The organism is Rhodococcus sp. 27YEA15, assembly GCF_049739425.1.
GTDB lineage: Bacteria > Actinomycetota > Actinomycetes > Mycobacteriales > Mycobacteriaceae > Rhodococcus_F.
Window position 1 is genome coordinate 1,510,686 of the sequence record NZ_JBMHHW010000001.1, and the last position, 57,671, is coordinate 1,568,356.

50 protein-coding genes, 2 tRNA genes and 1 pseudogene (2 of these 53 cut by a window edge) are annotated in these 57,671 nt (G+C 63.8%); 44 read left to right on the forward strand and 9 right to left on the reverse strand.

Going from position 1 to position 57,671, the window contains the following annotated elements:
- The 8 genes from ABH922_RS06950 to ABH922_RS06985 form a co-directional block, all read left to right on the forward strand.
- Nucleotides 1-12, forward strand: partial view of a DNA cytosine methyltransferase gene (locus ABH922_RS06950; RefSeq protein WP_424806216.1) — the final stretch only. It extends 1,083 nt beyond the left edge of the window; only the last 12 of its 1,095 coding nucleotides appear in the window; the start codon falls outside the window, past its left edge; it ends in the stop codon at nt 10-12.
- 248 nt (nt 13-260) lie between these two features.
- Nucleotides 261-1,853: a phosphoglycerate dehydrogenase gene (gene serA / locus ABH922_RS06955; protein ID WP_424806217.1), complete on the forward strand. Its 1,593-nt coding sequence runs from the start codon at nt 261-263 to the stop codon at nt 1,851-1,853.
- Between the two features lie 78 nt (nt 1,854-1,931).
- Entirely contained in the window at nt 1,932-2,942 is a 1,011-nt protein-coding gene (locus tag ABH922_RS06960) for a 3-isopropylmalate dehydrogenase (RefSeq protein WP_424806218.1), read from the forward strand.
- Between the two features lie 107 nt (nt 2,943-3,049).
- Entirely contained in the window at nt 3,050-3,823 is a 774-nt protein-coding gene (locus ABH922_RS06965; protein WP_424806219.1) for a fumarylacetoacetate hydrolase family protein, read from the forward strand.
- Nucleotides 3,824-4,247: 424 nt separating this feature from the next.
- Nucleotides 4,248-5,423, forward strand: a complete 1,176-nt coding sequence (locus ABH922_RS06970; RefSeq protein ID WP_424806220.1) for an alkane 1-monooxygenase — start codon at nt 4,248-4,250, stop codon at nt 5,421-5,423.
- A gap of 112 nt (nt 5,424-5,535) precedes the next feature.
- Nucleotides 5,536-7,011, forward strand: coding sequence for a glutamate--tRNA ligase (gene gltX, locus ABH922_RS06975; protein WP_424806221.1), 1,476 nt, complete (start codon nt 5,536-5,538; stop codon nt 7,009-7,011).
- A 153-nt stretch (nt 7,012-7,164) separates the two neighbouring features.
- A tRNA-Gln gene (locus ABH922_RS06980) sits at nt 7,165-7,236 on the forward strand.
- A gap of 94 nt (nt 7,237-7,330) precedes the next feature.
- Nucleotides 7,331-7,403, forward strand: a tRNA-Glu gene (locus ABH922_RS06985).
- Between the two features lie 158 nt (nt 7,404-7,561).
- Here the strand turns inward: ABH922_RS06985 and ABH922_RS06990 are convergent.
- Entirely contained in the window at nt 7,562-7,759 is a 198-nt protein-coding gene (locus ABH922_RS06990; RefSeq protein WP_424806222.1) for a DUF5302 domain-containing protein, read from the reverse strand.
- A gap of 184 nt (nt 7,760-7,943) precedes the next feature.
- Nucleotides 7,944-8,645, reverse strand: coding sequence for an IclR family transcriptional regulator (locus ABH922_RS06995; protein WP_424806223.1), 702 nt, complete (start codon nt 8,643-8,645; stop codon nt 7,944-7,946).
- 149 nt (nt 8,646-8,794) lie between these two features.
- Here ABH922_RS06995 and leuC point away from each other — a divergent pair, with 149 nt between their 5' ends.
- The 3 genes from leuC (at nt 8,795) to ABH922_RS07010 (ending at nt 11,708) form a co-directional block, all read left to right on the forward strand.
- Nucleotides 8,795-10,207: a 3-isopropylmalate dehydratase large subunit gene (gene leuC / locus ABH922_RS07000; protein WP_424806224.1), complete on the forward strand. Its 1,413-nt coding sequence runs from the start codon at nt 8,795-8,797 to the stop codon at nt 10,205-10,207.
- Between the two features lie 27 nt (nt 10,208-10,234).
- The gene (gene leuD, locus ABH922_RS07005; RefSeq protein ID WP_424806225.1) at nt 10,235-10,843 is read left to right on the forward strand and encodes a 3-isopropylmalate dehydratase small subunit; all 609 of its coding nucleotides are present in this window, start codon (nt 10,235-10,237) and stop codon (nt 10,841-10,843) included.
- A 157-nt stretch (nt 10,844-11,000) separates the two neighbouring features.
- On the forward strand, nt 11,001-11,708 hold the full coding sequence (locus ABH922_RS07010) for an HU family DNA-binding protein (protein WP_424806226.1): 708 nt from the start codon (nt 11,001-11,003) through the stop codon (nt 11,706-11,708).
- Nucleotides 11,709-11,865: 157 nt separating this feature from the next.
- On the opposite strand, the gene ABH922_RS07015 is transcribed toward ABH922_RS07010, so the two are convergent.
- Genes ABH922_RS07015 through cofC form a run of 3 tightly spaced genes read right to left on the reverse strand, consistent with a single transcriptional unit; the run spans nt 11,866 to nt 15,841 of the window.
- Nucleotides 11,866-12,792 (reverse strand): NUDIX hydrolase, encoded by a 927-nt coding sequence (locus ABH922_RS07015; RefSeq protein ID WP_424806227.1) that lies wholly within the window; start codon nt 12,790-12,792, stop codon nt 11,866-11,868.
- A 15-nt stretch (nt 12,793-12,807) separates the two neighbouring features.
- Entirely contained in the window at nt 12,808-15,045 is a 2,238-nt protein-coding gene (locus ABH922_RS07020) for an RNA degradosome polyphosphate kinase (protein ID WP_424806228.1), read from the reverse strand.
- A 52-nt stretch (nt 15,046-15,097) separates the two neighbouring features.
- Nucleotides 15,098-15,841 carry a 2-phospho-L-lactate guanylyltransferase gene (gene cofC / locus ABH922_RS07025; protein WP_424806229.1) on the reverse strand — a complete coding sequence of 248 codons (744 nt, stop codon included), beginning with the start codon at nt 15,839-15,841 and terminating at the stop codon, nt 15,098-15,100.
- A gap of 209 nt (nt 15,842-16,050) precedes the next feature.
- Here cofC and ABH922_RS07030 point away from each other — a divergent pair, with 209 nt between their 5' ends.
- From ABH922_RS07030 to ABH922_RS07040, 3 genes are read left to right on the forward strand one after another with little or no spacing between them, the layout of a single operon-like run.
- Nucleotides 16,051-17,049 (forward strand): NAD(P)H-dependent glycerol-3-phosphate dehydrogenase, encoded by a 999-nt coding sequence (locus ABH922_RS07030; RefSeq protein WP_424806230.1) that lies wholly within the window; start codon nt 16,051-16,053, stop codon nt 17,047-17,049.
- A complete protein-coding gene (locus ABH922_RS07035) occupies nt 17,046-18,197 on the forward strand; it encodes a cystathionine gamma-lyase (protein ID WP_424806231.1) in 1,152 nt (383 codons plus the stop codon). The genes ABH922_RS07030 and ABH922_RS07035 overlap by 4 nt, the downstream gene beginning before the upstream one ends.
- 55 nt (nt 18,198-18,252) lie before the next feature.
- Nucleotides 18,253-19,359, forward strand: coding sequence for a D-alanine--D-alanine ligase family protein (locus ABH922_RS07040; protein WP_424806232.1), 1,107 nt, complete (start codon nt 18,253-18,255; stop codon nt 19,357-19,359).
- Between the two features lie 75 nt (nt 19,360-19,434).
- Here ABH922_RS07040 and ABH922_RS07045 read toward each other — a convergent pair whose 3' ends face one another.
- Nucleotides 19,435-20,022 carry a DUF3515 domain-containing protein gene (locus ABH922_RS07045; protein WP_424806233.1) on the reverse strand — a complete coding sequence of 196 codons (588 nt, stop codon included), beginning with the start codon at nt 20,020-20,022 and terminating at the stop codon, nt 19,435-19,437.
- A 164-nt stretch (nt 20,023-20,186) separates the two neighbouring features.
- Here ABH922_RS07045 and ABH922_RS07050 point away from each other — a divergent pair, with 164 nt between their 5' ends.
- On the forward strand, nt 20,187-21,188 hold the full coding sequence (locus ABH922_RS07050) for a thiamine-phosphate kinase (protein ID WP_424809594.1): 1,002 nt from the start codon (nt 20,187-20,189) through the stop codon (nt 21,186-21,188).
- Nucleotides 21,189-21,271: 83 nt separating this feature from the next.
- Entirely contained in the window at nt 21,272-21,943 is a 672-nt protein-coding gene (locus ABH922_RS07055; RefSeq protein ID WP_424806234.1) for a uracil-DNA glycosylase, read from the forward strand.
- Nucleotides 21,944-21,992: 49 nt separating this feature from the next.
- Here the strand turns inward: ABH922_RS07055 and ABH922_RS07060 are convergent, their stop codons facing one another.
- Nucleotides 21,993-22,787, reverse strand: coding sequence for an enoyl-CoA hydratase/isomerase family protein (locus ABH922_RS07060; RefSeq protein ID WP_424806235.1), 795 nt, complete (start codon nt 22,785-22,787; stop codon nt 21,993-21,995).
- A 165-nt stretch (nt 22,788-22,952) separates the two neighbouring features.
- Nucleotides 22,953-23,144, reverse strand: coding sequence for a 50S ribosomal protein L28 (rpmB, locus tag ABH922_RS07065; RefSeq protein ID WP_424806236.1), 192 nt, complete (start codon nt 23,142-23,144; stop codon nt 22,953-22,955).
- Nucleotides 23,145-23,463: 319 nt separating this feature from the next.
- Between rpmB and ABH922_RS07070 the strand changes: the two genes are divergently transcribed.
- The 23 genes and pseudogenes from ABH922_RS07070 to trmD all read left to right on the forward strand — a co-directional run bounded on the left by ABH922_RS07070 (nt 23,464) and on the right by trmD (nt 51,138).
- A complete protein-coding gene (locus tag ABH922_RS07070) occupies nt 23,464-25,143 on the forward strand; it encodes a DAK2 domain-containing protein (RefSeq protein ID WP_424806237.1) in 1,680 nt (559 codons plus the stop codon).
- A gap of 86 nt (nt 25,144-25,229) precedes the next feature.
- On the forward strand, nt 25,230-27,491 hold the full coding sequence (gene recG, locus ABH922_RS07075; RefSeq protein ID WP_424806238.1) for an ATP-dependent DNA helicase RecG: 2,262 nt from the start codon (nt 25,230-25,232) through the stop codon (nt 27,489-27,491).
- 120 nt (nt 27,492-27,611) lie between these two features.
- On the forward strand, nt 27,612-31,016 hold the full coding sequence (locus tag ABH922_RS07080) for a pyruvate carboxylase (protein ID WP_424806239.1): 3,405 nt from the start codon (nt 27,612-27,614) through the stop codon (nt 31,014-31,016).
- Complete coding sequence (gene rsmD / locus ABH922_RS07085) at nt 31,013-31,579, forward strand: 16S rRNA (guanine(966)-N(2))-methyltransferase RsmD (protein ID WP_424806240.1); 567 nt, start codon at nt 31,013-31,015, stop codon at nt 31,577-31,579. The genes ABH922_RS07080 and rsmD overlap by 4 nt, the downstream gene beginning before the upstream one ends.
- Nucleotides 31,576-32,070 carry a pantetheine-phosphate adenylyltransferase gene (gene coaD / locus ABH922_RS07090; protein ID WP_424806241.1) on the forward strand — a complete coding sequence of 165 codons (495 nt, stop codon included), beginning with the start codon at nt 31,576-31,578 and terminating at the stop codon, nt 32,068-32,070. The genes rsmD and coaD overlap by 4 nt, the downstream gene beginning before the upstream one ends.
- A gap of 132 nt (nt 32,071-32,202) precedes the next feature.
- Nucleotides 32,203-32,964, forward strand: a complete 762-nt coding sequence (locus tag ABH922_RS07095) for a DivIVA domain-containing protein (protein ID WP_424806242.1) — start codon at nt 32,203-32,205, stop codon at nt 32,962-32,964.
- A 146-nt stretch (nt 32,965-33,110) separates the two neighbouring features.
- On the forward strand, nt 33,111-33,722 hold the full coding sequence (locus tag ABH922_RS07100; protein WP_424806243.1) for a YceD family protein: 612 nt from the start codon (nt 33,111-33,113) through the stop codon (nt 33,720-33,722).
- 2 nt (nt 33,723-33,724) lie between these two features.
- Nucleotides 33,725-33,907 carry a 50S ribosomal protein L32 gene (gene rpmF / locus ABH922_RS07105; protein WP_072687533.1) on the forward strand — a complete coding sequence of 61 codons (183 nt, stop codon included), beginning with the start codon at nt 33,725-33,727 and terminating at the stop codon, nt 33,905-33,907.
- A gap of 19 nt (nt 33,908-33,926) precedes the next feature.
- On the forward strand, nt 33,927-34,700 hold the full coding sequence (gene rnc / locus ABH922_RS07110; protein WP_424806244.1) for a ribonuclease III: 774 nt from the start codon (nt 33,927-33,929) through the stop codon (nt 34,698-34,700).
- A 9-nt stretch (nt 34,701-34,709) separates the two neighbouring features.
- Nucleotides 34,710-35,579: a bifunctional DNA-formamidopyrimidine glycosylase/DNA-(apurinic or apyrimidinic site) lyase gene (mutM, locus tag ABH922_RS07115; RefSeq protein WP_424806245.1), complete on the forward strand. Its 870-nt coding sequence runs from the start codon at nt 34,710-34,712 to the stop codon at nt 35,577-35,579.
- 43 nt (nt 35,580-35,622) lie between these two features.
- Nucleotides 35,623-36,063 carry an OsmC family protein gene (locus ABH922_RS07120; RefSeq protein ID WP_424806246.1) on the forward strand — a complete coding sequence of 147 codons (441 nt, stop codon included), beginning with the start codon at nt 35,623-35,625 and terminating at the stop codon, nt 36,061-36,063.
- Nucleotides 36,064-36,117: 54 nt separating this feature from the next.
- A complete protein-coding gene (locus tag ABH922_RS07125; RefSeq protein WP_424806247.1) occupies nt 36,118-36,402 on the forward strand; it encodes an acylphosphatase in 285 nt (94 codons plus the stop codon).
- Nucleotides 36,403-36,489: 87 nt separating this feature from the next.
- Nucleotides 36,490-40,080 (forward strand): chromosome segregation protein SMC, encoded by a 3,591-nt coding sequence (gene smc / locus ABH922_RS07130; protein WP_424806248.1) that lies wholly within the window; start codon nt 36,490-36,492, stop codon nt 40,078-40,080.
- 42 nt (nt 40,081-40,122) lie between these two features.
- A pseudogene (gene ftsY, locus ABH922_RS07135) lies at nt 40,123-41,629 on the forward strand (signal recognition particle-docking protein FtsY).
- Between the two features lie 245 nt (nt 41,630-41,874).
- Nucleotides 41,875-43,179 carry an ammonium transporter gene (locus ABH922_RS07140; RefSeq protein ID WP_424806249.1) on the forward strand — a complete coding sequence of 435 codons (1,305 nt, stop codon included), beginning with the start codon at nt 41,875-41,877 and terminating at the stop codon, nt 43,177-43,179.
- 57 nt (nt 43,180-43,236) lie between these two features.
- On the forward strand, nt 43,237-43,575 hold the full coding sequence (locus tag ABH922_RS07145; RefSeq protein ID WP_283303741.1) for a P-II family nitrogen regulator: 339 nt from the start codon (nt 43,237-43,239) through the stop codon (nt 43,573-43,575).
- Entirely contained in the window at nt 43,565-46,072 is a 2,508-nt protein-coding gene (locus ABH922_RS07150) for a [protein-PII] uridylyltransferase (RefSeq protein WP_424806250.1), read from the forward strand. The genes ABH922_RS07145 and ABH922_RS07150 overlap by 11 nt, the downstream gene beginning before the upstream one ends.
- 115 nt (nt 46,073-46,187) lie before the next feature.
- On the forward strand, nt 46,188-47,765 hold the full coding sequence (ffh, locus tag ABH922_RS07155) for a signal recognition particle protein (RefSeq protein ID WP_424806251.1): 1,578 nt from the start codon (nt 46,188-46,190) through the stop codon (nt 47,763-47,765).
- Between the two features lie 3 nt (nt 47,766-47,768).
- Complete coding sequence (locus ABH922_RS07160; RefSeq protein WP_424806252.1) at nt 47,769-48,851, forward strand: amidohydrolase family protein; 1,083 nt, start codon at nt 47,769-47,771, stop codon at nt 48,849-48,851.
- A 199-nt stretch (nt 48,852-49,050) separates the two neighbouring features.
- Nucleotides 49,051-49,506, forward strand: coding sequence for a 30S ribosomal protein S16 (gene rpsP / locus ABH922_RS07165; protein ID WP_424806253.1), 456 nt, complete (start codon nt 49,051-49,053; stop codon nt 49,504-49,506).
- Complete coding sequence (locus tag ABH922_RS07170) at nt 49,503-49,745, forward strand: RNA-binding protein (protein ID WP_424806254.1); 243 nt, start codon at nt 49,503-49,505, stop codon at nt 49,743-49,745. Before rpsP ends, ABH922_RS07170 begins: the two co-directional genes overlap by 4 nt.
- Nucleotides 49,746-49,778: 33 nt before the next feature.
- The gene (gene rimM, locus ABH922_RS07175) at nt 49,779-50,336 is read left to right on the forward strand and encodes a ribosome maturation factor RimM (RefSeq protein WP_424806255.1); all 558 of its coding nucleotides are present in this window, start codon (nt 49,779-49,781) and stop codon (nt 50,334-50,336) included.
- 7 nt (nt 50,337-50,343) lie between these two features.
- Complete coding sequence (gene trmD / locus ABH922_RS07180) at nt 50,344-51,138, forward strand: tRNA (guanosine(37)-N1)-methyltransferase TrmD (RefSeq protein ID WP_424806256.1); 795 nt, start codon at nt 50,344-50,346, stop codon at nt 51,136-51,138.
- Between the two features lie 407 nt (nt 51,139-51,545).
- Here trmD and ABH922_RS07185 read toward each other — a convergent pair whose 3' ends face one another.
- Nucleotides 51,546-52,535 carry a serine hydrolase gene (locus ABH922_RS07185; RefSeq protein ID WP_424806257.1) on the reverse strand — a complete coding sequence of 330 codons (990 nt, stop codon included), beginning with the start codon at nt 52,533-52,535 and terminating at the stop codon, nt 51,546-51,548.
- Between the two features lie 75 nt (nt 52,536-52,610).
- Between ABH922_RS07185 and ABH922_RS07190 the strand changes: the two genes are divergently transcribed.
- The 5 genes from ABH922_RS07190 to ABH922_RS07210 all read left to right on the forward strand — a co-directional run.
- A complete protein-coding gene (locus ABH922_RS07190) occupies nt 52,611-54,947 on the forward strand; it encodes a Tex family protein (RefSeq protein ID WP_424806258.1) in 2,337 nt (778 codons plus the stop codon).
- Between the two features lie 105 nt (nt 54,948-55,052).
- On the forward strand, nt 55,053-55,940 hold the full coding sequence (locus ABH922_RS07195; RefSeq protein WP_424806259.1) for a hypothetical protein: 888 nt from the start codon (nt 55,053-55,055) through the stop codon (nt 55,938-55,940).
- A gap of 106 nt (nt 55,941-56,046) precedes the next feature.
- On the forward strand, nt 56,047-56,388 hold the full coding sequence (gene rplS / locus ABH922_RS07200) for a 50S ribosomal protein L19 (protein ID WP_424806260.1): 342 nt from the start codon (nt 56,047-56,049) through the stop codon (nt 56,386-56,388).
- Nucleotides 56,389-56,469: 81 nt separating this feature from the next.
- Nucleotides 56,470-57,267 carry a signal peptidase I gene (gene lepB / locus ABH922_RS07205; RefSeq protein ID WP_424809595.1) on the forward strand — a complete coding sequence of 266 codons (798 nt, stop codon included), beginning with the start codon at nt 56,470-56,472 and terminating at the stop codon, nt 57,265-57,267.
- 49 nt (nt 57,268-57,316) lie between these two features.
- Nucleotides 57,317-57,671, forward strand: partial view of a ribonuclease HII gene (locus ABH922_RS07210; protein WP_424806261.1) — the 5' portion only. 329 nt of this gene lie beyond the right edge of the window; only the first 355 of its 684 coding nucleotides appear in the window; the start codon lies at nt 57,317-57,319; the stop codon falls past the right edge of the window.

The following is a 57,671-nucleotide window of genomic DNA, read 5'->3' on the forward strand; positions in this document are numbered from 1 at the left end:
AGTAGGCGATGATGCCAAGTCGGAGCTGATGCCAAGTTGGCGGTGACACAGCATGATTCGCAATCGAGCTGAGGGTGCGCCCTGAATGCGATCGGGGGACAGGGCGCGTCGGGACTGCTGACGGCATTGTCGACGGGAATCCGCCGGTACGCGTGTCCACTATGTGGTATCACCTACCGCGTTGCCCACGCCGGGGCACCCCGCACTAAACTACGGGTGGTCAATCCACCTTCACACCCACTTAATCAGGGAGTTTGCACGTGAGCCAGCCAGGCCGTCCCGTTGTTCTGATCGCCGACAAACTCGCGCCGTCCACAGTCGAGGCGCTGGGTGACGGAGTGGAGGTGCGGTGGGTCGACGGACCCGATCGCCCGGCGCTGCTCGCTGCGGTGCCCGAGGCCGACGCCATCCTCGTTCGTTCCGCCACCACCGTCGACGCCGAGGTGCTGGCTGCAGGTACCAAGCTGAAGATCATCGGCCGCGCCGGTGTCGGCCTGGACAACGTCGAGATCCCCGCCGCCACCGCCCGCGGCGTGATGGTCGTCAACGCGCCTACCTCCAACATTCACTCGGCCGCCGAGCATGCTGTCGCTCTGCTGCTGTCCACTGCCCGTCAGATTCCGGCGGCAGACAAGACTCTGCGTGAGCACACCTGGAAGCGCAGCAGCTTCAACGGCACCGAAATCCGCGACAAGGTCGTCGGTGTCGTCGGACTCGGCCGCATCGGCCAGCTGTTCGCTCAGCGCCTCGCCGCGTTCGAGACCACCATCATCGCGTACGACCCCTACCTGCCTGCTGCCCGCGCTGCGCAGCTCGGCATCGAACTGGTCTCCATCGACGAGCTCGTCGAGCGCGCCGACTTCATCTCGGTGCACCTGCCCAAGACCAAGGAAACCGCCGGCCTGATCAATGCCGAGCGTCTTGCGAAGGCCAAGGACGGCCTCATCATCGTCAACGCGGCCCGCGGTGGACTCATCGACGAAGACGCCCTCTACGACGCGCTGGTCTCCGGCAAGGTTCGCGGCGCCGGTCTCGACGTCTTCAACTCCGAGCCGTGCACCGACTCCAAGTTGTTCGAACTCGACAACGTCGTAGTCACCCCGCACCTGGGTGCCTCGACGTCTGAAGCTCAGGACCGCGCGGGCATCGACGTCGCGAAGAGTGTTCTTCTCGCCCTGGCAGGCGAATTCGTTCCCGAGGCCGTCAACGTCTCCGGTGGCCCGGTCGGCGAGGAGGTCGCGCCCTGGCTCGAGCTCGTCCGCAAGCTCGGTCTCCTGGCCGCGACTCTGTCCACCGAGGCAGTCCAGACCGTCCAGGTTGTCGCCACCGGCGAACTGTCTGCCGAAACCGTCGACATCCTCGGCCTGGCCGCTCTGCGTGGCGTGTTCTCCGCCAGCAGCGACGAGGCCGTCACGTTCGTCAACGCTCCGGCGCTTGCCGAACAGCGTGGCGTCACCGTCTCGGTCGAGAAGCACTCCGAGGCCCTTGCACACCGCAGCGCCGTCGAGGTGCGCGCAGTTGCCGGTGACGGCACCGTCACCTCGGTGACCGGCGCACTCACGGGCCTACAGAAGGTCGAGAAGATCGTCAGCATCAACGGACGTAGCTTCGACTTGCGTGCTGAAGGCCACAACATCGTCGTCTCCTACAGCGACCGTCCGGGCGTTCTCGGTGTTCTCGGCACCGTTCTCGGCAATGCCGGAGTGGACATCCAGGCTGCAGCGCTGAGCCAGGACGTCGAAGGTGAGGGTGCCACCGTCATCCTGCGCGTCAGCAGCGTCGTCGGTGACGCCGAGGTCGAGGCAATCGTCGCGCAGCTCGACGCCCGCGTGGCTCAGGTCGACCTTTCCTGATTTGTTTTTTGCTGTGCGCCTTTGTTCCCCCCGCCGGGGTTGACAAAGGCGCACAGCACTACTGAGATGAGGACTTTCATGAAGCTCGCGGTCATTCCCGGTGACGGAATCGGTGTCGAGGTCACAGCGGAGGCACTCAAGGTGCTCGCCAAGCTGGTTCCCGATCTGGAGACGACGGAATACGATCTCGGGGCGCGTCGGTACAACGCGACCGGCGAATTGCTTCCGGCAGGCGAGTTGGCGGAAATTCGTCAGCACGACGCCATTCTGTTGGGTGCGATCGGTGATCCGTCGGTCACACCCGGGGTGCTCGAGCGTGGCCTGCTGCTCAACATGCGGTTCCAGCTCGATCATCACGTCAACCTTCGCCCGTCGCAGCTGCACCCGGGTTCGACGTCGCCACTCGCGGCGTCGCCCGAGATCGACTTCGTGGTGGTTCGTGAAGGCACCGAGGGCCCGTACACCGGGAACGGAGGCTCGATCCGGGTCGGGACGGATCACGAGATCGCGACCGAGGTCTCCATCAACACCTGGTTCGGTGCCGAGCGCGTCGTCCGTTACGCATTCGCGTTGGCGCAGACGCGATCCAAGCACCTCACGCTCATCCACAAGACGAATGTGCTCTCCCACGCCGGTGCCATCTGGACCCGTGCGATCGAGACCGTCGGCGCGCAGTACCCGGACGTCGAGACCGCGTACTGCCACATCGACGCGGCCACTATCTACATGGTGACCGATCCGTCACGCTTCGACGTGATCGTCACCGACAACCTGTTCGGCGACATCATCACCGATCTGGCCGGCGCGGTCACCGGTGGAATCGGTTTGGCTGCAAGCGGAAACATCGATGCCTCGGGCACCAACCCGTCGATGTTCGAGCCGGTGCACGGTAGCGCACCGGATATCGCGGGTAAGGGAATTGCCGATCCGACGGCGGCAATTCTGTCCGCGGCACTGCTTCTGCGACACCTCGGACGTGAGGACGACGCGGCTCGCATCGAAGCTGTGGTGGCCGCGGATCTGGCGACGCGCGGTGACGGGCCGGTGTCCACCACGGAAATCGGTGATCGCGTCACCGCGGCTCTGTGAGAGCGGCCTGAATCGACGCACCGTTCCAATCGACGCACTGCTGACGCGCGTGAGCCTTACGGCTTGCGCGCGTCAGGCGGTTCGAGCACCCGGATAGACTGACCCTCATGCGTCTTGGTCGAATTGCCAGTCCCGATGGTGTTGCGTTCGTCAGTATCGAAGGTGACGAGGATGCCCTCGTCGCCAAGGAAATTGCGGAACATCCGTTCGGGAACCCTACTTTCACCGGCCGTAGTTGGCCGCTCGCCGATGTGCGACTGCTCGCGCCGATCCTTGCCAGCAAGGTGATCTGCATCGGTAAGAACTATGCGGATCACGTGGCGGAGATGGGCGGCGAGGCTCCGGCTGATCCGGTGATCTTCCTCAAGCCCAATACGTCCATCGTCGGCCCCGGTGCGCCGATTGTTCTTCCGTCCACATCCAACGAAGTGCACTTCGAGGGCGAACTTGCGGTGGTGATCGGGCAGCCGTGCAAGGACGTCCCCGCATCCAAGGCTCTCGGGGTGGTTCTCGGCTACACGATCGCCAACGACGTCTCGGCACGCGATCATCAGCGGCACGACGGTCAATGGACCCGCGCGAAGGGCCATGACACGTTCTGCCCCCTCGGACCGTGGATCGAGACGAGTCTCGATGCGTCCGACGTGGACATCAAGACCGAGGTGAACGGCCAGGTCAAACAGGACAGCAGTACGGCCTTTCTTCTGCACGACATCCCGAAGATCATCGAATGGATTTCCGCGGTGATGACTCTCCTTCCCGGCGACGTCATTCTCACCGGCACACCGGCCGGTGTCGGACCGATAGTCGACGGTGATTCGGTATCGGTGTCGGTGGCAGGTATCGGCACTCTCACGAATCCGGTGACCGCCAAGCGCTGATTCGCGCGTCGGGTAAGTCGGATCCGGTAAGGCCTCTTCTTCGGAAGGGGCCTTACGTCGTTGTCGGGCTCTTCTGGTGGTCTGTGTCCGGTGTCGAGGCCGACCGATGTTGTCGTACGAGGAGCGCGGCCTCAACGGTAGCGTCTTGATAACCGTGAAAGCTCGCCGAGATGTGATGTTTATCTAGTTCTCCACACTTTCGAGTCGGCGGAGACCGGCAAGGCAAGTTCGGGACGGTCGGATTTCCTAACTTTCGTGTCCTTATTGTCTTTTTAAGGACAATTTTCAGGAAGATGAGTTCTTTCCAGACTGTTTGTGGTCGACGACTCCGCCGCACTTGGGCCCATCAACCCGTAAGCTCTGCGGTAACTGCATGTATGCTGCAGTCGTATTTGTGCGGAATGTAACGAAGATGTGGTGGCAGATGACAGCCTTTGCAGAGTCCGGCCGGTCTCGGTCGCAATCGCGGGACGATCCGGACGGGCGCGCCTGGAAGGACAAGAAGCGCTACCTGTGGCCGCTGGGACTTCTGGTGCCCTTGAGTCCATTCGCGGCCTGGTTTCTGGTGGACAAGCTCAGCCTGGGTCTGTTCTGGGCCATCGGTGCGTGGCTGATCGTGATCGTGATTCCCCTCGTCGATCTCCTGGCCGGGGAGGATGGCAACAGTCCGCCCGACGAGGCGCTGCCCAGGCTTCAAGCCGACCGATTCTATCGATGGTGTACCTACCTGTTCTTGCCGTTGCAGTACGCCGGTCTGGTGTTCGCGTGCTGGTGCTGGGTCAATGCTCCGATGGCGTCGGGCGAGAAATTCGCGCTCGCGATGACCGTGGGTGTCGTTGCGGGTGTGGGCATAAACGCCGCTCACGAACTAGGCCACAAGAGTGAGAAATTGGAGGGTTGGCTTGCGAAAATCGCTCTCGCACAGTCCTTCTACGGCCACTTCTACGTAGAGCACAACTATGGGCATCACGTCCGAGTGGCGACGCCCGAAGACCCGGCGAGCTCACGCTACCGTGAGAACTTCTGGTTCTTCCTGCCGCGGAGTGTCTTCGGCGGACTCCGCTCCGGATGGCGCCTCGAAAAGGCGAGATTGAGTCGTCAGGGGCGCTCGGTCTGGAATGTGCGTAACAACATCTTGCAGTCCTGGACCATGAGCGCAGTCCTGTTTCTCGGCCTTGTCGGGGTATTCGGTATCGAGATCGCACCGTGGTTGGTCATTCAGGCCGTGGCCGGTTTCACATTCCTCGAGACCGCCAACTATCTCGAACACTACGGGCTTCTGCGAGCGAAGCGGGCCGACGGTTCCTACGTTCGCTGTTCTCCTGAAGACAGTTGGAACAGCGACCACGTGGTCAGCAATCTGTTCCTGTATCAACTCCAACGGCACAGTGATCATCACGCGAACCCGCGACTGCGCTACCAAAGCCTGCGCAGCGCCGACCAGGCGCCGCAACTACCTGCCGGGTACGCCGTCATGATCGTCTGTGCCTGGGTACCTCCGTTGTGGCGGGCGATCATGGACAAGCGCCTGCTCGCGTACTACTCCGGCGAGATGACGCGGATCAACACATTGCCGTCGAAGGCCAAGACCGGTAGCTGAGGTCGAGGGGCCGGTCGCGTCGGCTCGTCCGCAGTGCTGGTTCGAAAACGAAACGATGCTTCGGTACTAACCTGTAGGACGACCACCGACCCATCGTCGAGCCAAGTGAGCCATGACCAACAGCGAAGTACGCGTCCGTTTCTGCCCGTCACCCACCGGAACCCCGCACGTAGGTTTGGTGCGCACCGCCCTGTTCAACTGGGCTTTCGCGCGACACCACGGCGGCACCTTCGTCTTCCGCATCGAGGACACCGATGCGCAGCGCGACAGTGAGGAGTCGTACCAGGCAATTCTCGATGCGCTCCGCTGGTTGGGCTTGAACTGGGACGAGGGCCCCGAAATCGGTGGGCCCCATGCGCCGTATCGGCAGTCCGAGCGCCGAGACCTCCATCTCGACGTCGTGGCAAAGCTGCTCGCCGCCGGCGAAGCGTACGAGTCCTTCTCCACCAACGAGGAGGTCGAGGCGCGGCACAAAGCGGCCGGTCGAGATCCCAAGCTCGGGTACGACAACTTCGATCGCGAGCTCACCGACGAGCAGCGCGCCGCGTATCTGGCCGAGGGCCGCAAGCCTGTCGTCCGGTTGCGGATGCCTGATCACGATCTGTCGTGGAACGATCTCGTTCGGGGCGAGACCACCTTCAAAGCCGGCACCGTTCCGGACTTCGCACTGACGCGGGGCAATGGCATTCCGCTGTACACGCTCGTCAATCCGGTCGACGACGCGCTGATGAAGATCACCCACGTTCTGCGCGGCGAAGACCTTCTCTCGTCCACTCCGCGTCAGCTCGCGCTGTACGAGGCGTTGATCCGCATCGGTGTGGCGGATTTCACTCCTTCTTTCGGGCATTTGCCTTTCGTGATGGGCCAGGGAAACAAGAAGCTGTCCAAGCGTGACCCCGAGTCGAATCTGTTCATTCACCGTGACCGGGGCTTCGTCCCCGAGGGCCTGTTGAACTACCTGGCATTGCTCGGCTGGAGTCTCACCGATGATCGGGACGTGTTCTCTCTCGACGAGATGGTGGCGGCGTTCGACATCTCGAAGGTCAACTCGAATCCCGCGCGCTTCGACCAGAAGAAGGCCGACGCGATCAATGCCGAGCACATCCGACTGCTCGAGCCCACGGATTTCGCGGCACGGTTGAAGGCCTTCCTGATCGGTCAGGGGAATATCGGAACCGACGTCGACGAGGCGGTGTTCACCGTGGCGGCAGATCTCGTGCAGACCCGCATCGTCGTACTGTCGGATGCGTGGGGGCTGTTGAAATTCCTCTTCGTGGACGAGGCGACGTTCGAGCTGGATCCGGCCGCAGCCGCCAAGAATCTGACCGCAGACGCGGCTCAGGTTCTGGACGCATCGGTCGAGGCGCTGGAGTCGATCGACGAATGGAGCACTGCATCCATCGAGGCAGCGCTGAAAACGTCCCTCATCGAGGATCTGGGCCTCAAACCGCGCAAGGCCTTTGCCCCGGTGCGAGTGGCGATCACGGGCTCTCACATCAGCCCTCCGCTCTACGAATCGATGGAGCTGCTCGGTCGGGACGTGTCGATGTCGCGGCTGCGGGCTGCGCGAGCAGTTGTAACTGCCTAGCTCTGGGAGTCGACCGGCCGAAGAAGAGATAAAAAGATCCTCTGACCATACGATTTGGTGATTGGGGCATGGATACTGGTAATCTCTTTTTCGGCCGGAGACGAGCCGCCGAGCACAACAGCGAAGCGGAACGGGCAAGGTCGAGTAAGGCATTGGGGTATGGTGTAATTGGCAACACAGCGGTTTCTGGTACCGCCATTCTAGGTTCGAGTCCTGGTACCCCAGCGGAAATCCGGTCGATTTTGTGGCCGGACTCAGACAAGCTAAGCTTGCTGAGCATCCAAGAGCAAGACCTGAACAACACGTAAAAGCGTGTCCTGGCCCCGTCGTCTAGCGGCCTAGGACGCCGCCCTCTCAAGGCGGTAGCGCGGGTTCGAATCCCGTCGGGGCTACACATGGAAAATCACCCTTCAGCCGTAAGGCTGTGGGGTGATTTCTTTTTCGGCGTACAGGGTATTTCATATACGAACCGATATCCGAAGGCAAGAGCCCCTACTGAATGCTCAGTAGGGGCTCTTTCTCGAGCTAGCCGGTCGTACGGGCCTTCGACCTATCCGCTCTTACGACGGAATTCGCGCTTGTGATCAGCGGGGCCGTGTGTGTTGTTCACCTTGGACTGCCCGTCGCGATGCTCGGACGTCGTGGTGCTTCGATGGTTCTTCCGATCGAGCGCTTCGCGAAACTTTCTCTTGTTCACCTCTGCCGATGACTCCGATACCGATGCGGAACTGTCAGTGAGATCACTCATGTACTCACTCCTTTGTTTGTCGGGTCCTGATGTGAAGCTACGCCGAGTCTGACCACGAAGCCCGTGAATTTCCGAGTAGTACCGGTAGGCGCTCCCCGATGTCCTTTCCGGGCTCCGGTATCGACGAAAGTCGCCGGCCGTTGCGGTCTGTGGTCGGACAACCACACCAGTACCGTGTCACGTCCTACAGGCGTTTGTGTAATGCCTCTGCCGCGGCCAGCAGATCTGCTGCCCAGCGCGCGCCCGGACGACGACCCATTCGATCGATCGGACCGGACACCGAGATGGCCGCCACGACCGCACCGGAAGAATCGCGCACCGGCGCAGCCACGCTGGCCACCCCCGGTTCCCGTTCGGCGGCGCTCTGTGCCCAGCCTCGACGGCGAATCTCGAGAAGGACGCGCTCACCGAATGTCGCGTCGGCGAGTACGGCGCGCTGAGTCTGTGGATCAGCCCATGCGAGAAGGACCTTGGCGCCCGAGCCGGCATTCATCGGTAGACGGGCCCCGACGAGGACGGTGTCGCGAAGACCGGTGGGTGGTTCCATCGATGCAACGCAGATACGTTGAGTGCCCTCGCGCCGGTAGAGCTGAACGCTCTCACCGGTGATCTCGCGCAGCCGCGGAAGTATGAGCCCGGCCGCCGCGATCAGTGGATCGTTGGCGGTGGCAGCGAGTTCCGCGAGCCCAGGGCCCGGACACCACAGGCCGTCGGAGTCGCGCGCGAGCAAGCGGTGGACTTCGAGGCCGACGGCCAAACGGTGCGCGGTGGCCCGGGGGAGGCCGGTGCGTGTACACAGTTCGTTGAGGCTGCAGGGTTCTTCGGCGACGGCGTGTAGCACGCCCATTGCTTTGTCCAAGACACCGATGCCGCTATGCTGTCTCATAGGTCGATACGCGTTTCTCGCATAGTGAGATAGTACCGCATGGCTCGACAGAGTCGTGAGCCTTCTCTCGCGAGGATCGGCACAACTTCACGCGAGGCGGGCCGGCCCGTAGTCCGCCGAAGCGAAGCTACGTACAAGAGGTGGAAGACATGGCGAAAAAAGCACGGACACTGGCCGAGAAGGTGTGGGACGACCACGTAGTCGTCAAAGGTGAAGGTCAAGAACCCGACCTCATCTACATCGACCTCCACCTCGTTCACGAAGTAACCAGCCCGCAGGCATTCGACGGACTTCGACTGGCCGGACGGCAGTTGCGTCGTCCCGATCTGACCATTGCCACCGAGGACCACAACGTCCCGACGACAGACATCGACAAGCCGATCGCTGACCCGATCTCCAAGACGCAGGTCGACACTCTGCGCCGCAATTGCGAAGAATTCGGAGTTCGCTTGCACCGCATGGGCGATCTCGATCAGGGAATCGTGCACGTGGTCGGACCGCAGCTCGGGCTGACTCAGCCGGGCACCACCGTCGTCTGTGGAGACTCGCATACGTCGACTCACGGGGCATTCGGTGCGCTCGCAATGGGAATCGGCACGAGCGAGGTCGAACATGTCATGGCGACGCAGACGCTTTCGTTGCGCCCCTTCAAGACCATGGCGATCACGGTGGACGGCGAATTGCCGCCCGGTGTGACGAGTAAGGACCTCATCCTTGCGGTGATCGCCAAGATCGGGACAGGCGGTGGACAGGGCTATGTGCTCGAATACCGTGGTGAGGCAATCCGCAAGCTCTCCATGGAAGCACGGATGACCATCTGCAACATGTCCATCGAAGCGGGCGCCCGGGCCGGAATGATCGCGCCGGACGAGATCACCTACGAATTCATCAAAGGTCGGCCGCACGCACCGACCGGTGACGAGTGGGACGCGGCAGTTGCAGCGTGGGAGTTGCTCGCGACCGACGAGGGTGCGGAATTCGACAACGAAGTTCACATCGACGCAAGTTCTTTGACGCCGTTCGTCACTTGGGGAACCAACCCGGGGCAGGGCGCACCGCTCGGAGATCGGGTGCCGGATCCGGAGACGATCGTCGACGAGAGTGAGCGTCAGGCGGCGGAGAAGGCGTTGACCTACATGGGACTCGACGCCGGCATGCCACTGCGTGAGGTCGCCGTCGACACCGTGTTCGTGGGCTCGTGCACCAACGGTCGCATCGAGGACCTGCGAGCTGTGGCCGAAGTGCTGGAAGGTCGACACGTCGCGGACGGGGTGCGAATGCTGATCGTCCCCGGGTCCATGCGAGTGCGGGCCCAGGCCGAAAACGAAGGTCTCGGTGAGATCTTCGTGGCTGCGGGAGCGGAGTGGCGGCAGGCGGGGTGCTCGATGTGTCTGGGAATGAACCCGGATCAGCTGGCGCCTGGCGAACGTTCGGCGTCGACGTCCAACCGGAATTTCGAAGGGCGTCAGGGTAAAGGCGGCCGTACGCACCTGGTTTCTCCGCTCGTCGCGGCCGCGACAGCAGTCCGCGGAACGCTGTCGGCACCGGCCGATCTGGTCTGACTCACTTAAACTCGAGGAGATTTTTCGATGGAATCCTTTAGCACACACAAAGGTATCGGCGTTCCGCTGCGGCGATCGAATGTCGACACGGATCAGATCATCCCGGCGGTGTATCTGAAGCGGGTGACCCGCACCGGTTTCGAGGACGGTCTGTTCGCCGGTTGGCGTACCGATCCGAATTTCATTCTGAATCTGGCGCCCTACGACAAAGGCAGTGTTCTCGTCGCCGGTCCGGATTTCGGTACGGGGTCTTCGCGAGAGCATGCCGTGTGGGCACTCTCGGACTTCGGATTTCGGGTGGTGATCGCGTCTCGATTCGCTGACATCTTCCGCGGGAATGCCGGAAAGGCGGGTCTCGTCGCCGCACAGGTCGAGCAGGGCGACGTCGAATTGCTGTGGAAGTTGCTCGAAGAGCAGCCCGGACTCGAATTGACAGTGGATCTTCAGAATCGAACCGTGAGCGCTGGAACCACGGTGGTGCCCTTCAATATTGACGACTACACGCGGTGGCGTCTTTTGGAAGGACTTGACGATATCGGATTGACATTGCGCCAGGTAGAAGCCATTTCCGAGTTCGAAAAAGCGAGACCTTCCTGGAAGCCGACTACCCTGCCCGCCCGAATTTCTCAGAGCTGAAAGGCAATCGGTCTCCCCGTCTCGGAAGAGAAATAGGTCACCATTGAGGGGCTACGTTGATTGAGAATTGGCGTGGCACATAGACTCTTGCCGTTATCAGGTTTACCGTGGTTCTCAGTCGGTCTGACGGTGGACCATAATTTGCGGAGGAATCTCAATGAACAAGGCAGAGCTCATCGATGTTCTGACTGAAAAGCTGGGCTCGGACAGGCGCACAGCTACGGATGCAGTGGAGCACGTGGTGGACACGATCGTCCGCGCGGTTCACCGCGGCGAAAGCGTCACCATCACCGGATTCGGTGTCTTCGAACAGCGTCGCCGTGCGGCACGTGTCGCACGCAACCCGCGCACCGGTGAAACGGTGAAGGTCAAGCCGACGTCGGTTCCGGCTTTCCGTCCGGGTGCGCAGTTCAAGGCTGTAATCGCTGGCGGACAGAAGCTTCCGGCCACCGGCCCGGCAGTCAAGCGTGGCGTCGCTGCACCGGCCACCAAGGCGGCGGCGAAGAAGGCAGCAGCGAAGAAGACGGCAGCCAAGAAGACGGCAGCTACCAAGGCTCCCGCCAAGAAGGCTCCGGCCAAGACCGCAGCCAAGAAGACGGTCGCCACCAAGGCTCCCGCCAAGAAGGCTCCGGCCAAGACCGCAGCCAAGAAGACGGTCGCCACCAAGGCTCCCGCCAAGAAGGCTCCGGCCAAGACCGCAGCCAAGAAGACGGTCGCCACCAAGGCTCCCGCCAAGAAGGCTCCGGCCAAGACCGCAGCCAAGAAGACGGTCGCCACCAAGGCTCCCGCCAAGAAGGCTCCGGCCAAGACCGCAGCCAAGAAGACGGCAGCCAAGAAGGCTCCGGCCAAGCGCGCAGCAAAGTAGTCGACGCCGGGGAGACCCGGTGGCAGCACGACCTCGAGAGGCGTAGCCAGACGTGGCTACGCCTCTCGAGGTGTGCGAGGCCGGAATTCACCGGATACGAGAAAGCGCGGCGCAGTCGATGCGTCGCGCTTTCTCGTATGTCGAGCGGTCGGTGACGTCAGCTGTTCGACACCTTGGGCAGTGGACTGTCGAGGTGGTCGGCGGCGACCAGGCGACCGCCGACGAAGGACAGCGCCCAGGTACTCGCCTTTCGATTGCGGGCCGGAGGCAGGGACACCCCAGCCGAATCAGCCCACCAGTCCATGAGATCCGGAATGACTCCGCCCTGACTGCAGATGACCGGGACACCACCGGTGGCGGCAATCTCGAGAGCTCGCTTTCGGCCTGCGGCCGGGTCGGCTGCGTACGCTTCTTCGGTCAGGGTCGGTTCGATTTCCACATCGACGCCTAACGACCGCGCCAAGGGTTCCACGGTCTGAATGCAGCGGGTACGTTCGGCTGCGAACACGGCATCGGCGCCGAAGATCGTCAATTGATCCACCAGAGCCGTGGATTGCTTTCTGCCCGTGGGATCGAGTGGGCGCAAGGTGTCGTCACCCTTGTACCGCTTACGGTTACCTGCTTTGCCGTGCCGGACCAGTAGCACGGTGTGCGTGTCGGGCGGTAGCGCGCAGAACCGCCGGAGGATCATCCGATCCATCGGATACGACAGTTGGTCGGCTACCTCCGAAATCGGAAGCCAGAGAAGTACGTCGACTTCGTTGTTCGGCTCGAAGGAGCCTCGTACCGCTTCGGCTGCCCAGTATTCGACGCGTTTGAGTTTGCGATGACCGGGAATCGGATAGGTCACCGTGCCGAGATTCCTTCCGAATCGTCCGGTGACAGATGTTTCCTCCTCCACCTCCCGAACAGCCGCACCGATAAAGGTCTCGCCAGGATCGAGCTTTCCCTTGGGAAAAGACCAGTCATCGTATTTCGGGCGATGCACCACAGCGATCTCGACGGTTCGATCGTCGGCGGGAGATTTTCGCCACAGTACTGCGCCGGCGGCAAAGATATTGGCCTTGACCGGTTTGTCTTTCATGATGACTCGGCCCCGTCACGATCCGTTGGAGGCACGGCTTCGCATCAATGAATGTTGGTGCTCGCGGACGTCCTCCCCGCGTTCGGGAGCCGCAATCCAGCTACCATCCGGATGCAGTACCCAGCACCGAGTTCTGGGATCAAGTGCAGAATCGAAGATGTCGCTCAACTGGCCGGCCAGCTTCGGATCCTTGACCTGAACCATCACCTCGACTCGACGATCCAGATTTCGGTGCATCATATCCGCGCTACCGATCCAGAACTCGTCAGCGGCCTTGAAGTGGAAGGACCGTGAGTGTTCGAGGAAACGGCCGAGAATCGAACGCACCTCGATGTTCTCACTCAGACCCGGCACGCCTGGCTTGAGAGCACAGATCCCGCGAACGACGATCTGCACCGGCACTCCGGCCTGCGAGGCCCGGTACAACGCATCGATGACCTGCTCGTCGACGAGAGCATTGGCTTTCAAGCGGACGGCGGCATCTCGTCCGGCAAGTTTGTGCGCGATCTCGGCATCGATGCGCTCGATGATTCCGCGTCGAACCCCGTACGGGGCGACCAGGAGATTGCGGTAGTTGGTCTTGCGCGAGTATCCGGTCAACGAATTGAACAGATCGGTCAGGTCGGCGCCGATTTCAGGTGCAGCGGTGAGCAGTCCGACGTCTTCGTACAGTCGAGCGGTTTTCGGGTTGTAGTTTCCGGTACCGATGTGGCAGTAGCGCCGGATCGTGGACCCCTCACGCCTGACCACCAGGCAGGTCTTGCAGTGAGTCTTGAGTCCGACCAAGCCGTACACGACGTGCACCCCGGCTTGTTCGAGTTTGCGAGCCCACTTGATGTTCGCCTGTTCGTCGAAGCGAGCCTTGATCTCCACCAGGGCCACAACCTGCTTGCCGGCCTCGGCCGCGTCGATGAGTGCATTGACGATCGGAGAGTCACCCGAGGTGCGGTACAGGGTTTGTTTGATCGCGAGCACCTGCGGGTCCGCTGCCGCCTGCTCGATGAAACGCTGGACACTGGTGGAGAAGGAATCATAGGGGTGGTGAACGAGAACATCCCCTTCGCGCAGTGTCGAGAAGACGCTCTTCGGAGTTTCCCGTTCACCGAAAGCCGGGTGAGTGGCCGGCACGAACGGTGCGTCCTTGAGCGCCGGGCGATCCACGGCGTAAACCTGCCACAGGCAGGACAAGTCGAGCAGACCAGATACTTCGATAACGTCGGCGGGATCGACGTCGAGTTCGCGTAAGAGCAGTTCGAGCATGTGCTCGGTCATGTCGTCGGCGATCTCGAGCCGAACCGGCGAGCCGAACCGGCGTCGCGCCAGTTCACGTTCGAGGGCTTGCAGCAGATCTTCGTCGCGGTCCTCTTCGACCTCGAAATCCGCGTTGCGCGTGATACGGAAGGCATGGTGCTCGACGATTTCCATGCCGGGGAACAGGACGTCGAGATGCGCCGAGATCAATTCTTCCATCGGCAGAAAAGAATCGATGGTCGACGACGACGTGGTGCTCTTGACGCGCACGAACCGTCCGACGTTGTCGGGAACCTTGACCCGCGCGAAGTGCTCGCCCCGAGTCAGTGAATCTTTCACGGTGACGGCGAGGTTCAAACTCAAGCCGCTGATGTAGGGGAACGGATGCGCGTGGTCGACCGCGAGCGGCGTCAGAACCGGGAACACCTGCTCGAGGAAGTGTGCCGACAAACGCTCGTGATCGTCTGCGCTGAGATCGGCCCACCGGATTATCGAGATGCCCTCGGCCGCCAATGCGGGCCGAACCGAGTCGAGGAAGACGCGAGCATGCTGGTCGGCTAGTTCTTGAGTACGTTTGGCGATCAACGCCAATTGTTCGCGGGGGGACAGGCCGTCGGCGGATCGCACCGACAATCCCGTCTCGTCACGACGTTTCAAACCGGCCACCCGAACCATGAAGAACTCGTCGAGATTCGAGGCGAAGATCGCCAGGAATTTCGCCCGCTCGAGGAGCGGCAGGGATTCGTCTGCGGCCAATGCGAGGACGCGGGCGTTGAAATCGAGCCAGCTGAGTTCGCGGTTGAGATAACGATCTTCGGGTAGTCCGGCAAGGAGATCTGATCGGGTATCGGCCGTAGCGGCGGGCGGTGCACCCGGAATATTGGTTCCGGACACCCCGGGGCCGGGCCGCTGGGCTGCCGATGCGGCGCGATCGAGTCGAGTCGAGTCGTCGACGGAGTCGGTGTCGGAAGTGTGGTGCTCGAGTGCTTCGCCGTTGCTCACCGGTCGATCATCCCCTAATCTCGCGCGGTCCGACAATTGATCGGCAAATTATTCACCGGGTGTTCGACGAAACCGAGTTGAATCGGATCAACGACGCGTGAGTCGCCGGCCCCACGCCGAGTGTACGGACCGTCAGCAGATCAGCGTGGGTGTCGACGTCGGTCTGCAATCCGGGCCATGATCCGTCGATGACACGTGCTCCCGAAATCTGGTGTCTTCGAGCGGATTCCGGTCCGAAGTGGGGGTCGAGCGGCTGATCGGGATCGCATGAGAACAATGCGGAAGTGCCGGTCCCGTGATGGTCGACGACGATGGAACGCCCGCCTGCCCGGGCAGCAGTGGCCGCCTCGACGAGCTCGCTGGTGCGCAACGCGGGAAGATCGGCTTGCAGCACGACGAGGTCGACGTTCCCGTGGGCGCTGCGTATGTGATCAGCGGCTGCGCGGAGAGCGTCGTTGAGTGATCGTTCGGGTGCGCTCGGGTCTGCCGGTCGATCGGCGACATATCCCGGATCGGCGAACACGTCGACCCGGGCGGAGTACGCGAGGGCTGCAACTGTCGGATCCGGCGTCACGACGGTGACGGCCTCGATGGTCGGCACGGAGGCGACGACGCGCAGTGTGTCGTGGAGCATGGCCAGCACCAGATCTTCGCGTGCATGCGAGTCCAGGTCGGCGGCCAGACGGGACTTCGCCGTCGACAGCGCCTTCACCGCGACGATGGCATGCATACGGCGCGCGTCCGATCGAACCCCGGCGGCGCTGGACGCGGGAGCGTTCGGTTTCGCGGTACTCATAGCTCGATCTTGCCAGTGGATGCCCGTCTTGTCCGTGAGCGGCCGCCCGGCCTGCTCCGGCGGTGACGTGCGGGCGGACGATACGCTGTGCGGACGGTTTCGTGACCGGCGGCACAGGCCGTCGGTGATCGGCGTCGACCACGACGAGTCGCTTCACGTGCAGGCCCGGCGTCCGGTCGAAAGTCATGAGGGGTAGACGAGGTGACTGTGTGAGCAAGGCAACAGTATTGGGTGCGGGCTCGTGGGGGACGGCACTTGCCAAGGTGATGGCCGAGGCCGGTAACGACGTGACCATGTGGGCCAGGCGCGAAGAAGTAGCTGCCCGGATCGATTCCGATCACGAGAACAGCGACTACCTCCCCGGCGTCGCGCTACCCGAATCGATCAGGGCCACGCATCGGCACGAGGAGGCTCTGGACGGTGCGGACTTCGTGGTGCTCGCCGTGCCGTCGCAGTCGCTCCGGGCGAATCTGGAGCAGTGGAAGGATTCGATCGGACCCGACGCGACTCTGTTGAGTTTGGCCAAGGGCATCGAGACGGGGACGTTGATGCGCATGAGCCAAGTGATCGTCTCGGTCACCGGAGTCGACATCAGCCGTGTGGCCGTACTGTCCGGGCCTAATCTGGCACATGAGATCGCAAGCGGGCAACCGGCCGCGACGGTGATCGCGTGCTCGGATTCCTCGCGTGCATTGGCTCTTCAACATGCCTGTGCGACAGGTTATTTCAGGCCGTACACCAATTCGGACGTCATCGGCTGTGAGATCGGAGGTGCGTGCAAGAACGTCATCGCGCTCGCGTGTGGCATGGCGGCAGGAAGCGGATTCGGCGACAACACGGTGGCCAGCATCATCACCCGTGGACTGGCGGAGACCACACGACTGGGGGTCGCGCTGGGTGGCAACGCCTCCACTCTTGCCGGTCTCGCCGGAGTCGGCGATCTGGTGGCGACGTGCACGTCCGGTCTTTCACGCAATCGCACGTTCGGTGAACGGCTCGGGCGCGGCGGATCGATGGAGTCGGCGCAACAGGCCGCCAACGGCCAGGTGGCCGAAGGCGTGAAGTCGTGCACCTCGGTCCGTGCACTCGCCGAAGGATACGACGTCGAAATGCCGCTCACCGATGCCGTTCATCGGGTCTGTCACGAAGGGTTGGCGGTGAGCGAGGCGATCGGCGGCCTGCTCGGACGACGGATCAAGCCCGAATGAACGAATCGCGCGGCTACGGAGATTCCACTCGAAGTGTCGTGGCGGTCTCGGCCGAGCACGTCCCGGGCGCGCCGATTCAACCGGGCCCGGTCTTCGCAGCTCCCTACCAGTTGTCGAGCGAGGAAGGTTCCGAAACCGACACGTACGCACGAGCGTCCAATCCGGGGTGGCGTGCGCTCGAAGCTGCCCTCGCCGAACTCGAGGGTGCGCGGTACGCGGTGGTCACCGGCTCGGGAATGTCCGCGATCACGTCCACATTGCGCAGTGTCCTCGCCGCGGGGGACACGCTCGTCGTTCCCGCGGACGGCTACTACCAGGTTCGCCTCTACGCGCACGAGCGGTTGTCACCGCTCGGGATCACGGTGCGCGAGACGACCACCCGCGACATGGGTTCGCCCGCATTCGCGGACGCCGTCGAATCGGCAGCGGGCCGCGTCGTGGTGGTCGCCGAGACCCCGTCCAATCCGACCCTCGACGTCGTGGACCTCCGAACTCTCGCGCAGGTGTGTCACCGGGTCGGCGCGATGCTCGTGGTGGACAACACGACCGCAACTCCGTTGGGGCAGCGACCTCTCGAGCTGGGCGCCGACGTCGTCGTGGCCAGTGGCACCAAGACGCTGAGCGGTCACAGCGATCTGCTCATGGGGTATGTCGCCACTGCGAACGAGGAGACTGCCGCGTCGATCGGACGCGAACGTCTGCTCTCCGGTACCGTGCTCGGGCCGTTCGAAACCTGGCTCGCGCACCGCAGCCTCGGTACGGCGGGATTGCGCTTCGGACGCCAGTGCGACAACGCCCAAGCCTTGAGCGAGATGCTCACGGTGCATCCGGCTGTTCGGTCGGTGCGATACCCAGGGCTCGCCGGCGACCCGTCCTTCTTCGTGGCATCCGATCAGATGCGACGGTTCGGGGGCCTGGTGAGTATCGAGTTGGAGTCGGCGGCGCACTTCCACTCCTTGGTCGAGTCGAGTGCACTGGTTTCTGCGGCAACGAGCTTCGGTGGCATTCACACGACCGTGGACCGGCGTGCCAGGTGGGGTGACGACGTCAGTGCAGGTTTCGTTCGAATTTCTTGCGGCATAGAAGATACGGAAGATCTGCTGGCCGATTTCGAACGCGCACTCGATTCTCCGCACCTCGGCCGGTGAAATTCGGCCCGGCCCGATCGCATGCCGAAGTCGAATCGACGGTACCGTTTGACGCGTGAACAACAGGCGTACCCGGGTAGCCGTGATCTTCGGCGGCCGGAGCAACGAGCATTCAGTGTCCTGCGTCTCGGCGGGGAGCGTACTGCGTAACCTCGACCCGGAACTCTACGACGTCGTACCGATCGGGATCACCGTCGACGGTTCGTGGGTCGTCGGTGCCGCCGACCCGAAGGCGCTGAGGATCGACGGACGCGAGCTACCTACCGTCGACAAGGACGCAGCGGCCCTGGTGCTCAGTGTCGATCCGACTCGCGGCGGCGAGGTGATGTCGCTCGACGTCGCGGATGCGGGGAACGTGCTGTCGACGGTCGACGTGGTGTTCCCGGTGCTGCACGGTGCATACGGTGAGGACGGAACCATCCAAGGTCTCCTCGAATTGGCCGGAATCCCTTACGTGGGGCCGGGGGTACTGGCCAGTGCGGCCGGAATGGACAAGGAGTTCACGAAGAAACTTCTTGCCGCCGAGGGCCTTCCGGTGGGGGAGCAGGTCGTTCTACGGCCGGGAGATGCCACCTTGACCGATGCCTGGAAAGAGCAACTGGGTCTGCCGGTGTTCGTCAAGCCGGCTCGCGGAGGTTCGTCGATCGGCATCACCCGCGTGACGGAGTGGGCGGGCCTCGACTCGGCGATCGCTCATGCCCGACTGCACGATCCGAAGGTGATCGTCGAGGGCGCGATCGTAGGACGCGAGGTCGAGTGTGGGGTTCTCGAATTCCCCGACGGTGATGTGCGGGCAAGTGTCGTCGCCGAGATACGCATGCCGGATGCAGACGGTGATTCCGACGCGTTCTACGACTTCGATACCAAGTATCTCGACGATGTCTGCGAATTCGACATTCCGGCGCACCTCGACGAGAACGTCAGCGACGAGATCCGTGCGCTCGCTGTCCGCGCCTTCAAGGCGCTCGACTGCCAAGGGCTCTCGCGGGTCGACTTCTTCGTCACCGACAACGGTCCGGTCATCAACGAGATCAACACCATGCCGGGATTCACGTCGATCTCGATGTACCCGAAGATGTGGAATGCGACGGGAATCGACTATCGCACCCTGATTTCGACGCTGGTGGACACCGCACTGGCGCGCGGGACCGGTCTGCGCTGAGGCCGATGCCCCACGCGGATGTCTTACCGGCACCGAGTCGGTTGGTCGCCGGGTGGTGTCAGTTGCCGGGTCGCCTCAGTTGCCGGGCAGGGGTGCCGGGTCGAGTGGCTGCTGCTCGAGCGTTGCCGAGATGGTATCGGAAATCTCCTGAATCGGAGTCGGTCCGGTGCCGTCGGGGACGGTGATGCCGATGTAGTCGCCGCGGTCGACGGCGAACCAGGTGCTCGCCTTCAGCCCGACGTCGGTTCCGGAGACCTGGAACCACTGAACTCCGTTCACTACCTGGAGGGCGGCGGCCCTGTCGAATTCGACCGGACGGTCAAGTCCGCAGCGCAAGACGATGGGCTCGCTGTCGCTGCGTTGCCATGCCGCAGCACCTGCCGGGGCGGGCTCGACCAGTTCGGCCTTGGTGAAGTCGTCGACGGTGTCCGGAAGTGCGCCGAGCAGAGACGTACAGGACGCCGAGTCTGCGGCCGGGGCGGGCACCGGTCCCAACGCCACCGGTTCGAGTGCCGGATTCCTTCCGGCCACCACTGCGGCGATGCTCACGCCGATGATCAAGGCGACCGGAAGCGCGACGGCAGTGGCGATCAGGGCCGGGCTGCGGCGCTCGGGAACGTCGAGTTGCTCGGAATTTTCGGCTGGGGGCGTGTTTTCAGTCATGCTCGGCTCTTCGTTCGGTTCGTCGGTGTGGTGACGGCGGACGACGCTCTGCGACGGTCGGTAGGATTGCCTACGCACCTGTGAGCTTGTCGAAAGTTCATGACCACAGCTAGAAGGTACCGCAGGCCGTTTTCCGGTGACGTGGGCCGGCAAGGGAGAGAGTCATCTCATCGTTTCGATCGACACCGCCGCACGCCGAGCATCCCGATCGCACGGTTGCGGAGGTAGGGGAGTTCGGCGTGATCGGGCGTTCGCTCGTCGGCAGAATCCAACCGGTCGCTACCGAGTTGGGACCTGGTGACGATGCGGCGATAGTGACCGCAGGCGACGGGCGAGTAGTGATCTCCTCCGACATGTTGGTCGAGGGCCGGCACTTTCGGCTCGACTGGTCTTCGCCGCGGGACATCGGGCGCAAGGCAGTAGCGCAGAACGTCGCCGACATCGTCTCGATGGGCGCACGCCCGACGGCTTTCACCGTGTCCCTGGGGTGCCCGGCGTCTACTCCGGTCTCGGTTCTCGACGGCATTTCCTCCGGAATATGGGATTCGGCAACCGATTTGGGTGCCGGAGTGGTCGGTGGCGATTTGGTGCAGTCCACCGAGATCGTCGTCTCGGTGACCGTGTTGGGTGACCTGGGTGGGCGCAGCGCGGTTGTGCGGTCGGGCGCGCAGGTGGGAGATCAGGTCGCGCTGGCAGGTCGGTTCGGCTTGTCGGCAGCGGGATTGGGACTGCTACTCGCCGAGATCGACGGATTTCCGGAGCTTCTCGCACTTCATCGAGTCCCGAATCCGCCGTATTCCGCAGCGTGGGCGGCATCGGGCGCAGCTCATGCGATGACTGACATTTCGGACGGCGTCATCGCGGACCTCAGACACCTCGCGGACGCGTCGGGAGTGCAGATCGAGATCGCATCCGCGGCAGTGCCGACCTCGGACCAGGTTCACGATGCTGCCGCCGCGCTCGGAGTCGATCCGCTCGAGTTCGTTCTCTCGGGCGGAGAGGATCACGGGTTTGCGGCCACTTTCGCGCCGGACGCCGATGTTCCGGACGGCTGGACCGTGATCGGTGTGGTGCGCGAGGGAACCGGAGTCGTCGTCGACGGCCGGTTGCGAGGATCTGGTGGTGGCTGGCACAGTTTTTCGACTCTCGACCGCCCTTCGGTATAGGTTTTTCCCATGGCTGCAGGTGAACTCGAGAACACAGGACCGCTCACCCGTCGCGACGGTGGCGCAGTACGGGGGCAACGCTGATGGCGCCGTTGACGGAGATCATGGACGCGGGATGGGCGAAGGCCCTGGAACCGGTATCGGATCAGATCACCGAGATGGGAAATTTTCTGCGCGCCGAGATCGCAGCGGGGCGGCAGTATCTACCGGCAGGCGAGAACGTGCTTCGGGCCTTCACGTCACCGTTCGATCGGGTTCGGGTACTCGTCGTGGGTCAGGACCCGTATCCGACGCCCGGTCATGCAGTCGGATTGAGCTTTTCGGTGGCACCCGACGTGCGCCCGGTCCCGCGGAGTCTGGGAAACATCTACAAGGAATATCACGAAGATCTCGGCTTTCCGATTCCGGCCGACGGCGATCTGACGCCGTGGTCAGAGCAGGGTGTGCTGCTGTTGAACCGAGTGCTCACCGTACAGCCCGGTCAGGCGGCATCGCATCGGAAGAAGGGCTGGGAAGTGGTCACCGAGCAGGCGATTCGTGCGCTCGTGGCACGACCGACACCCATGGTTGCCATCTTGTGGGGTCGCGATGCCGGGACACTCCGGCCCATGCTCGGTGACACGCCGATCATCGAATCCGCCCATCCGTCACCGCTTTCCGCGTCGCGCGGCTTTTTCGGTTCACGTCCGTTCAGCCGCACCAATCAGATCTTGACCGATCTCGGCGCCGATCCGATCGACTGGCGACTGGCCTGAGGATCTCGGTGAGCCGGTCTGTGCCCCGCGCAGTCCGGCTCACCGCGTTCTACTGCTGCTTCGCGGCCGACCAGTCGGGCCGACGCTTCTCGACGAACGCGTCGACACCCTCACGCCCGACCGGGCTGTCGGCAGCGACACTGATCGACGCGGCTTCGGCGTCGAGTTGCTCACTCAGCGAATTGGTGCGGGCCCCGCGTAGGAGCGCCTTGATCCCCGCGTGCGAGGAACTTGGACCGTTGGCCAGCGAGCGAGCCAGACGCGCGGCCTCCTCCTGGACCTCGTCGTCACCGACGAGTCTGGCCAGTATGCCCAGCCGCACGGCCTCGTCGCCGCCGATCACGGAATCGTTGAGCAGGATCTCACTGGCCCGCCCGGTGCCGACGATGCGCGGCAACGTCCACGACATTCCGCCGTCCGGGGTGAATCCGATGGAAGGATACGCAGGTCGGAGCTTTGTCCCCGGACCTCCGATGGCGACGTCGGCAAGACAGACCAGGCTCATGCCGGCTCCGGCCGCCCATCCGTGGACTCCGGCGACAACCGGAACGGAAGCGTTGTCGAGGGCGCGAACGAAATCGTGAAACGAACGTGCGACCGCGCCTACCAGCCGGCTACGGTCCGGAGCTGCCGCGAATTCTCGGACATTGCCTCCCGCACAGAAGTTGGAGCCTTCACCGACGAGAAGGACACTGCCGATCTCCGGGCCGGCAGAGGTCAAGGCGGCAACTCCCTGAACGAGGCCTGCGCTGTCGAGTGAGGTGCCGTTTGCCGCAGTCGATATCGTGATGCGAAGCACGCCCTCGTCGACAGCGACCTTGCTGGAATCATCAAAGGAAGTCATTCACCGCACATTACGGGTGCGATGTGACGGCCGGTACCCGGGTGGCAGGTACGCGGTGACGCGGTGGTAGGCCGATCGTCACCCCGGTGCCGGGTCGCCGAAACAGATCTACCCCCGACACCGGAGTGTCGGGGGTAGATCTGTGGTACTTCTGTGGTCGGGAAATCAGCCCCGAGTCACCTTGCCTGCCTTGAGGCAGGAGGTGCACACGTTGACCTTGCGGGTGTTACCCGGCGCAACCTCGGTACGAACAGACTGAATGTTCGGGTTCCAGCGACGATTGGTTCGCCGGTGCGAGTGCGAGACCGACTTACCGAAGCCGGGCCCCTTGGCGCATACGTCGCAGACGGCAGCCATAGTCGCGAACTCCTTGTTAGAAATGAATATTGAAGTGGTTACCCTACACGCGAGGGAAGCCAGAATTACAATCCGAATATACCTGATACCGAATCGGTCTTCGACCGCCCGCCGCACTGCTGAACGAACACTGAAAACGTGCAACATCATCTGCAGCGGCATTTCTCGTGACCCGTTCGAGGCAACCGTGCAAGAGTAACCGCTCACGTGCCGATTGGCCAAACCGTGGCCCGTCGAACCCTCGCGAGCATCACACGCTCCTGCTCCGGGCTACCCTCGACGGCACACCGATCGTGTCCGTCGTCGTGGGGAGTCGTCAGTGGTGCATGCCCAGCGAGGTGTCGTGGCCGACGGGGTGCTGCTCACGAACTGGGCCCGACGTGCCGTCGACCGCCTGGAGTTCCGGCGCGGCGAAATCAACAGTCTCAACGTCTTCCCGATCCCTGATTCGGACACCGGCACCAACCTTCTGTTCACCATGCGGGCAGCGCTCGACGCCGCGGAATCGTTGGACGACGACATGTCGAGCGCCGGACGGGTCGCCAATGCCCTTGCCCGCGGAGCTGTGGCGGGGGCGCGTGGAAACTCCGGAGTGATCCTCTCGCAGGTGATTCGGGGATTCGCGGAGGTCGTCCGCGGTGACGTACTGGACGGGCGGATATTCGCCGACGCCCTCAGCGCCGCCACCGGCTTGGCCACCCGCGCCGTGACCGACCTGGTGGAGGGCACCATCGTCACCGTCCTGCGCTCCTCCGGCGAAGCTGCGCAGTCGTGCGTGAGGACGCAGACGCCCAGTGGCGAAGATCTGGAAGTGGTGGTTCGAGCCGCTGCCGATGCTGCTGCCGTGGCTCTCGACCGCACCCCCGGACAGCTGGAAGTACTGGCCTCGTCGGGTGTGGTCGACGCCGGGGGATTCGGGCTCGTCGTCATCCTCGACGCGTTGGTGGAGGCACTGACGGGCGCATCCGACCCGCGGCCGGGGCTGGGGGTGGTGGCGGGGCCGGGCGTGACGGATTCGAGCACTCGGGTCGTCGCCGGTGGGGGCGCCGAGTGCGGTGATCACTCCGAGCAGGACTTCGAGGTGATGTATCTGGTGGACGGTTCCGACGAAGCGCGGATGGCGTCGCTGCGACATCGCCTGGCCGGACTCGGCGACTCCACCGTCATCGTCGGCGACGGTCACGGCGGTTGGTCGGTCCACGTGCACTGCTGTGATGCCGGTGCCGCCGTCGAGGCCGGGCTGGAGGCGGGCCGGGTTCACGGGATTCGGATCAGCAGTTTTCTGGTCGACGAACGCGACAAACGTGTTGCGCGCGCGGAGAGGCGACTGACAGGCGACCGTGCGCGTGGTGTGTTGGCGATCGTCGCGGGTGACGGGGCAGCGGAGCTGTACGCGAGTGAAGGTGCCATCGTCCTCCGGTGCGACGAGTCGCCGGTCACCCGCGGTCAACTACTCGGCCGGATACGACAGTTGGAACTGAGTGAAGTGCTGGTGCTGCCCAACGGTGCGCTCAGTGCCCAGGAATTGGTCGCCGTCAGCGCAGCGGCCCGCGACGACGTGCATCAGGTACTTCTGTTGTCCACGTCCTCCATGGTGCAAGGCCTGGCCGCTCTCGCGGTGCACGACGGACGGCGCAACGTGGCGGACGACGGCTTCACCATGTCGGAAGCGGCGGCGGGCACGCGGTGGGGCTCGTTGCGGATTGCCGCCGAGCGATCGTTGACGTACGTGGGCACCTGCGATCCGGGCGACGCCATCGGGTTGATGGGTCACGAGGTGGTGGTGATCGGACCCGACGTCGTGGCGACGAGTGCCCGCCTGATCGACCTGGCGCTCGGTTCCGGCGGTGAGTTGGTGACGCTGCTCATGGGGGAGGAGGCCCCGCACGGGCTGTCCGAGAGCATTCGCGGGCATGTCGCCGCCCGTCATCCGGGAGTGGATGTGCTCGTGTACCGAGGCGGGCAGCCGGGCGATCTGTTCCAGTTGGGCGTCGAGTGAGGATGTCGGTGCATCGTGATATTTCAAGTCGGACATGTATCGGCGTCTCGCTTGCCGAGCACACGAGCACTTAGGCGGAGGAACTGATGGCGACGCTCGCCGACCCACTCGAACCATTACTGGGTAAGAAGACGGCGGAAGCGCTCGACGAGGCTTTCGAGATCCGCAACGTCGAGGATCTCCTGCGTCACTACCCGCACCGGTACGCCTCGGCAGGTAAGGAGTTGGCGGAGAAGGAGCCACCGGAAGGCGAGCACATCACGATCATCGCCCGGGTGTCGTCGGCGGCGGTGGTGAAGATGAAGAACCGGCCGGGGCAGATGCTGAAGGTGTCGCTGTCGACCGACACCCAGACCGTCGACGTGACGTTCTTCAGTCCGCACAAGGTGCGGCACGTCATCAAGCCCGGTGTGCGGGCTATGTTCTCCGGGACCGTGAAGTACTTCCGCGGAAAGTGGTCGTTGACGCATCCGAGTTATCTGGTTCTTCCGGAACCCCGTGCCGGGGAAGAGAATACGGTTGTTCCGCTGTCTTCGGTCAAAGGTGCCGGTGATCTTGCCGGTCTTGCACGCGCCAACCAGGATCCCGGCGCGGAGCTCGATCTGTCGGTGTTCGATCGGGCCTTGATCCCGCTCTACCCCGCGACGCGGGACGTGGAGAGCTGGACCATCATGCGTTGTGTTCGGCAGGTACTCGACCAACTCGATCCCGTTCCGGAACCGCTTCCCGACAACACCCGCGCCGAGCACGGCTTCCTCGAACTGGACGAAGCGCTGCGTACCGTCCATCTTCCCGACACCAAGGACGACATCGAGCGGGCTCAGGAGCGACTCCGATTCGACGAGGCACTCTCCTTGCAATTGGTGCTCGCCATGCGGCGACGCGACAACTCGGAACGGGTGGCGCCCGCCTGCGTTCCGGTACGGGGTGGTATCGCGGAGCAATTCGAAGACATGCTGCCCTTCACGCTGACGCAAGGCCAACAGGCCGTCGCGGCGGAGATCTCCGACGATCTCTCTCGTGCCCGTCCGATGAGCCGGCTACTGCAAGGTGAGGTCGGCTCGGGTAAGACGATCGTCGCGTTGCGGGCGATGCTCCAGGTGGTCGACGCCGGTTACCAATGTGCGCTCCTCGCGCCGACCGAAGTCCTCGCCAACCAGCACGCCCGGTCGTTACGCAAGATGATGGGCGAACTCGCCACGGGCGGTGAACTGGGTTCGCCCGAGCACTCCACCAGGATCACCCTGCTGACCGGATCACTACCGGTGGCGGCCAAGCGTGCCGCGCTCCTCGAGGCCGTCACCGGTGACGCCGGCATCGTGATCGGTACCCACGCCCTCATCCAGGACACCGTCGAATTCTTCAACCTCGGCATGGTCGTAGTGGACGAGCAACACCGATTCGGCGTCGAGCAGCGGGATCAGTTGCGATCGCGAGCACGCGAAGGCCTGAGTCCGCATCTGCTGGTCATGACGGCAACCCCGATTCCTCGAACCATCGCGATGACGGTGCTGGGCGACCTCGAAGTGTCGACGCTGCGCGAGTTGCCCCGAGGTCGCACCCCTATCAAGAGCAGTGTCGTGCCCGCGAAGCAGAAACCCCAATGGGTCGATCGGGCCTGGGAACGAATCCGGGAGGACGTTGCGGACGGTCGCCAGGCGTACGTCGTGTGCTCGCGCATCGGCGACGGCGAACAGGCCGGCGGCGAAGACCAGTTCACCGAGGAGAAGCAGCCGGAGACCAAATCTGCTGTCGACGTCTTCGAGGAACTGTCCGCCGGTCCGCTCGCGGATCTGAGTGTCGGACTGTTGCACGGACGCCTGCCGTCGGAGGAGAAGGACCTCGTCATGACGGCCTTCAACGTCGGCGACATCGACGTCCTCGTGTGCACCACCGTCGTGGAAGTCGGGGTGGACGTTCCCAATGCCACCGTGATGGTGATCGTCGACGCCGAGCGCTTCGGTGTCAGTCAGCTCCATCAGCTTCGCGGCCGCGTCGGGCGAGGAAAACATCAGGGTCTGTGCATTCTGGTCACCGGCAGCAATCCCGGCGGTCCGGCGTACGAGCGGTTGTCGGCGGTGGCCGCGACCAACGACGGTTTCGAGCTCGCGCAACTCGACCTCGCCACCCGGCGCGAAGGCGACATTCTCGGTGCGGCGCAGTCCGGCACGACAACCAACCTGAGGCTGCTTTCCCTGATGCTTCATTCGGAGATCCTCGAATCCGCACGGGAGTTCGCGCAGAGCGTCGTCGAGGCGGATCCCTCGTTGGACGAGCACCCCGCATTGGCGTCGATGGTGAGAGCCGCGCTCGACTCGGATCGGATCGAATACCTCGAGAAGTCCTGATCGAGTCCGACCTCGTGGCGAAATCGAATAGTGGAAACCCACCGGCAGGTTTCACGATTCAGTCTTGAAATCTGGGACGCGGTTGCCCGCTGTCGTTCCTATCCACGGTACTTTCCTTGCATGTTCTCCAAAGTGCTCGTCGCGAACCGTGGCGAAATTGCGATCCGTGCGTTCCGTGCCGCCTATGAACTAGGTGCTGGAACCGTTGCGGTGTTCCCGTTCGAGGATCGAAACTCGATCCACCGTCTGAAGGCGGACGAGAGTTATCAGATCGGCGAGGTGGGGCACCCGGTTCGGGCGTACCTCTCGGTCGAGGAAATCGTCGCTGCCGCCAAGAGCGCAGGCGCCGACGCCATCTACCCGGGTTACGGATTCCTCTCGGAGAACCCGGATCTGTCGGCCGCGTGTGCCGATGCCGGAATCAAGTTCGTCGGCCCGTCCGCGGAAATCCTGGAGCTGACCGGAAACAAGGCGCGGGCGATCGCCGCCGCGAAGGCAGCAGGTCTGCCGGTGCTGGCGTCGTCGGAGCCCTCGTCCGACATCGACGAGTTGTTGGCGGCGGCGGAAGAGATGACGTTCCCGATCTTCGTCAAGGCCGTCGCCGGCGGCGGTGGCCGCGGTATGCGCCGTGTCGCCGAGCGTGAGCACCTACGTGAAGCGATCGAAGCTGCTGCGCGCGAAGCTGAGTCGGCGTTCGGTGATCCGACGGTGTTCCTCGAGCAGGCCGTGATCGATCCCCGGCACATCGAAGTCCAGATTCTGGCCGACGAGCACGGCAACGTCATTCACCTCTTCGAGCGGGACTGTTCGCTCCAGCGCAGGCACCAGAAGGTCATCGAGATCGCCCCGGCCCCGAACCTGCCGGAAGAGTTGCGCGCCAAGATCTGTGCCGACGCCGTCGCGTTCGCCAAGCAGATCGGCTACACCTGCGCCGGTACCGTCGAGTTCCTCCTCGACACCCGCGGTAACCACGTCTTCATCGAGATGAACCCGCGAATCCAGGTCGAGCACACCGTCACCGAAGAAGTGACGGACGTGGATCTGGTGCAGTCGCAGTTGCGGATCGCCTCCGGTGCGACCCTCGACGAGTTGGGCCTGACGCAGGACACCGTCCGGTTGCGCGGCGCAGCACTACAGTGTCGTATCACCACCGAAGACCCGGCAAACGGATTCCGCCCGGACACCGGCCGGATCACCGCGTACCGCACCCCGGGCGGCGCCGGTATCCGCCTCGACGGCGGCGCCACGCTCGGCGCCGAGGTCGGAGCGTACTTCGACTCGATGCTCGTCAAGCTGACCTGCCGTGGCCGTGACCTCGAAGCTGCCGTCGCCCGCGCACGGCGGGCCGTCACCGAATTCCGTATCCGCGGCGTCTCGACGAACATCCCGTTCCTGCAGGCTGTTCTCGACGATCCGGATTTCCGGGCCGGCCGCGTCACCACGTCGTTCATCGAGGAACGCCCCCAGCTGCTGACGCTGCGCTCGTCCGCGGACCGCGGCACCAAGATCCTCACCTACCTCGCGGACGTGACGGTCAACAAGCCGCACGGCGAGCGCCCGTCCGCGGTGTACCCGCAGGACAAGCTCCCCAAGATCGATCTCTCCACCCCGCCGCCCGCCGGTAGCCGGCAACGACTGCTCGAGCTCGGCCCGGAAGGATTCGCGAAGGCACTGCGAGCGCAGAAGGCCGTCGCCGTCACCGACACCACCTTCCGCGATGCCCACCAGTCGCTGCTCGCGACCCGCGTGCGCACCAGTGGACTCCTCGGAGTTGCCGGGCACGTGGCCCGCCTGACCCCGGAACTGCTCTCGGTCGAGGCCTGGGGCGGCGCCACGTACGACGTAGGACTGCGCTTCCTGCACGAGGATCCGTGGTATCGCCTCGCCGCGCTGCGCGAGGCGATCCCGAACATCTGCCTGCAGATGCTGCTGCGTGGCCGCAACACGGTCGGCTACACCCCGTACCCGGAGAAGGTCACCCGCGCGTTCGTGCAGGAAGCCACCGACACCGGTATCGACATCTTCCGTATCTTCGACGCCCTCAACAACGTCGATCAGATGCGTCCGGCCATCGACGCGGTCCGTGAGACCGGTACCGCACTCGCCGAGGTCGCCCTGAGCTACACCGGTGACCTGTCGAACCCCGGCGAAAAGCTGTACACGCTCGACTACTACCTGCGTCTGGCAGAAGAGATCGTCGACGCAGGCGCACACGTGCTGGCGATCAAGGACATGGCCGGCCTGCTCCGGGCTCCCGCCGCGACCACGCTGGTGACAGCTCTGCGCAAGAACTTCGACCTGCCGGTGCACGTGCACACCCACGACACCCCCGGCGGCCAGCTCGCGACCTACCTCGCGGCCTGGCAGGCAGGCGCGGATGCCGTCGACGGGGCGTCCGCAGCCCTGGCCGGTACGACCAGCCAGCCTGCGCTGTCGGCGATCGTGGCCGCAGCTGCACACTCGGACTACGACACCGGCCTGAACCTGGGCAACGTGTGCGATCTGGAACCGTACTGGGAAGCACTGCGAAAGGTGTACGCCCCGTTCGAATCCGGACTCCCGGCACCCACCGGACGCGTCTACACCCACGAAATCCCGGGCGGTCAGCTCTCCAACCTGCGCACCCAGGCTGTTGCCCTCGGTCTCGGTGACCGGTTCGAAGAGGTCGAAGCCAAGTATGCGGACGCCGACCGCATGCTCGGTCACCTGGTGAAGGTCACCCCGTCGTCGAAGGTGGTCGGTGACCTGGCACTGCACCTGGTGGGCGGCGGCGTGTCCTCGGAGGAGTTCGCGGCCGACCCGGCGAAGTTCGACATCCCGGACTCGGTGATCGGATTCCTGCGCGGCGAACTCGGCACGCCTCCCGGCGGCTGGCCGGAACCGTTCCGAACCAAGGCCCTCGAAGGGCGCGGACCGGCCAAGCCGGAAACCCCGCTCTCCGCCGAGGACGAGGCACTGCTGGACGGCTCGTCGAAGGATCGCCGTGCGACGTTGAACCGGTTGCTCTTCCCCGGTCCGACGAAGGAATTCCTCGAGCACCGCGACAAGTACGGCGACACCTCCCGGTTGTCGGCGAACCAGTTCTTCTACGGTTTGCGGCGCGGCGAGGAACATCGCGTCGAACTCGCGCCCGGCGTGCAGCTGATCATCGGTCTGGAAGCGATCTCCGAACCCGACGAGCGCGGCTACCGCACTGTCATGTGCATCCTCAACGGGCAGTTGCGTCCGGTCTCCATCCGAGACCGGTCCATCGCCAGCGACGTTCCCGTCGCGGAGAAGGCCGACAAGAACAACGCCGGTCACGTCGCAGCACCGTTCGCCGGTGTCGTCACCCTCGCGGTCACCGAAGGCCAGAAGATCGATGCCGGTGACACCATCGCAACCATCGAGGCGATGAAGATGGAAGCCGCGATCACGTCCCCGCGCGCCGGCACGGTCGCGCGGATCGCGACCAGCGCCGTCCAGCAGGTCGAAGGCGGAGACCTTCTCGTCGTCGTCTCCACCGGGGAGAGCGCCGCAGAGTGACACGCATCATCTCGGGACTCGCAGGTGGTAGACGCCTGCGAGTCCCGGCGAGCGGCACCCGTCCCACCTCGGATCGCGTCCGAGAAGCACTGTTCAGTGCGCTCGAAGCGCGGATCGACCTGGACGGGTGCGCCGTGCTCGATCTGTTCGCCGGATCGGGCGCGCTCGGGCTGGAGGCGCTCTCGCGTGGCGCGGAGCACGTCGTCCTCGTGGAGTCGGACGCGAAGGCCGCCGCGGTCATCAAGGACAACATCGCCACGCTCGCTCTGCCGGGTGCCTCGGTCCGGGCCGCTCCGGTGGCGGCCGTCGTCGGCGGTCCGAGTGGCCGTGAGTACGACATCGTGATCGCCGATCCGCCGTACGCGGTGACCGACGACGCGGTGCGGTCCATGCTCGAGGATCTCCTGGCCAACAAATGGGTGGGAGAGGGGACGATCGTGGTGCTCGAACGTTCGTCGCGCTCACCCCGGACGCAGTGGCCCGACGGTTTCGAACCCGGCAAGGTCAAGAAGTACGGCGAGGCCCGCATCGAACTGGCCACCTGCTACCGTCTGGACTCATGACTGGTGCCGTCTGCCCTGGATCCTTCGACCCGGTGACCAACGGTCACCTCGACGTATTCGCAAGAGTTGCTGCGCAATTCGACGAAGTCGTCGTCACGGTGATGATCAACAAGAACAAGCGTGGAATGTTCACTGTCGACGAGCGGATCGAGATGCTCGAAGATGCGACCAGCCACCTGCCCAACGTTCGGGTCAGCTCCTGGCAGGGGTTGCTGGTCGACTACGCCAAGCAAGAAGGCCTCGGTGCCATCGTCAAGGGGCTGCGCGGTGCTGCCGATTTCGACTACGAGCTGCAGATGGCGCAGATGAACCGCAAGCTCACCGGAGTGGACACGCTCTTCATGGCGACCAACCCGACGTACGGCTATCTGTCGAGCTCGTTGATCAAGGAAGTCGCGACCTACGGTGGCGACGTCTCCGACATGGTGCCCGCGAACGTGCATACCCGACTGCTGGCCAGGCTCGCGGAACAGGCAGCCGAAAACAGCTGATCCCCGACACACCGCCCCAGGCGACACCCCGTCGGCCGATCTTCCGGCAAACTTGGACGGGAACAGGCATCGGTCCGGTTGGACCGATGGCGATGTTGGCCGATCCCGGCCGGGGAAAGATTGGGGTTACTTGTGTACCGCGTATTCGAGGCACTGGACGAACTGGTCGCAATCGTCGAAGAGGCACGCGGTGTTCCCATGACCGCCGGGTGCGTCGTACCGCGAGGTGACGTCCTGGAACTGCTCGACGATGTCAGGGACGCCATTCCGAGTGAGCTGGACGACGCCCAAGACGTGCTCGACCACCGCGACAAGCTGGTCGGCGACGCGCGCGCCAACGCGGAGAAAACCGTGAGCAGCGCCAATGCCGAGGCCACCGAGACCGTCGAGAACGCACGCGACGACGCCGACCGACTTCTCGCCGACGCCAAGGCACAGGCGGATCGCATGGTCGCCGAAGCCCGCGCTCACGCCGACCAGTTGGTCGAAGACGCCGAGGTGGAAGCCGAACGTACGGTGACCGACGGGCGACGCGAGTACGACGCCGTCACCGGGCGCGCCCGCGCCGAAGCCGATCGGATGATCGAATCCGGTAAGGCGTCCTACGATCGGTCGGTGGCCGAAGGCGCGGCCGAGCAGGCGCGACTGGTCTCGCAAACCGAGGTGGTGCAGACCGCGCACACGGAGTCGGCCAGGGTGATCGACACCGCGCACGCCGAATCCGATCGCATGCGTTCGGAGTGTGATCTGTACGTGGACACCAAACTTGCCGAGTTCGAGGAGTTCCTCAACGGAACCGTCCGTTCGGTGGGCCGTGGCCGGCAACAGTTGCGTACCGGTTCCGGAGTCCCGGACTACCTCGACGACGATCGTCGTAGCGACCGGCGTCGTTAGATCGCTACGCCCCTTGGGGTGCAGGTGCGTAAGGCCGACTCGGCTCGGGTCGGCTTTTCACCTGCACGCGGATTGGGCATGGCGCCTGCTGTCCGGTATTGTGGGGTGGTTGCCCATACCAGTTTCAACAGTCAGGTGAGTTCTCTTTGTCAAAGCACCGTCGTCATTCGTCGCATCAGCCATCTGATGCGGGTTTTCTTCTGGACACGACCGTATTGGGTCGTCGTCCGGGGTCGATGCGCGTCGTGGCGAGAACAATCCAGTCCCCGAGTCGTATCGGTCTCGATCTGATCGCGATCGAATCCGGCTCGGACATCGAGCTCGATCTTCGGATGGAAGCAGTCTCCGAAGGTGTCCTCGTCACCGGCACCGTGCACGCACCCACTGCGGGTGAGTGCTCTCGATGTCTGGAGCCGTTCTCGTCGGTCGTCGATCTGTATCTCACCGAGTTGTTCGCTTACCCGGACAGTGTCACCGAGGAGACGACGGAAGAGGGCGAGGTCTACGGTGTCGAGGACGATCAGATCGATCTCGAACCGGTCATCGTCGATGCAGTCGGGCTGGCGCTTCCGCTCCAGCCTCTGTGCAGTGACGATTGCCTCGGATTGTGTTCAGAATGTGGCGTTCGCCTGGCGATTGCGGAATCTGGGCATGGGCATGACATACTTGACCCTCGCTGGGCTGGTCTCGCGGCCAAATTTGGCGTGGAGTCAGTCAACAGCGAAAATCTTGTGATCACCGAAGCCGAGGAGAAGTAGAAGTGGCTGTCCCCAAGCGCAAAATGTCGCGATCCAACACGCGGTCGCGTCGTAGCCAGTGGAAGACCACTGTGCCCACCCTCGTCACCTGCCCCAACCGTGGCTGTGGCGAAAAGACCCTTCCGCATATCGCGTGCCCGTCCTGCGGCACGTACAAGGGCCGCCAGGTAACCGCTGCTGTCTAGTTCTCTTCGGAGAAAGACCATGACGAGCGAAAATACAGTTTCAGCCGCCGGCGGCGAGGGCAATCACGACACGCTCCTCGCCGCTGTCGGCGTCGATATAGAGCCAGGCCTTCTGACTTTGGCTCTCACGCACCGTTCGTACGCATACGAGAACGGTGGACTCCCGACCAACGAGCGCCTCGAGTTTCTCGGGGATTCGGTACTCGGAGTTACGGTCACGGAAAATCTGTACCTGACGCACCCCGACAAGTCGGAGGGCGATCTGGCGAAGATTCGTGCCAGCGTCGTGAACATGCATGCCTTGGCCGAGGTCGCCAGGACTCTGGGCGAAGGTGGTCTCGGAGCGCACCTGCTGCTGGGTAAGGGCGAGGAAATGACCGGCGGCCGTGACAAGCCGTCCATCCTCGCCGATGGCATGGAGTCGATACTCGGTGCCATTCACCTTCAGCACGGTATCGAGACGGCACGCCGGGTCGTACTCGACCTGTTCGACGACCTCCTGACCAGAGCGCCACTTCTGGGCGCCGGTCTCGACTGGAAGACCAGCCTTCAAGAACTCACCGCAGAACGCGGAGTGGGTGTTCCGGTCTACGAGATTTCGGCTACCGGCCCCGATCACGACAAGGAATTCACGGCGACAGTTCTCGTCGGCGGATCACCTTACGGTGTCGGTATCGGCCGCTCGAAGAAAGAAGCCGAGCAGAAGGCGGCCAGCACTGCGTGGAACGCGTTGTCCGAGAAGGCTTCGGACGGTTCCGCGAAGAAAGCTCCCGCTGCCGAACCGGCCGGCTGAAATCCGCTCTTGCCTGAACTGCCGGAAGTAGAAGTCGTTCGTCGCGGACTGCACGCACACGCTGTCGGGGCGAGCATCGAAGCCGTCGAAGTACTGCATCCGCGCGCCGTGCGCCGTCACGTGCTCGGTGCCGATGACCTGATCGGCCAACTCGCCGCTCAAACCATCGCGTCGGCGGAGCGTCGTGGCAAATACTTGTGGCTGGTGCTCGAACCGGCCGGAGTCGGCCTCGTGGTTCATCTCGGCATGAGCGGGCAGATGCTCGTCCAGCCGCCCAGTGTGCCGTGGGAAAAGCATCTTCGTATTCGAGTGGTTCTCGACTCCGGCGCGGATCTACGTTTCGTCGACCAGCGCACGTTCGGTGGCTGGTCCATCTCCCCGTTGGTCGAGGTGGACGGCACCCTGCTCCCCGAATCGGTGGCGCACATCGCACGAGATCCGATGGACGCCGCTTTCGATCTCGAGTCCGTCGTCGGCGCACTCAAACGCAAGCACTCCGAGATCAAACGCGCCCTTCTCGACCAGACCGTCGTCTCCGGCATCGGAAACATCTATGCCGACGAATCACTCTGGCGCGCAAAGATCCACGGCAACCGGATCGCGGAAACGCTGACCAGACCGAAACTTCGGGAACTCGTCACCGCCGCTCGAGCGGTGATGGGGGAGGCGCTCGATCAGGGCGGTACATCCTTCGACGCGTTGTACGTCAACGTCAACGGAGAATCCGGATACTTCGACCGATCGCTGTCCGCGTACGGGCAGGAAGGCCTGCCCTGTCCGCGGTGTGGTGCCCCGATCAGGCGGGAGAAGTTCATGAACCGCTCCTCGTTCAGTTGCCCGCGCTGTCAACCAGCTCCCCGCTCGCTCGGACACCGATAGGCCTACGCGCGCTCGGATTCGGACGCGGTGGCAAGATTGGCACATGGCTGACAACACCGCATCCGCTCCCGCACACACCGAACTCTGGGTCGAACGCACCGGCACCCGCCTCTACACCGGCAAGAGTTCTCGCGGAGCCGAAGTTCTCATCGGATCGGAGTCCGTACCCGGCGTCTTCACTCCCGGCGAACTCCTCAAGATAGCGTTGGCGGCCTGCACCGGAATGAGCTCCGACTTCCCGGTCTCGCGTCGACTCGGCGACAACTACGACGCCACCATCCGGGTGTCCGGTGCGGCGGACCGCGAGAACGAGGTGTACCCGCGACTCGACGAGGTACTCGAACTGGACCTGAGCGAACTCGACGAGGAAGCCCAGCGGCGTCTGATCACCTTGGTGGAGCGCTCCGTCGACAAGGTGTGCACCGTGGGACGCACCATCAAGGCCGGCGCCGAGGTCACATTGACGATCGACACCCAGGGCTGATGCGCCGACTCGCCACTACGGGGGCACTGTGAGCGTCGCCACTACGGGGGCACTGTGAGCGACGAACGCCTCGTGCGGTTGACGGCCTGGGTGCACGGACACGTCCAGGGGGTCGGGTTCCGTTGGTGGACTCGTGCTCGCGCATTGGAACTCGGCTTGGTCGGTTACGCGTCGAATCAACGCGACGGGCGAGTGCTCGTGGTCGCCGAAGGTCCTCGTGATCAGGCGCAGCGACTCGTCGATCTCCTCCGGTCCGCCGCCACTCCGGGGACAGTGAACTTGGTGGTGGAGAGTTTCACCGATGCGCGAGGCGAGCTCACAGGCTTCGTCGAGCGCTGAACCACCGGCGCCGAGCGTCACAGGCTGGGGCCGGCGCCGAGCGTCACAGGCTCGGGCAGTCGGCGAGCCACGGTAAAGTTTGCGCCCATGCACCTCAAGAGTCTGACGCTCAAAGGATTCAAGTCCTTTGCCTCGGCGACGACTCTGCGTTTCGAGCCGGGCATCACCTGCGTGGTGGGCCCCAACGGCTCCGGCAAGTCCAATGTCGTCGACGCTTTGAGCTGGGTGATGGGGGAACAGGGCGCCAAGGCGCTACGCGGCGGGAAGATGGAGGACGTCATCTTCGCCGGCACGTCGGGCCGGGCGCCACTCGGCCGCGCCGAAGTGACCCTCACCATCGACAATGTCGACGGCGCTTTGCCCATCGACTACACCGAGGTGTCGATCACACGTCGGATGTTCCGCAACGGCGCGGGGGAGTACGAGATCAACGGCGCGTCCTGCCGGCTGATGGACGTCCAGGAGTTGCTCAGTGATTCCGGGATAGGCCGGGAAATGCACGTCATCGTCGGGCAGGGACGGCTGGCGGCGATTCTCGAATCCCGGCCCGAGGACCGCCGCGCCTTCATCGAAGAAGCCGCCGGTGTTCTCAAACATCGGCGCCGCAAGGAAAAAGCGGTCCGCAAACTCGACTCCATGCAGGCCAATCTCGCCAGGCTCACCGATCTCACGACGGAGCTGCGCCGCCAGCTCAAACCGCTCGGCAGGCAGGCGGAACTCGCCCGCCGGGCCCAAACCGTGCAGGCCGATCTGCGTGATGCGAAGATGCGCCTTGCCGCGGACGATCTGGTGACCAGGCGTGCCGACCTCGAGAATCAGCGTCACGACGAGAAGGTCGCACGTGAGCAACACCAGCGAGTGACGGCAGCGCTGGACGAGGCCAATGCCGAGCTGGGGCGGCAGGAGCAGGCGCTCGCGCAGTTGACGCCGGATGCGGAATCTGCTGCTGCGCAGTGGTTTCAGTTGGCCTCGCTTTCCGAGCGAGTCAATGCCACGGTTCGGATCGCGAATGAGAGGGCACATCATCTCAGCGCTGCGCCGGTCGGGGGTCGCGTCCAGGACCCGGACGAGATGGAAACACGCGCTGATCGGTTGGCGGCCGAGGAGGCCACGCTGATCGACGCCGTCGCTGTTGCCAGAGGAACCTCCGATGCCGCTCGTGAACAGCTGACGGCCGCCGAAGACGCTGCGGCCGCTGCCGAGCGGGCGCACCTGGCGGAGGTTCGTGCGATTGCGGACCGCCGCGAGGGGCTGGCGCGGCTCTCGGGTCAGGTGGACACACTACGTACCCGCCTCGAATCCGTGGACGCGGACCTGACTCGTCTCACCGACGCCATCGACGAGGCGAGCCTGCGTGGTGACGCCGCGCAGAACGAATTCGACACCGTGCAGGAAAGCATCGGTGACCTCGATGCCGGTGAAATCGGTCTGGACACGAACCACGAGCGAGCACTCGAAGCGCTCGCGACGATCGACGCGCACGTCGCGCGTCTTCGGGAGGAAGAGAAGTCCAGTGGGCAGTCCGTCGCGTCGTTGCGTGCCCGTATCGACGCGTTGTCGATGGGTCTGCACCGCAAGGACGGCGCGGGGTGGGTACTCGACCGGCGAAGCGACCACGGCATCACCGGTTCGCTCGCCGAACTGATCACCGTGCGGGACGGTTACGAGGTCGCCATCGCGGCTGCGATGGGTTCGGCCGCGAACGCCGTTGTGGCGCAATCGTTGAATGCGGCTCGCTCGGCAGTCGGGGCTTTGGCGGACGAGGACGGCGGGCGGGCGACGGTGATCGTGAGCGACCCCACCGCGTTGCCCGCGCCACCGGAGTTCGAGTCGGAGCTCCACCGCGCCGTCGACGTCGTCGAATGCCCGCCTGAACTCCGAGCAGCACTCACGGCGCTCCTCGGCAACGTGGTCCTGGTGGACACCGCCGACGACGCCGTCCGAATGGTGAACGAGCACCGCGGTACTCGCGCCGTGACGCGCAGCGGCGACCTCTTCGGTCACGGCTGGATGAGCGGCGGCTCGGACCGGCAACCGAGCACCCTCGAGATTCAGGCGGCCATCGACGCCTCCATCGCCGCACTGGCGGAGACCGAAGCACGCACCGAAGAACTCGATGCAGCACTCGCCGGCGCCGTGGCAGAACAGGCCGCGCGCCGGGAAACGGCCGAACAGACCCTCGCCGCACTCAACGAGTCGGACGCCGCACTGTCGGCGATCTACGAACAGTTGGGCAGACTGGGGCAAGCCGCACGCGTGGCACGTGCGGAATCGGACCGTCTGAAGGCGCAACGGTTGCGCGCTCGGCTGGGCCGGGATGAGACGATCGCAGCCCTCGCCGAACTCGAACATCGACTGAGCGCAGCCGAGAACAACGATGGCTCCGAGAGCGACGCGAGCGAATCGACCGCGGCCGAACGTGAGCGGCTGGCCGCGGTGCTCACCGAAGTTCGCGCGGTCGAGATGGAGGCCAGGCTTGCCGTCCGCACCGCCGAGGAGCGCGCGGAATCGGTTCGGGGGAAAGCAGATTCGCTTCGGCGAGCAGCGGCTGCGGAGCGGACGGAGCGGGTGCGTGCCGAAACTGCACTGCGGGTACGCGCCCACGCGGCACAGGTTGCCAGAGCAGTGGCGGAGTCCGGCAGCAAGGTGATCGCCGAACTCGAGACCGTTGTGGCCGCTGCGCTCGACCATCGTGAGGAACTGGCTCGTACCCGAACCGCGTGTGCGAACAGGGTCGACGAGATCCGCGGACTCGTCCGCGACCTCACCGGGCAGTTGGCGTCGTCGACCGATGCGGTGCATCGCGACGAGGTCGCGAAAGCTCAGGCCGCTCTGCGGATCGAGCAGCTCGAGCAGTCGATCCTCGATCAGTACGGAATCGGGCTCGCAGATCTGATCACCGAATACGGTCCCGACGTTCGATTACCGCCGTCCGCTCTCGAGATGGAGGAATACGAGCAAGCGAAGGAACGGGGCGAACAGGTCACCGCCCCGGCGCCCATTCCCTACGACCGCGCAGCCGAGGAACGCCGAGCGAAGCGGGCCGAGAAGGATCTCGCCGCTCTCGGGCGGGTGAACCCGCTGGCGCTCGAGGAATTCGCCGCCCTCGAAGAGCGATACACGTTCCTCGCCACACAACTAGAAGACGTCAAAACCGCCCGCAAAGACCTTCTCACTCTCGTGGCCGACGTCGATGCCCGCATTCAGCAGGTGTTCGGCGAGGCGTTCACCGACGTCGCACGAGAGTTCGGCGGGGTATTCGAAACCCTGTTTCCCGGCGGTGAGGGCAGGCTCGTCCTGACCGACCCGGCAGACATGCTCACCACCGGGATCGAGGTAGAGGCACGACCGCCCGGCAAGAAAGTCAAGCGATTGTCGTTGCTCTCGGGCGGCGAGAAGTCGTTGACCGCCGTGGCGATGCTCGTTGCGATCTTTCGTGCCAGGCCGTCCCCGTTCTACGTCATGGACGAGGTGGAGGCGGCGCTCGACGACACCAACCTGCGCCGCCTGATCGAACTGTTCGAGCAGTTGCGGGAGAAGTCGCAGCTGATCGTGATCACCCATCAGAAGCCGACCATGGAGATCGCCGACGCACTCTACGGCGTCAGCATGCGTGGCGACGGCATCACCACCGTCATTTCACAGCGACTTCGTGGTCAGGACATGGCGGCTACCTGACGCCTGTACACGTTTTTCCGCCGAGCCTGGAACAATAGCCCGGTGACTACCCAGGCTTGGATCATCATTGCCGCTGTTGCGGCCGTACTGCTCGTCGTGCTCGTCGTCGGCTATCTGCGTTACCGTCGGGGTCAGATCTCGCTCAAGGCACCGGAGACGAAGCCGGAACTCGGAACCACACCGAAGGACAAGTCCGGCGGATATCAGGCCGGGGGCGGGTTCAACTTCAGTCAAGGCACGGCTACGGCACCTGCGCCGCCGAAGCCGAAACCGGTACCAGAGAAGCCGGCACCGGTCGAGCCGGCACCGGTAGTCGAGAAGCCTGCCGCCGAGAAGCCTGCCGCCGACGAGACGGTAGCGACGAAGTCGACAACGGAGCCTGAGATTGTCGAGACTCCGGCAACCGAGGCTCCGGCAACCGCACCGCCGGCAACCGAGGCTCCGGTGGTCGAGGCGCCCGCGACCGAGATTCCGGTGGTCGAGGCGCCCGCAACCGAGGCGCCCGCAATCGAGGCTCCGGTAGCCGAGCCAGAACCTGTCGTAGCCGAGGCCGAACCTGTCGTAGCCGAGGCCGAGCCTGTAGCGGTCGAGCCCGAGGTCGTCGAAACCCTGGTGCTGGACGACATCGATCCGACGGAGGGTCGACTCGATCGCCTGCGTGGTCGACTGTCACGATCACAGTCGGCTGTCGGAAAGAGCCTGCTCGGTCTGCTCGGCGGCGGCGACCTCGACGAGGATTCGTGGGAGGGAGGTAGAGGACACCCTGCTCGTCGCCGATCTCGGTTCGGCAACCACGGAGAAAGTCGTCACCAAACTTCGTGAGCAGATGGCCGCCCGAAGCGTACGTACCGAGGCCGCAGCTCGTGCTCTGCTGCGCGAGGTGCTCATCGCCGAACTGCGCCCGGAACTCGATCGCTCCATTCGGGCACTTCCGCACGACGATCATCCGGCGGTTCTCCTGGTGGTCGGCGTCAACGGAACCGGCAAGACGACTACCACGGGCAAGCTGGCACGCGTGCTGGTCGCCGACGGTCGCCGCGTCGTTCTCGGTGCGGCGGACACATTCCGCGCGGCCGCTGCGGACCAGCTGCAGACGTGGGCGGAGCGAGTCGGTGCAGAGGTTGTCCGTGGCAAGGAAGGCGGCGATCCCGCGGCCATCGCGTTCGATGCGGTCGCGCGCGGAATCGACGAGGGAGTGGACGTCGTCCTGATCGACACCGCAGGCCGGCTGCATACCAAGACGGGCCTGATGGACGAGCTGGGCAAGGTCAAGCGGGTCATCGAGAAGAAGGCCTCGGTTGACGACGTTCTTCTGGTCCTCGATGCCACTGTCGGACAGAACGGTCTGGCGCAGGCACGCGTGTTCGCCGAGGTCGTCGATATCACCGGCGTCGTGCTGACGAAGTTGGACGGAACCGCGAAGGGCGGAATCGTGTTCCAGGTTCAGCACGAGCTGGGTGTTCCGGTGAAGTTGGTCGGCCTCGGCGAGGGTGCCGACGATCTCGCTCCGTTCGAACCGGGAGCGTTCGTCGACGCGCTTCTCGGCTGAGTTCTCCTTCGCGTTACTCGTGCCCTCCGTCTCGATCGAGACGGAGGGCACGAGTGTTTTCGTGTCTGAATTGTGCGCTGTGTGAGCTCGAGGTCCCGAAAATTGCCAGGTGAAACCTGACTGCAACAAAGTTGGGTGATTGGTTCACGTCGACGAAACGCAAGCGCGCCACGGAGGAAACACCAGACCAGCAGTCTTCTCCTCAACGAACGTGCTACCCGGCACGTGCGACTAGGAGGTAGTAAGTGAGTACCGACGAACTGTTGGCGAACTCCGGTAACGCCGCTTGGATGTTGATGGCTGCATCCCTGGTCTTGCTGATGACACCCGGCCTGGCTTTCTTCTACGGCGGCATGTCGCGTTCCAAGTCCGTTCTGAACATGATGATGATGTCCTTCGGGTCGCTGGCCGTCATCGGAGTCGTCTACGTCCTGTGGGGATGGTCGATGTCCTACGGAACGGAAGGCATCGGCGGCATCTTCGCCAACCCCTTCGAGTTCTTCGGACTCCGAAACACGATCACCGACGCCGGCGGCAACTTCATTGCCGGTGACTACGGCTACCCGAAGGTGATCGACGTCGCCTTCCAGGTGACGTTCGCGATCATCACGACAGCGCTCATCAGCGGCGCACTGGCCGAGCGAGTCAAGTTCGGAACCTGGCTACTGTTCTCGGGTGTCTGGGTCACGGTGGTCTACTTCCCACTCGCTCACATGGTGTGGGGTGGCGGACTGCTCTCCGGATCGGAGAACAGCATCGCATCGAAGCTGTTCGGCACCATGGTCGACGAAGCCGGTGACACCGTCGCCAAGGTGGCTCCCATCGACTTCGCCGGCGGAACCGTCGTCCACATCAACGCCGGTATGGCAGGTCTCGTTCTCGCACTGATCGTCGGCAAGCGACTCGGCTTCGGCAAGACCGCTTTCCGTCCCCACAACCTGCCGTTCGTCATGCTCGGTGCTGCGCTCCTGTGGTTCGGTTGGTTCGGCTTCAACGCCGGCTCGGCCTTCGCCGCCGACGGCAACGCCGGTCTCGCCTGGGTCAACACCACCACTGCCACCTGCGCCGCAATCCTGGCCTGGCTGGCTACCGAACGCATCCGTGACGGCCACGCCACCAGCCTCGGCGCCGCGTCCGGTGCCGTCGCCGGCCTGGTGGCCATCACCCCCGCGGCCGGAGCGCTCAACCCCGTCGGCTCGATCTTCCTCGGCGCAATCGCCGGTATCCTCTCGGCACTGGCTGTCGGACTCAAGTTCCGCTTCGGCTTCGACGATTCGCTCGACGTCGTCGGCGTGCACCTCGTCTCCGGCCTGTGGGGAACCATCGGAATCGGCTTCTTCGGTACCGCGACGGGACTGTTCTACGGCGGCGACTACAAGCAGCTGGTCGTCCAGATCGTGATCGCGGTGGTCGCTCTGGTCTTCACCGGCATCCTCACCGCCGTCATCGGCTTCGCGCTCAAGCCCTTGGGCTGGCGGATCTCCGAGGAGGACGAGGCGCGCGGCATCGACGAGAGTGAGCATGCGGAGACCGCCTATGACCTCGCATGATCGGCGGATGGATAGAGTGAATTCACAGCACGTCAGACTTCGGAAAGGGATGAGCACATGAAGCTGATCACAGCAATCGTCAAGCCGTTCACGCTCGAGGACGTCAAGACAGGCCTCGAACAGGCCGGAGTGCTGGGCATGACCGTCAGTGAAGTTCAGGGTTACGGGCGTCAGAAGGGCCACACCGAGGTATACCGCGGCGCGGAGTATTCCGTGGACTTCGTGCCGAAGGTTCGGGTCGAGGTCGTCGTCGACGACTCGGCCGTGGACAAGGTGGTCGAGGTGATCGTCGAAGCAGCTCGAACCGGCAAGATCGGCGACGGCAAGGTCTGGGTATCGCCCGTCGAATCGGTCATCCGGGTGCGTACCGGGGAACGCGGTGGCGATGCACTCTGACCCGAAAGGGTCTCCGAACTTCGGCCCTGGTCCCTCCGCGCAGTCGGCGGGGTCGGGGCCGATCTCGTCCGGAGGATCCGACGAAGCCGCAGACCTCGCCCGCGCGCGCAAGGCGCTGCTCACGGGCGGAACCAAAAACCGCCGACTCGATGCCCCGGCGTTGCGTCACGCTTTGGTCGACCTGCACGAATTCTGGCTGACCACCAAAGGGGTCGAACTCGGAATCAAACCCGATTGTGGGTTCGCGATAGTCGCAGTCGGCGGTCTGGGTCGCCGGGAACTGTTGCCCTATTCCGATCTCGACCTCATTCTGTTGCACGACGACATGGACCCGGCCGTGGTCGCCCAGGTGGCCGACCGGCTCTGGTATCCGCTGTGGGACGCGCACATCAAGCTCGATCACAGTGTGCGGACGTTGCCGCAGGCTCTGCAAGTTGCCGCCGCCGACATCACCGCTGCACTGGGAATGCTCGAAGCCAGACATATTGCCGGTGATGTAGAACTGACCAATCTGCTGATCAGCGGGGTGCGCCGCCAGTGGCGGGTGGACATCCGGAGCCGATTCGACGAACTCATCACCCAGACGCGGACACGCTGGGAGCGCAGTGGCGAAATCGCACACCGTGCGGAGCCGGACCTCAAGAGCGGCCGCGGTGGTCTGCGTGACGTGCAGTTGCTCAACGCTCTCTCGATCGCTCAGTTGACGGATGGAATGCCCGGTCTCGGACCGAATTCTCCCGGCGGCGGGCTGGCCCTGGCGCATCGGCGAATTCTGGACGTGCGCACCGAATTACATCGTGTCGCAGGGCGGGCTCGTGATCAACTGCAAGCGCAGGACGCCGACGAAATCGGTGCCGCGCTACGTATCGGAGACCGGTTCGACCTCGCGCGACTGCTCAGCGAGTCCGCCCGCACCATCAGCTATTCGGTCGACGTGGGGATCCGGACGGCATCCAATTCGTTACCGCGCCGTGGACTGTCGCGGCTTCGCCGGCCACCGGTACGGCGGCCGTTGGACGAAGGCGTCGTCGAACATGCCGGTGAAGTGGTGCTCGCTCGGGACGCCCGGCCCAAGAAGGATCCGGGATTGATCATGCGAGTGGCGGCTGCTGCGGCGGTGAACGGCATGCCGATCTCGGCATCGACGTTGGGCAGGCTCGCGGACAACGCGCCGGAGTTGCGGGAACCGTGGCCGAAGAATGCCGTCAACGATCTTCTGGTTGTCCTCGGATCGGGATCGCGGGCGGTGCCGGTGATCGAGGCGATGGACCGCACGGGACTGTGGGGCAGGCTCCTTCCGGAATGGGGGGCCATTCGCGATCTTCCGCCTCGTGACGCGGTGCATACCTGGACTGTTGATCGTCATCTGGTCGAAACTGCCGCGTATGCAAGCGGATTCACCACCAGGGTTGCCCGCCCAGACCTGCTGATGCTCGGTGCGCTGATTCACGACATCGGTAAGGGACGCGGCGGCGATCACAGTGTGGTCGGTGCCGAACTGGCTACCCAGATCGGAAATCGATTGGGACTCTGGCCTTCCGACGTTGCGGTCTTGACAGCGATGGTGCGATATCACCTGTTGTTGCCGGAAACCGCGACCCGTCGCGACCTCGACGATCCGGCCACGGTGCAGCGAGTGGTCGACGCCCTCGGTGGTGACGGGATACTGCTCGAACTCCTGCACGCGCTCGCCGAGGCGGATTCGTTGGCCACCGGCCCCGGAGTGTGGGGTGACTGGAAGTCGTCCCTGATCGGCGAGCTGGTACGTCGGTGCCGATTGCTGATGGCGGGGGAGGAGCTGCCGATTCCGGATCCACTCGAGCCCGCACAGCTTGCCGTCGCCGAGGACGGCGGAGTGCACGTCGCGCTCGGTCCCGCGGACAGCGCCCATACCTACGTGGTGACCGTCGTGGCGCCCGATACGCCGGGGATGCTCTCTCGGGCCGCCGGTGTTCTGGCGTTGCAGTCGCTACGAGTGCATTCGGCGTCGCTCGGATCGCACGCCGGTTCGGCGGTCAACACCTTCGTCGTCACACCACGGTTCGGGGCACCGCCCCAGGCAGTGTTGCTCCGGCAGGAGTTGATCCGGGCCTCGGCCGGTGAATTGGATTTGCTCGAACTCCTCGACGCCAAGGACGAGGAGGCGCGATCGGGTCAATGGGAGGATCCGATCGCGGCCGGAAACGATTCGGCCGTCCCGGTGCAGTACGCGCAGGCCCCACCTCGCGTCATCTGGTTCGACTCACCCGGGGAGGGGCAGGCCATCCTCGAACTGCGTACCGAGGATCGCGTCGGGCTGCTGTGCCGGCTGGCGGCGGCTCTCGAGCACAGCGGCGCCGACATCCGGTGGGCGAAGGTCGCGACCTTGGGTTCGTCGGTTGTCGACGCCTTCTGCCTGGACTTCGGCGAGGCGGACACGCGGGCAGCACGAGAGCGCGTCGAGGCGGCAGTTCTCGCCGTCGTCCCGGTACCGCCACCCGAGAAGAAGCCGGACTGACGGGGTCGAACGGACGTCTACGCCCGCATCGGCTGGGTTCGATGCGGGCGCAGCGGCTAGGCTGGTGCCCGAGAATATCCTCGGCTAACTCGCACGACATTCAGGAGCGCACTCGGTGTTCGAATCCCTTTCCGACAGATTGACAGGATCTCTCAAGGATCTGCGTGGCAAGGGTCGTCTGTCCGGCGCCGACATCGACGCGACGGCTCGCGAGATCCGTCTCGCGTTGCTCGAGGCCGACGTCGCCCTCCCGGTCGTGCGCGGCTTCATCGCCAAGATCAAGGAACGCGCCAAGGGCGCCGAGGTGTCCGGCGCACTCAATCCGGCACAGCAGGTCGTCAAGATCGTCAACGAAGAACTCGTCCAGGTTCTCGGCGGTGAGACTCGTCGTCTGCAGTTCGCGAAGACCCCGCCGACAGTCATCATGTTGGCCGGTCTGCAGGGTTCCGGTAAGACGACACTGGCGGGCAAGCTCGCCAAATGGCTCAAAGACCAGGGACACACGCCACTGCTCGTCGCCTGTGACCTTCAGCGCCCCGGCGCCGTCACTCAGCTGCAGATCGTCGGTGAGCGTGCGGGCGCGGCGGTGTTCGCACCGCATCCGGGCACGTCCATCGGCGGCGGTGAGAACGCACTCGGGGTTTCCGCGGCCGATCCGGTCGAGGTGGCTCGTGCCGGCGTCGAGGAAGCACGCAACAAGCAGTACGACGTCGTCATCGTCGACACCGCCGGTCGGCTCGGTATCGACTCGGAACTGATGGCTCAGGCCGCCGGTATCCGTGACGCCGTCCAGCCCGACGAGACCATCTTCGTTCTCGACTCCATGATCGGTCAGGACGCGGTCAGCACCGCCGACGCGTTCCGTGAGGGCGTAGGTATCACCGGCGTCGTGCTCACCAAACTCGACGGTGACGCCCGCGGTGGTGCGGCGCTCAGCGTCCGTGAGGTCACCGGTCAGCCGATCCTGTTCGCATCCACCGGTGAGAAGCTGGAAGACTTCGACGTCTTCCACCCGGACCGGATGGCCAGCCGTATCCTCGGCATGGGCGATGTCCTGAGCCTCATCGAGCAGGCTGAGCACGTTTTCGACGCCGAGCAGGCCGAGGCCACGGCAGCGAAGATCGGATCGGGACAGCTCACTCTCGAGGACTTCCTCGATCAGATGATGGCTGTGCGCAAGATGGGTCCGATCGGCAATCTGTTGGGCATGCTGCCCGGCGCCGGGGGGATGAAGGACGCACTCGCGAACGTCGACGAGAAGCAGCTCGATCGAATCCAGGCCATCATTCGCGGTATGACGCAGGCCGAGCGCGAAGATCCGAAGATCATCAACGCTTCACGGCGCTTGCGTATCGCCAACGGTTCCGGTGTGAAGGTGTCCGACGTCAACCAGTTGGTCGACCGGTTCTTCGAAGCACGCAAGATGATGGCGGCCATGGCCGGTCGTATGGGGATGCCCGGTGCCCGCAAGCAGGTGCGGAGTAAGAAGGGCAAGAAAGGCAAGAAGGGCGGCAAGGGACCTACGCAGCCCAAGATGCGCGGAGGGTTCCCCGGTATGGGCGGATTCCCGGGTATGCCCGGTGGTCTGCCTGCCGGTATGCCGGACCTGTCGAACATGCCCAAGGGTCTCGACCAGTTGCCGCCCGGACTCGAAGGCATCGACCTCTCGCAGCTCAAGCTCCCCAAGAAGTAAACCGTGAGCACGCTCCATCTGCGCGGTATCGGTTTGCCCGCCGCCCAGCCGATCGAACTGTGGATCGTCGACGGAAAGATCTCGTTCGAGCCGGTGGCAGGCGCCGAGACCGTCGTCGACTCGGGATGGATCATTCCCGGTCTCGTCGATGCTCACTGCCATGTCGGTATCCGATTCGGTGGCGGTGGTGGTGAGTCCGTCGACGGGTTGATCGCGCAGGCCGAAACCGAGCGGGACGCCGGAGTGCTGCTGCTGCGGGACGCGGGATCGCCGGTCGAGACGAGGTTCGTCGACGAGCGGTCCGATCTCCCGAGGATCATCCGCGCCGGTCAGCACATTGCCGCACCCAAGCGCTACATCCGTGGACTGCCGATCGACTTGGACGACGAGTCGCAGCTGCCTGCCGAAGTGGTGCGCCAGGCCCGAGCAGGTGACGGCTGGGTGAAGTTGGTGGGCGACTGGATCGACCGGTCCGTCGGTGACCTCACCCCACTGTGGAGCGACGACATCCTGGTCGAGGCGATCGCGGCCGCACATGCCGAAGGCGCGAGAGTAACGGCTCACGTCTTCGGCGAGGACGCGTTGCCCGGCCTGATCAAGGCCGGAATCGACTGCATCGAACACGGAACCGGATTGACGGACGAGACGGTCGAGCTGATGGTCGCGCACGGAACCGTCCTGGTGCCGACACTGATCAACATCGCGACGTTCCCCGAGATCGCCGATTCCGCAACGAACTATCCGGTCTACGCCGCGCACATGCGCGACCTGTACGCCCGGCGCTACCGCACGATCGGTGCTGCTCACGACGCCGGAATTCCGATCTACGCGGGAACCGATGCCGGTGGATCGATCGTCCACGGCCGGATCGCCGACGAGATCGCCGAACTCGAAGTGGCGGGACTGACCGCACACCAGGCCCTCGGTTCCGCCTGCTGGGATGCTCGTACCTGGTTGGGTGCGCAAGGACTCGACGACGGCTCGCCTGCGGACCTGGTGGTGTTCGACGAGGATCCGCGCGGAAACCCCGCAGTTCTCGCGAAGCCCACGAAGGTCATTCTCCGAGGAACCGTCGTGAAGGGTTGACGAGCCCGGAACACCAACAGGGTGGTTTCCGACGCGACCTACCCGTCTGGCACAATGGACAACTGTTCGTCGCAACCGGTCACGTACCGCTGCGACGGTCACAGGTTAGAGGCAAAACCGGATTCGCAAATCGTGCGGATCGCTGAATTGCACGTGACATGCGCTGCACTGATGTGCGCGCTGAAGGAGAACTGCAGCTGTGGCTGTCAAGATCAAGCTCACCCGCCTCGGCAAGATCCGCAACGCTCAGTACCGCGTTGTCATCGCCGACTCCCGCACCCGCCGTGACGGCCGTGCGATCGAGACCATCGGCAAGTACCACCCGAAGGAAGAGCCCTCGCTGATCGAGATCGATTCCGAGCGCGCTCAGTACTGGCTGTCCGTGGGCGCACAGCCCACCGAGCCCGTCGAGGCTCTCCTCAAGATCACCGGCGACTGGCAGAAGTTCAAGGGTCTGCCGGGCACCGAAGGCACCCTGCGTGTCAAGGAAGCCAAGCCCACCAAGCTCGAACTGTTCCAGGCTGCCCTCGCGCAGGCCGAGAACGAGCCGGTTGCCGAAGCCATCACCCCCAAGAAGAAGAAGGCTGCCAAGGTCGAAGAGACCGAGGCTGCTGCCGAAGCTCCCGCTGCAGACGCCGAGGCTGCTGACAAGTGAGTGCCGTCGTCGCTGATGCGGTAGAGCATTTGGTTCGCGGCATCGTCGCCAATCCCGACGACGTTCGCGTCGAACTGTTGACCGGACGCCGTGGACGTACCGTCGAGGTGCACGTGCATCCTGACGATCTCGGCAAGGTCATCGGTCGGGGTGGGCGTACCGCGACCGCTCTGCGGACCCTGGTTTCCGGTATCGGTGGCCGTGGTATCCGCGTCGACGTCGTCGACACCGATCAGTAGACGGCACATGCAACTCGTAGTCAGGCGCTGACGGTGGAACTCGTTGTCGGTCGTGTCGCGAAGTCGCACGGCATCAAGGGCGAACTGGTCGTCGAGGTTCGCACCGACGAACCCGAAGACCGGTTTGCCGTCGGCGCAGTCCTACACGGACACAAACCGCGCGAATCCACACTGAAGTCGTACACGGTGGAAGCCGCCCGGAATCATTCCGGGCGGCTCTTGCTGCGCCTCGAAGGTGTCACCGATCGCGGTGACGCAGATGCCTTGCGCGGCACCATGTTCGTGATCGACAGCGCTGATCTCGAACCCTCGGACGATCCGGACGAGTTTTACGATCACGAGCTCGAAGGCTTGAAGGTGACTCTCGCCGACGGTACCGACGTCGGCTCCGTCATCGAGGTATTGCATTCCGCCGCAGGCGAGTTGCTCTCCATTCGTCGAATCGGTGAAACATCGGGCGAGCTTCTGATTCCGTTTGTCGCAGCCATCGTCACATCGGTGTCGATTGCTGACGGCGTGGTCGTCATCGAACCGCCGGAAGGCCTGTTGGACCCCGATTTCGGCGACAGCGCCAATTCGGAGAGAGACTGATCTTCTCGTGCGTCTCGACGTAGTCACCATTTTCCCCGAGTATCTCGAACCGCTTCGCGCCGCCCTGCTCGGCAAGGCAATCGAACGTGGCTTGATCTCGGTCGACGTTCACGATCTTCGTTCGTGGACACATGACGTGCACAAGGCCGTCGACGATTCCCCGTACGGTGGGGGACCCGGCATGGTGATGAAACCCACGGTGTGGGGTCCGGCGCTGGACGACGTGATCGGTCGGTCCGATTCCGGGGATACGGTGATCGGTCGGTCCGATTCCGGAAATACGGTGATCGGTCGGTCCGATTCCGGGGATACGGTGATCGGTCGGTCCGATGGTTCCGGCCCGGACGATGCCGAGACGATTCTGGTGGTGCCCACTCCCGCCGGCGTTCCGTTCACTCAGGCGACGGCCCATCGGTGGTCGACTGCACAGCGTCTGGTCTTCGCCTGCGGACGGTACGAGGGTATCGACCAGCGAGTCTTCGACGACGCCGCCACGCGGGTTCGGGTCGAGGAAGTCAGTATCGGTGACTACGTCCTGATCGGTGGCGAGGCGGCCGTGCTGGTGATGGTGGAGGCCGTGGTGCGTCTGATGCCGGGTGTCCTCGGGAATCAGCTTTCACACCAAGAGGATTCGTTCTCCGACGGGCTTCTCGAAGGACCGAGCTACACCCGCCCCGCCGTGTGGCGCGATCTCGAGGTGCCACCGGTGTTGTTGTCCGGGGATCACGCGAAGATCAAGGCATGGCGACGCGAGCAGTCGCTGCAGCGAACTACCGAGCGCCGACCGGACCTTTTGCCGTAGTCGGTTTCTTCAGTTGTGAACTGAGTCGGATCGAATCTGCCGGTGATCATCGGAACGCCGACTCCTGCCAACACCGGATCTCTCTTGACGCCCGGTTCGTCGATCTCCGGATGTGGTTTCGCGGCGAGTGTTCCGCCGCCGCACCGCCGGATGTCCTGTCGTCTTGATCGTCCGCATCAGGGAAGACGTCGAATTCATCGGCATCATGCACGCGGCATCGGGCTTGCCGGTGATGCGATGACCGTTCGCCCGCTCTCCATGTCGTCGAACCGGCTGGTACTGGATCGACTCACGGTGCCGGAGCTTGTCGGTGAAGAGGATAGAAGTCGTGAGTATTGCGCAGGTGGGTCCTAACGAGAATTTACCGACGACCGAAACTCACACGGTGATGATCTGATACCCGGGCCTCAAGGTCCTGGTGCCGTGGTGACGGTTGTCGTCGGTTGTGCGGACCAGTCGTCCACACTTCCCGTCGGGAACAGAATCTGCGCCACACCGGTCACGGTGTCGCGAGCATGCCGTGCGCTTTCGTCGTCGACGACGTCCGTGAACGACGTGTCGGGGACACCCCAGTAGTCTTCGTCGTCCTCGTACTGGACATCCTCGCGAGAGGCGATGGCGATGACGTACCGGTCGTCGTCGCCCACAACGCCGGTGGACAAGTGAATCCACTTGTCGCTGATGCAGCACATCCAGCCCTGTTTCACCCCGAGGACGGGCTCGGCGTACAACGCGTCCGGCAGACCGAACCGTTGGTCGTAGCCGTCGGTGCCGTCGGGGGTGGAATTGCGGAGATAGAAGATGAACTCGTCGACGCGCTCGGGCCCGAGCTGATCGAGATCGGCGAGTAGACCGTTGTAGAAGGTCACCAGGTCTCTGGTGGTGGTTTCGGTGTTCCACCACATGCCGTCCCACGGCCCGGTGGTCGAGGTCAACGCGAAGCGCTCGGAAACCCTGGTCACGACGTCGGTTCCGCCGACCGCATCCCACAGGATGTTGGCGGCGGTGTCGTCCGAAGATTCGAGCATGGCTGTCATCAGGGTGCGGTCGTCGTCGGTGAGTTCCCGCTCGCCGCGCGCGTCCTGATGAAAGAGGTCCTCGGCGATGAACAATTTTGCAACCGATGCGGTTTCGATCTGCATGCCTTCACCGACGCCGAGGTAGTTGTCGGTGTTCCGGTCGAAGACGGAGATCGAAATCTCTGCGCCTCGGTCGAGTGCGGCTTCCTGTGCGTGCGCGAGTCGCTCGTCGAGGGTCTCCGGTGTGGGTGCGAGGACTGCGGAGAAAGCAGGTGTTTGCTCCACGTTGTCCGGAGCGCCGTTCGGGCCGCTGCTACATGCCGCTACGCAGAACGTCGTGATCGCTGCGACCGCAAATCGGACGTACCGCCTAGCCATCTGTTTCTCCCGGCACTCCTGACACGGCCCGACTGCCGATCTTCTCGTCCCAGGATAGCGGTAGGGTCGGATCTCGTGATTCTCAAGACCGTGAACCAGCGTATTGCCGAGGAACTCGACGTCCGCGAAGGCCAGGTGGCGGCTGCGGTCGACCTCCTCGACGGTGGTGCGACAGTGCCCTTCATCGCTCGGTATCGAAAGGAAGTCACCGGCACCCTCGACGACGCACAACTGCGACTTCTGGAGGAACGGCTGCGGTACCTCCGTGAACTCGACGAGCGTCGAAACGCGGTGCTCGTCGAGATCGAGTCGCAGGGAAAGCTGGGCGATCAACTACGCGGTCAGATCATGGTCGCGGACACGAAAGCGCGCCTCGAAGACATCTACCTGCCGTTCAAGCCGAAGCGTCGCACCAAGGCTCAGATCGCGCGAGAAGCAGGCCACGAGCCCGTTGCCGACGCGTTGATAGGTGATCCCACCACGGATCCGACGGGATACTCGGACGAGCAACTCGACGGTGCCCGCTCGATCCTGGTCGAACGATTCGCCGAGGACGCGGATCTGGTCGGCGAATTGCGTGAACTGATGTGGAACCGTGGGCAGGTCGTGTCCACCGTCCGCAAAGGCAAGGAAGTCGATGGCTCGAAGTTTGCCGACTACTTCGAATTCTCCGAGCCGTTCACGAAGTTGCCGTCGCATCGCATTCTCGCTGTCCTTCGCGGCGAGAAGGAAGAGGTGCTGTCGGTGAACATGGCTGCGGACGCCGACGAACCGACTCCGGGGGAGCGAACGGTCTACGAAGGTCGAATCGCCACTCGGTTCGGCATCGCCGACCGTGGGCGCGCCGCCGACGGTTGGCTCCTCGACACGGTCAAGTGGGCGTGGAAGACCAAGTTCGCGGTGAGTCTCGGTGTCGACACCCGAACGCGCCTGCGGCAGTCGGCAGAGCGGGACGCTGTCGACGTCTTCGCCACCAATCTCAAGGATCTACTTCTGGCCGCCCCGGCCGGCGCGCGCCCGACGATGGGTCTCGATCCGGGATTTCGTACCGGAACCAAGGTCGCCGTCGTCGACGGAACCGGCAAGGTGGTTGCGTACGAGACGATCTATCCGCATCAGCCGCAGAACAAGTGGGACGCCGCGCTCGGAACTCTCGCCGCGCTCGTCGCACAGCACGGCGTGGAGTTGATCGCGATCGGCAACGGTACGGCCTCGCGCGAGACGGACACGCTCGCCACCGAACTGATCAACAAGACCGGGACGCCGAACCTGACCAAGATCGTCGTCTCCGAAGCGGGCGCGTCCGTCTATTCGGCATCGGCGTACGCGTCGCAGGAGCTGCCTGATCTCGACGTCTCGATCCGCGGCGCGGTGTCCATCGCCCGGCGTCTGCAAGACCCGTTGGCGGAGTTGGTCAAGATCGATCCCAAGTCGATCGGTGTCGGTCAGTACCAGCACGACATCACCGAATCGCTGCTCTCGCGATCGTTGAATGCCGTGGTCGAAGACGCCGTCAACTCGGTGGGCGTCGACGTGAACACGGCGTCGGTCCCGCTGCTCGCCCGCGTGTCCGGTATCGCCGATTCTCTGGCGGAGAACATCGTCGCGCATCGTGATCAGAACGGGCCATTCACCACCCGCAAGGGACTCAAGGATGTTGCCCGTCTGGGGCCGAAAGCCTTCGAACAGTGCGCGGGATTTCTGCGTATCACCGACGGCGACGATCCGCTCGATGCATCGAGTGTGCACCCTGAGGCGTACCCCGTCGTTCGCAAGATCGTTGCCGGAGTGGGCGGTGACGTCCGAACGGTCATCGGGAACGCGGTAGCACTCCGATCGGTGAACGCCTCGGACTACGTCGACGAACGGTTCGGACTTCCGACCGTCACCGACATCATCTCCGAACTGGAGAAACCGGGTCGAGATCCGCGACCCGAATTCAAGACGGCGACCTTCGCCGCCGGAATCGAGAAGGTCGCACACCTGAAGCCGGGCATGACGCTCGAAGGTGTGGTCACCAACGTCGCTGCCTTCGGTGCCTTCGTCGACATCGGGGTACATCAGGACGGACTGGTGCACGTGTCCGCGATGTCCCATAACTTCGTCAAGGATCCCCGCGAGGTCGTCAAATCCGGCGACGTCGTCAAGGTCAAGGTCCTCGAAGTGGACGAGGCACGGCAGCGAATCGGTTTGACGCTGCGACTCGACGACGAGGTCGGTGCGCCTCGTAAAGCGGACGGACCGCGAGGTGGGCAGGGGGCACGTCAGGGTCGGTCCCAGCAGAAGCCGGGTCAGCCGGGTCGCGGCGGCGATGCACAGTCCAGAGGTGGTCGCGATCGCCAGTCCGACAATCGGGCACCTGCCGCCGGTTCGATGGCCGATGCACTGCGCAAGGCCGGATTCGGTAAGTAAACCGCGCCGCCTGTCCTACGGATTCCGTATCGTCGCACGTGCGCAGGACAGGTGGACAGGGTCGTGTATTGGTGAAGTGAGATCACCCGTGAAGCGAGGGAATTGATGGGCCAGTGGCTCGAACGGGAGATCATCGCTCACGGCCGCCTACCGTTGTTGTTCTTCCTTCTCGGATTCCTGTCCGCATTCCTGCTCATACGTCTGAGCGTGCGGATGATTCGTGCGCAGGTGAAATGGTGGCCGGGCAATATCGCCCCAGGTGGTCAGCACGTTCATCACGTGGTCTTCGGTGTGGTCGCGATGATGATCTCCGGCGGCGCGCTGATCGCGGTGTACGTGGATGGTTCGCAGACCACCGGCGCGGTGCTCGCGGCAATTTTCGGTATGGGTGCGGCGCTGGTTCTCGACGAATTCGCACTGATCTTCTACCTGCGGGACGTCTACTGGTCGGAACAGGGCCGGACCTCGGTGGACGCGGTTTTCGTGGCGATCGCGGTCACGGGGTTGGTGCTACTCGGGTTCCGGCCGCTCGAACTTCTCGATGTCGCCGGATTCAGGGAGGAGCCCGATCCGTGGATCAAGTTGGTGCTCGCGTTGTTCGCGTTGGCCAACTTCGTCCTTGCGGCGATCGTGATTCTCAAGGGCAAGATATGGACCGGTCTGGTGGGGTTGTTCGTGCTGCCGTTGCTGGTGATCGGTGCGATCCGATTGAGTCGGCCTGGTGCGCCGTGGGCACGCTGGCGGTACACGCGGAAACCGAAACGCATGAAGAGAGCACTCGAGCGGGAGCGAAAGTGGCGTCGTCCCGTCATTCGCGCCAAGATCTACGTGCAGGATCTGATCGCCGGCTCGCCGAGTGTCGAACATGCCGTGGCGGCGGCGGAGGAGGTGCTCGACCACACGGTTCATGCAGCTCCGGCGCCACCGATTTCCCCGCTGATACCGGCGTCTGGCACAATGGACGGGTTGCCTGGACCAGGCAGCAGTACTTGATCTGGGCACGAACCAGACGAGCGCCGTTTCGGAGTGACCTGTTCGGCAGGTACATCGGACGTGTGCCGCTCGGTTCCTCTGCTCCTGCGAAATACAAGGATGACATATGAACACCCTGGACTTCCTGGACAAAAAGTCGCTGCGCGACGACATTCCCGAGTTCCGCCCCGGCGACACGCTCAACGTGAACGTCAAGGTTATCGAAGGCTCGAAGGAGCGCGTGCAGGTCTTCAAGGGCGTCGTTATTCGTCGCCAGGGCGGTGGCGTCCGCGAGACCTTCACCGTTCGTAAGATCTCGTTCGGTGTCGGCGTCGAGCGCACCTTCCCGGTGCACAGCCCCACACTGGCCTCCATCGAGGTTCTGACCCGCGGTGACGTGCGTCGCGCCAAGCTGTACTACCTGCGTGAGCTTCGCGGCAAGAAGGCGAAGATCAAGGAAAAGCGCTGATCTTTCCTGTTGGCCCGGCACTGCGTACTCGCGGTGCCGGGCTAATCTGGTTCTGTGGCAGATTCTTCGAAGGAGCAGGCATTGTCGTCCGAACCCGAGAATCACGATGAATCGTCAGGTTCGGAAGGGGCGACATCCCATCGGGCACAGGGCTCCCACAGGTCGGAAAAGAAGAAACAACGCTCGTTCCTGAAGGAACTGCCGATCCTGATCGGTGTTGCTCTGGTATTGAGTATCGTGCTGCAGGCTTTCGTCTTCCGGGTGTTCCTCATTCCCTCGGAATCGATGGAACCGACTCTGCACGGCTGCCCGGGATGTACCGGCGACCGTATCGTCGTCGAAAAGATCAGCTATCGCTTCGGCGATCCGAAGCCCGGCGATGTCATCGTCTTCAAGGGTCCCGATTCGTGGAACACCAAATATGTGTCCACCCGATCGGACAATGTGATCAAACGCGGCTTCCAGGAAGTGGGCTCGTGGGTGGGGTTGGTTCCGCCGGACGAGAACGATCTGGTCAAGCGCGTGATCGCCACCGGCGGCCAAACCGTCGAGTGTTGCGACGATCAGGGCCGAGTGCTGGTCGACGGTCAGCCACTCGACGAGCCGTACATCAAGATGGACTTCCCGTTCACTCCCGGTGTTCAGGATTGCACCACCCCTGTGCAATCCGGCCGATGCTTCGCCCCGGTCACCGTTCCCGACGGACACGTGTGGGTGATGGGCGACAACCGCAGTAACTCTGCGGATTCACGTTTTCACGTCCAGGACGAATTGCAGGGCACCATTCCGATCGGAAACGTGATCGGTCAGGCCCGTTTCATCGTGTTGCCACCGTCTCGGATGGGCGGTATCTCGGCGCCCGACATTCAGGGCAAATGACAAGTAGTGCACGATTTCACGACGGTCGAGTCGAGGCTGGACGGCACCTGTGAGGGATAGCTGGCCACCGCGCGTCGTGGTCCGGAAGGCGGCCGGACTACGCACCATGGAATCTGCGCTCGTCCGGACCGGTCTGGGCCCGGTCGCCGGTGTCGACGAGGCGGGTCGAGGAGCATGCGCTGGGCCGTTGGTGATCGCCGCGTGTGTGCTCCCACCCAAACCTCAGCCTGCTCTGGCACGACTCGACGATTCCAAGAAGCTGACCGCGCGTGTCCGCGACGAGCTGTTCCCGGTGATCGTCAGATCGGCGCTGGCATGGAGTGTCATCAGTGTCCCCGCTGCCGAAATCGACGACATCGGTATCCATGTCGCGAACATCGAGGGAATGCGTCGTGCGGTGGCCG

What these genes read in the sequence shown, in the direction of transcription:
- ABH922_RS06960 (WP_424806218.1), top strand. Translation starts at nt 1,932, where the DNA reads ATGAAGCTCGCGGTCATTCCCGGTGACGGAATCGGTGTCGAGGTCACA.
- ABH922_RS06965 (WP_424806219.1), top strand. Translation starts at nt 3,050, where the DNA reads ATGCGTCTTGGTCGAATTGCCAGTCCCGATGGTGTTGCGTTCGTCAGT.
- ABH922_RS06970 (WP_424806220.1), top strand. Translation starts at nt 4,248, where the DNA reads ATGACAGCCTTTGCAGAGTCCGGCCGGTCTCGGTCGCAATCGCGGGAC.
- gltX (WP_424806221.1), top strand. Translation starts at nt 5,536, where the DNA reads ATGACCAACAGCGAAGTACGCGTCCGTTTCTGCCCGTCACCCACCGGA.
- ABH922_RS06990 (WP_424806222.1), bottom strand. Translation starts at nt 7,759, where the DNA reads ATGAGTGATCTCACTGACAGTTCCGCATCGGTATCGGAGTCATCGGCA.
- ABH922_RS06995 (WP_424806223.1), bottom strand. Translation starts at nt 8,645, where the DNA reads ATGAGACAGCATAGCGGCATCGGTGTCTTGGACAAAGCAATGGGCGTG.
- leuC (WP_424806224.1), top strand. Translation starts at nt 8,795, where the DNA reads ATGGCGAAAAAAGCACGGACACTGGCCGAGAAGGTGTGGGACGACCAC.
- leuD (WP_424806225.1), top strand. Translation starts at nt 10,235, where the DNA reads ATGGAATCCTTTAGCACACACAAAGGTATCGGCGTTCCGCTGCGGCGA.
- ABH922_RS07010 (WP_424806226.1), top strand. Translation starts at nt 11,001, where the DNA reads ATGAACAAGGCAGAGCTCATCGATGTTCTGACTGAAAAGCTGGGCTCG.
- ABH922_RS07015 (WP_424806227.1), bottom strand. Translation starts at nt 12,792, where the DNA reads ATGAAAGACAAACCGGTCAAGGCCAATATCTTTGCCGCCGGCGCAGTA.
- cofC (WP_424806229.1), bottom strand. Translation starts at nt 15,841, where the DNA reads ATGAGTACCGCGAAACCGAACGCTCCCGCGTCCAGCGCCGCCGGGGTT.
- ABH922_RS07035 (WP_424806231.1), top strand. Translation starts at nt 17,046, where the DNA reads ATGAACGAATCGCGCGGCTACGGAGATTCCACTCGAAGTGTCGTGGCG.
- ABH922_RS07045 (WP_424806233.1), bottom strand. Translation starts at nt 20,022, where the DNA reads ATGACTGAAAACACGCCCCCAGCCGAAAATTCCGAGCAACTCGACGTT.
- ABH922_RS07055 (WP_424806234.1), top strand. Translation starts at nt 21,272, where the DNA reads ATGGCGCCGTTGACGGAGATCATGGACGCGGGATGGGCGAAGGCCCTG.
- ABH922_RS07060 (WP_424806235.1), bottom strand. Translation starts at nt 22,787, where the DNA reads ATGACTTCCTTTGATGATTCCAGCAAGGTCGCTGTCGACGAGGGCGTG.
- rpmB (WP_424806236.1), bottom strand. Translation starts at nt 23,144, where the DNA reads ATGGCTGCCGTCTGCGACGTATGCGCCAAGGGGCCCGGCTTCGGTAAG.
- recG (WP_424806238.1), top strand. Translation starts at nt 25,230, where the DNA reads ATGGCGACGCTCGCCGACCCACTCGAACCATTACTGGGTAAGAAGACG.
- ABH922_RS07080 (WP_424806239.1), top strand. Translation starts at nt 27,612, where the DNA reads ATGTTCTCCAAAGTGCTCGTCGCGAACCGTGGCGAAATTGCGATCCGT.
- coaD (WP_424806241.1), top strand. Translation starts at nt 31,576, where the DNA reads ATGACTGGTGCCGTCTGCCCTGGATCCTTCGACCCGGTGACCAACGGT.
- rnc (WP_424806244.1), top strand. Translation starts at nt 33,927, where the DNA reads ATGACGAGCGAAAATACAGTTTCAGCCGCCGGCGGCGAGGGCAATCAC.
- ABH922_RS07120 (WP_424806246.1), top strand. Translation starts at nt 35,623, where the DNA reads ATGGCTGACAACACCGCATCCGCTCCCGCACACACCGAACTCTGGGTC.
- smc (WP_424806248.1), top strand. Translation starts at nt 36,490, where the DNA reads ATGCACCTCAAGAGTCTGACGCTCAAAGGATTCAAGTCCTTTGCCTCG.
- ABH922_RS07145 (WP_283303741.1), top strand. Translation starts at nt 43,237, where the DNA reads ATGAAGCTGATCACAGCAATCGTCAAGCCGTTCACGCTCGAGGACGTC.
- ABH922_RS07150 (WP_424806250.1), top strand. Translation starts at nt 43,565, where the DNA reads ATGCACTCTGACCCGAAAGGGTCTCCGAACTTCGGCCCTGGTCCCTCC.
- ABH922_RS07185 (WP_424806257.1), bottom strand. Translation starts at nt 52,535, where the DNA reads ATGGCTAGGCGGTACGTCCGATTTGCGGTCGCAGCGATCACGACGTTC.
- ABH922_RS07195 (WP_424806259.1), top strand. Translation starts at nt 55,053, where the DNA reads ATGGGCCAGTGGCTCGAACGGGAGATCATCGCTCACGGCCGCCTACCG.
- rplS (WP_424806260.1), top strand. Translation starts at nt 56,047, where the DNA reads ATGAACACCCTGGACTTCCTGGACAAAAAGTCGCTGCGCGACGACATT.